The 56,620-nt window shown below is 64.1% G+C and carries 54 protein-coding genes and 1 pseudogene (1 of these 55 cut by a window edge); 23 read left to right on the top strand and 32 right to left on the bottom strand.

Annotation, left to right across the window (positions count from 1 at the left end):
- The 19 genes from mmsB to K289_RS0129595 all read right to left on the bottom strand — a co-directional run.
- A protein-coding gene (gene mmsB, locus K289_RS0129690) for a multiple monosaccharide ABC transporter permease (protein ID WP_027554825.1) crosses the window boundary here: on the bottom strand, positions 1-674 show its 5' portion. The gene continues 517 nt to the left of window position 1, outside the view; the window shows 674 of its 1,191 coding nt (coding positions 1-674); its start codon is at positions 672-674; its stop codon lies off the left edge, out of view.
- Positions 671-2,248, bottom strand: coding sequence for a multiple monosaccharide ABC transporter ATP-binding protein (gene mmsA, locus K289_RS0129685; protein ID WP_027554824.1), 1,578 nt, complete (start codon positions 2,246-2,248; stop codon positions 671-673). The genes mmsB and mmsA overlap by 4 nt, the downstream gene beginning before the upstream one ends.
- Before the next feature lie 171 nt (positions 2,249-2,419).
- Positions 2,420-3,493 carry a multiple monosaccharide ABC transporter substrate-binding protein gene (gene chvE, locus K289_RS0129680; RefSeq protein ID WP_027554823.1) on the bottom strand — a complete coding sequence of 358 codons (1,074 nt, stop codon included), beginning with the start codon at positions 3,491-3,493 and terminating at the stop codon, positions 2,420-2,422.
- Positions 3,494-3,563: 70 nt separating this feature from the next.
- Entirely contained in the window at positions 3,564-4,442 is an 879-nt protein-coding gene (locus tag K289_RS0129675; protein ID WP_027554822.1) for an SMP-30/gluconolactonase/LRE family protein, read from the bottom strand.
- Positions 4,442-5,518 (bottom strand): aldose epimerase family protein, encoded by a 1,077-nt coding sequence (locus K289_RS0129670; RefSeq protein ID WP_027554821.1) that lies wholly within the window; start codon positions 5,516-5,518, stop codon positions 4,442-4,444. The genes K289_RS0129675 and K289_RS0129670 overlap by 1 nt, the downstream gene beginning before the upstream one ends.
- Before the next feature lie 2 nt (positions 5,519-5,520).
- Positions 5,521-6,447: a Gfo/Idh/MocA family protein gene (locus tag K289_RS0129665; protein ID WP_027554820.1), complete on the bottom strand. Its 927-nt coding sequence runs from the start codon at positions 6,445-6,447 to the stop codon at positions 5,521-5,523.
- On the bottom strand, positions 6,444-7,220 hold the full coding sequence (locus K289_RS0129660) for a FadR/GntR family transcriptional regulator (protein WP_027554819.1): 777 nt from the start codon (positions 7,218-7,220) through the stop codon (positions 6,444-6,446). Before K289_RS0129660 ends, K289_RS0129665 begins: the two co-directional genes overlap by 4 nt.
- Positions 7,217-8,197 carry a galactofuranose ABC transporter, permease protein YjfF gene (gene yjfF, locus K289_RS0129655; RefSeq protein WP_027554818.1) on the bottom strand — a complete coding sequence of 327 codons (981 nt, stop codon included), beginning with the start codon at positions 8,195-8,197 and terminating at the stop codon, positions 7,217-7,219. The genes K289_RS0129660 and yjfF overlap by 4 nt, the downstream gene beginning before the upstream one ends.
- Positions 8,194-9,186: an ABC transporter permease gene (locus K289_RS0129650; RefSeq protein WP_027554817.1), complete on the bottom strand. Its 993-nt coding sequence runs from the start codon at positions 9,184-9,186 to the stop codon at positions 8,194-8,196. Before K289_RS0129650 ends, yjfF begins: the two co-directional genes overlap by 4 nt.
- Positions 9,183-10,727 carry a sugar ABC transporter ATP-binding protein gene (locus K289_RS0129645; RefSeq protein WP_027554816.1) on the bottom strand — a complete coding sequence of 515 codons (1,545 nt, stop codon included), beginning with the start codon at positions 10,725-10,727 and terminating at the stop codon, positions 9,183-9,185. The genes K289_RS0129650 and K289_RS0129645 overlap by 4 nt, the downstream gene beginning before the upstream one ends.
- 115 nt (positions 10,728-10,842) lie before the next feature.
- Entirely contained in the window at positions 10,843-11,808 is a 966-nt protein-coding gene (gene ytfQ, locus K289_RS0129640) for a galactofuranose ABC transporter, galactofuranose-binding protein YtfQ (protein WP_027554815.1), read from the bottom strand.
- 406 nt (positions 11,809-12,214) lie between these two features.
- The gene (locus tag K289_RS0129630; protein ID WP_027554813.1) at positions 12,215-13,387 is read right to left on the bottom strand and encodes a fumarylacetoacetate hydrolase family protein; all 1,173 of its coding nucleotides are present in this window, start codon (positions 13,385-13,387) and stop codon (positions 12,215-12,217) included.
- A gap of 123 nt (positions 13,388-13,510) precedes the next feature.
- A complete protein-coding gene (locus K289_RS0129625) occupies positions 13,511-14,569 on the bottom strand; it encodes a YeiH family protein (RefSeq protein ID WP_027554812.1) in 1,059 nt (352 codons plus the stop codon).
- Positions 14,570-14,696: 127 nt separating this feature from the next.
- On the bottom strand, positions 14,697-14,915 hold the full coding sequence (locus K289_RS0129620; RefSeq protein ID WP_027554811.1) for a hypothetical protein: 219 nt from the start codon (positions 14,913-14,915) through the stop codon (positions 14,697-14,699).
- Between the two features lie 164 nt (positions 14,916-15,079).
- Positions 15,080-15,793: an ABC transporter ATP-binding protein gene (locus K289_RS0129615; protein WP_027554810.1), complete on the bottom strand. Its 714-nt coding sequence runs from the start codon at positions 15,791-15,793 to the stop codon at positions 15,080-15,082.
- On the bottom strand, positions 15,790-16,545 hold the full coding sequence (locus K289_RS0129610) for an ABC transporter ATP-binding protein (protein ID WP_027554809.1): 756 nt from the start codon (positions 16,543-16,545) through the stop codon (positions 15,790-15,792). The genes K289_RS0129615 and K289_RS0129610 overlap by 4 nt, the downstream gene beginning before the upstream one ends.
- A gap of 2 nt (positions 16,546-16,547) precedes the next feature.
- Positions 16,548-17,570, bottom strand: a complete 1,023-nt coding sequence (locus tag K289_RS0129605) for a branched-chain amino acid ABC transporter permease (RefSeq protein ID WP_027554808.1) — start codon at positions 17,568-17,570, stop codon at positions 16,548-16,550.
- Positions 17,567-18,469, bottom strand: a complete 903-nt coding sequence (locus K289_RS0129600) for a branched-chain amino acid ABC transporter permease (RefSeq protein WP_027554807.1) — start codon at positions 18,467-18,469, stop codon at positions 17,567-17,569. Before K289_RS0129600 ends, K289_RS0129605 begins: the two co-directional genes overlap by 4 nt.
- 90 nt (positions 18,470-18,559) lie before the next feature.
- Positions 18,560-19,819: an ABC transporter substrate-binding protein gene (locus tag K289_RS0129595; protein ID WP_027554806.1), complete on the bottom strand. Its 1,260-nt coding sequence runs from the start codon at positions 19,817-19,819 to the stop codon at positions 18,560-18,562.
- Positions 19,820-19,993: 174 nt separating this feature from the next.
- Between K289_RS0129595 and K289_RS0129590 the strand changes: the two genes are divergently transcribed.
- The 4 genes from K289_RS0129590 to K289_RS45550 all read left to right on the top strand — a co-directional run bounded on the left by K289_RS0129590 (position 19,994) and on the right by K289_RS45550 (position 24,866).
- Positions 19,994-21,487, top strand: a complete 1,494-nt coding sequence (locus tag K289_RS0129590) for an AMP-binding protein (protein ID WP_027554805.1) — start codon at positions 19,994-19,996, stop codon at positions 21,485-21,487.
- On the top strand, positions 21,484-22,131 hold the full coding sequence (locus tag K289_RS0129585; protein ID WP_027554804.1) for a TetR/AcrR family transcriptional regulator: 648 nt from the start codon (positions 21,484-21,486) through the stop codon (positions 22,129-22,131). Before K289_RS0129590 ends, K289_RS0129585 begins: the two co-directional genes overlap by 4 nt.
- Complete coding sequence (locus tag K289_RS0129580; RefSeq protein ID WP_027554803.1) at positions 22,128-24,038, top strand: NAD(P)/FAD-dependent oxidoreductase; 1,911 nt, start codon at positions 22,128-22,130, stop codon at positions 24,036-24,038. The genes K289_RS0129585 and K289_RS0129580 overlap by 4 nt, the downstream gene beginning before the upstream one ends.
- A gap of 246 nt (positions 24,039-24,284) precedes the next feature.
- The gene (locus K289_RS45550; RefSeq protein WP_245284035.1) at positions 24,285-24,866 is read left to right on the top strand and encodes a 2-hydroxychromene-2-carboxylate isomerase; all 582 of its coding nucleotides are present in this window, start codon (positions 24,285-24,287) and stop codon (positions 24,864-24,866) included.
- 9 nt (positions 24,867-24,875) lie between these two features.
- Here K289_RS45550 and ald read toward each other — a convergent pair whose 3' ends face one another.
- Positions 24,876-25,991 carry an alanine dehydrogenase gene (gene ald / locus K289_RS0129565; RefSeq protein WP_027554802.1) on the bottom strand — a complete coding sequence of 372 codons (1,116 nt, stop codon included), beginning with the start codon at positions 25,989-25,991 and terminating at the stop codon, positions 24,876-24,878.
- 143 nt (positions 25,992-26,134) lie between these two features.
- Here ald and K289_RS0129560 point away from each other — a divergent pair, with 143 nt between their 5' ends.
- From K289_RS0129560 to K289_RS0129550, 3 genes are all read left to right on the top strand, one after another.
- Complete coding sequence (locus tag K289_RS0129560; protein ID WP_027554801.1) at positions 26,135-26,614, top strand: Lrp/AsnC family transcriptional regulator; 480 nt, start codon at positions 26,135-26,137, stop codon at positions 26,612-26,614.
- 112 nt (positions 26,615-26,726) lie between these two features.
- The gene (locus K289_RS0129555; RefSeq protein ID WP_027554800.1) at positions 26,727-29,084 is read left to right on the top strand and encodes an Orn/Lys/Arg decarboxylase N-terminal domain-containing protein; all 2,358 of its coding nucleotides are present in this window, start codon (positions 26,727-26,729) and stop codon (positions 29,082-29,084) included.
- Positions 29,085-29,090: 6 nt separating this feature from the next.
- Positions 29,091-29,669 carry a GNAT family N-acetyltransferase gene (locus K289_RS0129550; RefSeq protein WP_027554799.1) on the top strand — a complete coding sequence of 193 codons (579 nt, stop codon included), beginning with the start codon at positions 29,091-29,093 and terminating at the stop codon, positions 29,667-29,669.
- A 14-nt stretch (positions 29,670-29,683) separates the two neighbouring features.
- On the opposite strand, the gene K289_RS0129545 is transcribed toward K289_RS0129550, so the two are convergent.
- Both K289_RS0129545 and K289_RS0129540 read right to left on the bottom strand, forming a co-directional pair.
- Complete coding sequence (locus K289_RS0129545) at positions 29,684-29,896, bottom strand: hypothetical protein (RefSeq protein WP_027554798.1); 213 nt, start codon at positions 29,894-29,896, stop codon at positions 29,684-29,686.
- 164 nt (positions 29,897-30,060) lie between these two features.
- Positions 30,061-31,110, bottom strand: a complete 1,050-nt coding sequence (locus K289_RS0129540; RefSeq protein ID WP_027554797.1) for a hydroxyacid dehydrogenase — start codon at positions 31,108-31,110, stop codon at positions 30,061-30,063.
- Between the two features lie 252 nt (positions 31,111-31,362).
- On the opposite strand from K289_RS0129540, the gene K289_RS0129535 reads away from it, so the two are divergent.
- The 3 genes from K289_RS0129535 (at position 31,363) to K289_RS0129525 (ending at position 32,995) form a co-directional block, all read left to right on the top strand.
- Positions 31,363-31,938 carry a thiamine pyrophosphate-binding protein gene (locus tag K289_RS0129535; protein ID WP_027554796.1) on the top strand — a complete coding sequence of 192 codons (576 nt, stop codon included), beginning with the start codon at positions 31,363-31,365 and terminating at the stop codon, positions 31,936-31,938.
- Between the two features lie 8 nt (positions 31,939-31,946).
- A complete protein-coding gene (locus K289_RS0129530; protein WP_027554795.1) occupies positions 31,947-32,543 on the top strand; it encodes a thiamine pyrophosphate-dependent enzyme in 597 nt (198 codons plus the stop codon).
- A 77-nt stretch (positions 32,544-32,620) separates the two neighbouring features.
- Positions 32,621-32,995 (top strand): VanZ family protein, encoded by a 375-nt coding sequence (locus tag K289_RS0129525; RefSeq protein ID WP_027554794.1) that lies wholly within the window; start codon positions 32,621-32,623, stop codon positions 32,993-32,995.
- 42 nt (positions 32,996-33,037) lie between these two features.
- Here K289_RS0129525 and K289_RS0129520 read toward each other — a convergent pair whose 3' ends face one another.
- The 4 genes from K289_RS0129520 to gcl form a co-directional block, all read right to left on the bottom strand.
- The gene (locus tag K289_RS0129520; RefSeq protein WP_027554793.1) at positions 33,038-33,424 is read right to left on the bottom strand and encodes a DUF1236 domain-containing protein; all 387 of its coding nucleotides are present in this window, start codon (positions 33,422-33,424) and stop codon (positions 33,038-33,040) included.
- Between the two features lie 113 nt (positions 33,425-33,537).
- Positions 33,538-34,425, bottom strand: coding sequence for a 2-hydroxy-3-oxopropionate reductase (locus tag K289_RS0129515; RefSeq protein ID WP_027554792.1), 888 nt, complete (start codon positions 34,423-34,425; stop codon positions 33,538-33,540).
- Between the two features lie 222 nt (positions 34,426-34,647).
- Positions 34,648-35,433: a hydroxypyruvate isomerase gene (gene hyi / locus K289_RS0129510; RefSeq protein WP_027554791.1), complete on the bottom strand. Its 786-nt coding sequence runs from the start codon at positions 35,431-35,433 to the stop codon at positions 34,648-34,650.
- A gap of 13 nt (positions 35,434-35,446) precedes the next feature.
- The gene (gene gcl, locus K289_RS0129505; protein ID WP_027554790.1) at positions 35,447-37,237 is read right to left on the bottom strand and encodes a glyoxylate carboligase; all 1,791 of its coding nucleotides are present in this window, start codon (positions 37,235-37,237) and stop codon (positions 35,447-35,449) included.
- 307 nt (positions 37,238-37,544) lie between these two features.
- On the opposite strand from gcl, the gene K289_RS0129500 reads away from it, so the two are divergent.
- The gene (locus tag K289_RS0129500) at positions 37,545-38,759 is read left to right on the top strand and encodes a metalloprotease (protein ID WP_027554789.1); all 1,215 of its coding nucleotides are present in this window, start codon (positions 37,545-37,547) and stop codon (positions 38,757-38,759) included.
- Positions 38,760-38,775: 16 nt separating this feature from the next.
- On the opposite strand, the gene K289_RS0129495 is transcribed toward K289_RS0129500, so the two are convergent.
- Together K289_RS0129495 and K289_RS0129490 are read right to left on the bottom strand one after the other, a co-directional pair.
- Complete coding sequence (locus tag K289_RS0129495) at positions 38,776-39,621, bottom strand: IclR family transcriptional regulator (protein ID WP_027554788.1); 846 nt, start codon at positions 39,619-39,621, stop codon at positions 38,776-38,778.
- A 223-nt stretch (positions 39,622-39,844) separates the two neighbouring features.
- The gene (locus tag K289_RS0129490; protein WP_027554787.1) at positions 39,845-41,974 is read right to left on the bottom strand and encodes an acetate--CoA ligase family protein; all 2,130 of its coding nucleotides are present in this window, start codon (positions 41,972-41,974) and stop codon (positions 39,845-39,847) included.
- A 12-nt stretch (positions 41,975-41,986) separates the two neighbouring features.
- Between K289_RS0129490 and K289_RS51775 the strand changes: the two genes are divergently transcribed.
- The 5 genes from K289_RS51775 (at position 41,987) to K289_RS0129470 (ending at position 47,207) form a co-directional block, all read left to right on the top strand.
- Positions 41,987-42,259 (top strand): hypothetical protein, encoded by a 273-nt coding sequence (locus K289_RS51775; RefSeq protein ID WP_198024793.1) that lies wholly within the window; start codon positions 41,987-41,989, stop codon positions 42,257-42,259.
- 65 nt (positions 42,260-42,324) lie between these two features.
- Complete coding sequence (locus K289_RS0129485; RefSeq protein ID WP_198024795.1) at positions 42,325-43,020, top strand: GntR family transcriptional regulator; 696 nt, start codon at positions 42,325-42,327, stop codon at positions 43,018-43,020.
- 75 nt (positions 43,021-43,095) lie between these two features.
- Positions 43,096-44,829 carry an oxalyl-CoA decarboxylase gene (gene oxc, locus K289_RS0129480; RefSeq protein WP_027554785.1) on the top strand — a complete coding sequence of 578 codons (1,734 nt, stop codon included), beginning with the start codon at positions 43,096-43,098 and terminating at the stop codon, positions 44,827-44,829.
- Positions 44,830-44,893: 64 nt separating this feature from the next.
- The gene (gene frc / locus K289_RS0129475; RefSeq protein ID WP_027554784.1) at positions 44,894-46,171 is read left to right on the top strand and encodes a formyl-CoA transferase; all 1,278 of its coding nucleotides are present in this window, start codon (positions 44,894-44,896) and stop codon (positions 46,169-46,171) included.
- Positions 46,172-46,442: 271 nt separating this feature from the next.
- Entirely contained in the window at positions 46,443-47,207 is a 765-nt protein-coding gene (locus K289_RS0129470) for a transposase (protein WP_371260866.1), read from the top strand.
- A 20-nt stretch (positions 47,208-47,227) separates the two neighbouring features.
- On the opposite strand, the pseudogene K289_RS45545 reads toward K289_RS0129470, so the two are convergent.
- Together K289_RS45545 and K289_RS45535 are read right to left on the bottom strand one after the other, a co-directional pair.
- Positions 47,228-47,566 (bottom strand): annotated as a pseudogene (locus tag K289_RS45545) (transposase); the annotation flags it as partial.
- A 624-nt stretch (positions 47,567-48,190) separates the two neighbouring features.
- Positions 48,191-48,418, bottom strand: coding sequence for a DUF2280 domain-containing protein (locus K289_RS45535; RefSeq protein WP_051310929.1), 228 nt, complete (start codon positions 48,416-48,418; stop codon positions 48,191-48,193).
- Between the two features lie 166 nt (positions 48,419-48,584).
- On the opposite strand from K289_RS45535, the gene K289_RS0129455 reads away from it, so the two are divergent.
- The 6 genes from K289_RS0129455 to K289_RS0129430 all read left to right on the top strand — a co-directional run bounded on the left by K289_RS0129455 (position 48,585) and on the right by K289_RS0129430 (position 54,393).
- On the top strand, positions 48,585-48,989 hold the full coding sequence (locus K289_RS0129455) for a four-helix bundle copper-binding protein (protein WP_027554782.1): 405 nt from the start codon (positions 48,585-48,587) through the stop codon (positions 48,987-48,989).
- Positions 48,990-49,096: 107 nt separating this feature from the next.
- A complete protein-coding gene (locus tag K289_RS0129450) occupies positions 49,097-49,984 on the top strand; it encodes a haloalkane dehalogenase (protein ID WP_027554781.1) in 888 nt (295 codons plus the stop codon).
- A 164-nt stretch (positions 49,985-50,148) separates the two neighbouring features.
- Positions 50,149-51,051, top strand: coding sequence for a DUF427 domain-containing protein (locus tag K289_RS0129445; protein ID WP_027554780.1), 903 nt, complete (start codon positions 50,149-50,151; stop codon positions 51,049-51,051).
- A gap of 36 nt (positions 51,052-51,087) precedes the next feature.
- Positions 51,088-52,851 (top strand): MOSC and FAD-binding oxidoreductase domain-containing protein, encoded by a 1,764-nt coding sequence (locus K289_RS0129440; RefSeq protein WP_027554779.1) that lies wholly within the window; start codon positions 51,088-51,090, stop codon positions 52,849-52,851.
- 146 nt (positions 52,852-52,997) lie between these two features.
- Positions 52,998-53,417, top strand: a complete 420-nt coding sequence (locus K289_RS0129435) for a VOC family protein (RefSeq protein ID WP_198024792.1) — start codon at positions 52,998-53,000, stop codon at positions 53,415-53,417.
- 121 nt (positions 53,418-53,538) lie between these two features.
- The gene (locus K289_RS0129430; protein WP_027554777.1) at positions 53,539-54,393 is read left to right on the top strand and encodes an alpha/beta fold hydrolase; all 855 of its coding nucleotides are present in this window, start codon (positions 53,539-53,541) and stop codon (positions 54,391-54,393) included.
- A 155-nt stretch (positions 54,394-54,548) separates the two neighbouring features.
- Here K289_RS0129430 and K289_RS0129425 read toward each other — a convergent pair whose 3' ends face one another.
- Entirely contained in the window at positions 54,549-55,154 is a 606-nt protein-coding gene (locus tag K289_RS0129425; protein ID WP_084788765.1) for a TMEM175 family protein, read from the bottom strand.
- Positions 55,155-55,291: 137 nt separating this feature from the next.
- Complete coding sequence (locus tag K289_RS0129420; protein WP_027554775.1) at positions 55,292-55,780, bottom strand: DUF417 family protein; 489 nt, start codon at positions 55,778-55,780, stop codon at positions 55,292-55,294.
- 534 nt (positions 55,781-56,314) lie between these two features.
- Between K289_RS0129420 and K289_RS0129415 the strand changes: the two genes are divergently transcribed.
- Positions 56,315-56,620, top strand: a 306-nt coding sequence (locus K289_RS0129415; protein ID WP_027554858.1) for a transposase, incomplete at its 3' end; no start/stop codon positions are given.

Here is a 56,620-nt window from a genome sequence, read left to right as displayed (position 1 = left end):
CTCTTGCCGAGGAAGAACGCGTAAGGCTCGACCTCGATGCCATGCGACTGCTCGCGCGAGCGGCTCTTGGCGCTGGCATAGACCAGCGCCAGGGCCAGCACCGCACCGATCAGCATCGAAGTCGGATGCAGCGTGCCGGTCTCGGGCAGAAGTTCCGGGATGAAGCCCGACGACAGCTTCTGGAAGGTCGGCGGGAACGGCCCGAGCGACTGGCCCTGCAACACCGCCAGCGCAAGGCCCTTGAACACGAGCATGCCGGCCAGCGTCACGATGAAGGACGGTATCTTGAAGTAAGCCACCCAATAGCCCTGAGCGGCGCCGATGGCAGCGCCGACCAGAAGGCAGGCGATGAAGGCGAGCGTGTAGTCCACCTTGTACGTCACCATGAGCACGGCGGCCACGGCGCCGATGAAGCCTGCGACCGAGCCGACCGAGAGGTCGATATGGCCGGTCACGATCACCAGCAGCATGCCCAGCGCCATGATGACGATGTAGCTGTTCTGCAGCACGAGGTTGGTCAGGTTGAGCGGCTGGAGCAGCGTTCCGCCGGTGACGACCTGGAAGAACAGCATGATCGCAACCAGCGATATCAGCATGCCGTAGTTGCGTAAGTTGTTCTTGATGAAACTGCCGTGCCGGCGCTCCTCGGGCAGCGAAACCGTCTTGTCGGTCATGGCTGCGATCCTCCCATCTCCGCGGCCTCAGGCTCGCCGCTCTCATAGTTTCTGTCGTTGCGCATGATGGCGCGCATGATCTTCTCCTGCGTCGCCTCGGTTGCCGGAAACTCGCCGACGAAAGCACCGTCGTTCATGACGCAGATGCGATCGCAGATGCCGAGCAACTCGGGCATTTCCGAGGAGATCACCACGACGCCACGCCCGGCTTCCGCGAGCTCGTTGATGATACAGTAAATCTCGTACTTCGCACCGACGTCGATGCCCCTGGTCGGCTCGTCCAGGATCAGTACCTTGGGGTCGGTCATCAGCCATTTCGACAGCACGACCTTCTGCTGGTTGCCGCCGGAGAGCTGGCCGGTCTCCTGGTAGACGTCGGAGCAGCGGATCCGCATCCGGTTCCGATAGTCGCTGGCGACCTTCAGCTCGGCGATATCGTCGATCACCCGGCCGGGCGCGACCTGATCGAGGCTTGCCAGCGTGATGTTCTTGCGCACGTCGTCGGCAAGGATCAGCCCGAGCTGCTTACGGTCCTCGGTGACATAGGCAAGGCCGGCGTCGATCGCGGCCGCCACGCTCGGCAACACCATCTCCCCGCCCTCGAGCCGGAGACTACCACTGACATTGGTGCCCCAGGAACGGCCGAACAGGCTCATGGCGAACTCTGTGCGGCCCGCGCCCATCAGCCCGGCGATGCCCACGACCTCGCCACGCTTGACGCTGAAACCGACGTTCTTGATCACCTGCCGTTCGGGATGGATCGGATGGTAGACCGACCAGTTCGAGACCTCGAGCACGGGCTCGCCGATCGTCGCGCTGCGCTCGGGAAATCGATGGGCGAGATCGCGGTTGACCATGCTGCGAATGATGCGGTCTTCCTCGACCGGTTCGGCGCGGCAATCGATACTGTCGACGGTGCGGCCGTCACGCAGGACGGTGATGTGGTCGGCGACGCGGGCGACCTCGTTCAGCTTGTGCGAGATCAGGATCGAACCGATGCCCTGCTCCCGGAATTGCATCAGGCGCTCCAGCAGCGCCGCACTATCGGCTTCGTTGAGGCTCGCGGTCGGCTCGTCCAGGATCAGCATCCGCACCCGCTTGGACAGCGCCTTTGCGATTTCGACGAGCTGTTGCTTGCCGACGCCAAGATCGGTGATCAGCGTATCGGGCGATTCTCTCAAGCCGACTTGTGCGAGAAGCTCCCGCGTGCGCCGGTATACCTCGTCGCGATCGATGACGCCGAGCTTCGAGGGCGGATGCGACAGGAAGATGTTCTCCGCGATCGACATCAGCGGGATCAGCGCCAGCTCCTGGTGGATGATGATGATGCCGAGCGCTTCGGAATCGTTGATGTCGCGGAAGCGGCGTTCCTCACCGTCGAAGACGATGGTGCCCTCGTAGCTGCCGTGCGGATAGACCCCGCTCAGCACCTTCATCAGCGTGGACTTGCCGGCGCCGTTCTCGCCGACGAGGGCATGGATCTGCCCGGCCTCGACCGAGAAATTGACGTCGCGCAGCGCCTGCACACCGGCAAAACTCTTGCTGACGTTGCGCATTTCCAGCATTGCAGTCATTGCGTCGTGTCCCTTACTTCGCGTCTCCCCGCGCGCGGAGAGGCCGAAATGCGCGCGCCGCGCGGATTTCTGGTGAGGGGGAGTCTCCGCGAGTCCCTTTGCCACCTCCCTTGCGGAGGCTCCCCCTCACCCCGACCCTCTCCCCGCAAGCGGGGAGAAGGAGAGTGACTCCTACTGGAATTGCGACTTCTTGTAGTAGCCGCTGTCAACCAGGATCTTCTCCCAATTGTCCTTGTAGACCACGACCGGCTTCAGCAGGTAGGACGGCACCGTCTTGGCGCCGTTCTCATAGGTCTTGGTGTCGTTGACGGTGACCTGCTTGCCGGCGAGCGCCGCGTCGACCATGTCGGCGGTCACCTTGGCGAGGTCGCGGGTGTCCTTGAAGATGGTCGAGTACTGATCGCCGCGCAGCATCGCCTTGATCGAGGGCACTTCGGCGTCCTGGCCGCTGATGATCGGCATCGGCTGATCGGCGCTGCCGTAGCCGACGCCCTTGAGCGACGAGATGATGCCGATCGAGAGGCCGTCATAGGGCGACAGCACTGCATTGACCTTCTTGTTGCCGTAGTAGGCGCTGAGCAGATTGTCCATGCGGGCCTGCGCGGTGGCGCCATCCCAACGCAGAGTCGCGACCTTGTCCATGCCCATCTGGCCGGAGACGACGACAAGCTTGCCGCTGTCGATATACGGCTTCAGCACACTCATCGCGCCGTTGTAGAAGAAGTAGGCGTTGTTGTCGTCCGGCGAGCCGCCGAACAGCTCGATGTTGAAGGGACCCTTGCCCTCCTTGAGGCCAAGTCCCTGCACGATCGACTCCGCCTGGAGCACCCCGACCTGGAAATTGTCGAAGGTCGCGTAGTAGTCGACATTCGGCGTGCCGCGGATCAGGCGGTCATAGGCGATCACGGTGATGCCCTTGGCCTTGGCCTGCTTGAGCACGTCGGAGAGCGTGGTGCCGTCGATCGCGGCGATCACCAGCGCCTTGGCGCCCTTCGTCACCATGTTCTCGACCTGCGAGAGCTGGTTCGGAATGTCGTCCTCGGCATATTGCAGGTCGGTGTTGTAGCCGCGCTCCTTCAGCACCTTGACCATGTTGTTGCCGTCGTCGATCCATCGCGCGGAGGATTTGGTCGGCATGGCGATGCCCACGGTCGCCTTGTCCTGGGCGGACGCGGGGGTGCCCGTGGCCATCGCGGCGGCACTCGCAAACGCAAGCGCAAGGAACGTCGTCTTCAGTTTCTGCATGTTTCACTCCCTTGGGTGTCAGACTGTTGTCGTGTGGTCGAGAACGCGGTGTGTCCTGGTTCGAAATCTCCTATGCGAGCTTGACGTCGGGCTCCGCGCGACCGCGCGCGGATGCCTCGAGCAGAAAGGTGCGGCCAGCTTGCGGATCGGCGGCACGCGCGGCCGCGTCCATGTCCTGCCAGGCGGAGGTGACGAGCAGGCGCGACAGATCGGGCCCGACGAAGGCGGGACAGCTCGCCTGCCTTGCCGGCACGTGCAGCGAGCGCAGGCGCTCGCCCTGCGGACTGTAGATGTCGATGCGGCCAGCGCCCCAGCAGGCGTTCCAGATCTGACCCTCGGCGTCGCACACCGAGCCATCGAGCCCGCCGATGCCGGTGTGGCGCAGCAGCACCTCGGGCTCGGCGCGCGGCAATCCCGTGGCCGGATTGAGCGGAACGGTATAGAGCACGGCGCGCGCGGTGTCGGCGAAGTAGCCGATGGCGCCATCCGGCGAGAAGCAGATCGAATTGGGGATGCTGATGCGAGGGAACAGCATCGAGATCTTGCCGCGATGGAAAGCATAGATTGCGCCGGCCCCGGGTTCGGCCTTGCGGCCCATGGTGCCGATCCAGAACGTGCCGGACTGGTGCACACGAGCATCGTTGGAGCGCGTGGCAGGATTGTCGGCTTCGAGCGGACAAAGCAGTGTCATTGCGCCGTCGGCGATCTGGCGGATGTAGAGCCCGTCTTCCGCGACGACCAACTGGCGTTCGGCATCGATGCGCCCGAGTGCGCTCGCCATCCGGCCGAGCGCGTGGACGCGGATCTCGCCGCTCCCGAGCTGCGCCTCGAACAGCCGCCCTTCGCGGATGTCGAACCACCAGGCGGTGTCAGTGGTCACATCATAGGTCGGCCCTTCGCCGAGATGGCAAGGCTCGGGGGAGAGAACGGACGTCGGCACCTGTTCCATCATGGCGACCTCACAGCAAACCGATAGAACGTGTGATGCCGATAGACTTCGTCCGGCGCAAGGCGCGGGCTCGGAAAATCCGGCCGGTTCGGCGCGTCCGGCCAGATGTGCGGCTCGAGACACATGGCGTCCGACTGCCGGTAGAGCTTGCCGTCCTTCCCCGCAATCGTGCCGTCGAGATAGTTGCCGGAATAGACCTGAAGACCGGGCTGATCGGTGAAGAGCTCCATGACACGCCCCGAGCGAGGGGCCTCCAGCCGTGCCGCAAAACGAAGCTTGCCGTCGCGCGTAAGGCAGTAGGTGTGATCGTAGCCCTTGCCGTTGCGCAATTGCTGATCGTTCTCGCGGATGCGCTCGCCCACCGGTCTTGCCGTGCGAAAGTCGAAGGGCGTGCCGGCGACCGCCCGCGGCGGCTCGGGCAGCGGAATTGCGGTCGGATCGATCGCGAGAAAATGCTCGGCCGCGACCGTCAGCAGGTGGTCGAGGATCGGCGTGCCCGACGTCGCGCCTTCGAGATTGAAGAAGCTGTGATTGGTCAGGTTGACGATGGTCGGCCGGTCCGTCCGCGCCTCCATGCTCAGCGACAGCTCGGTCGGTCCGGTGACGCGATAGGTCAGGCGCACATCGAGCCGTCCGGGATAATTCTCCTCGCCATGCGCGCTGACATAGGTGAGCGTGACCGCGGGCTCCGCGCCCTCGTCGATCTCGGCAATCTCCCAGAGCTTCCGATCAAATCCGTCCAAGCCGCCATGCAGCGCATTCGGACCGTTGTTGACGGGAAGCTGCACCGTCTCGCCGTCAAGCGAAAAACGTCCCTTGGCGATACGGTTGGCATAGCGGCCGACGGTCGCGCCAAAAAACTTCCGTTCGACGAGATAACCGGCGAACGCGTCATGGCCGAGCACGACGTCGTCGTGACCGCCCGTCGCGTCCGGCGCGATCAGCGCCTGCAGCACCGCGCCGTGGGTGATGATGCGCGCCTCGAACCCGCCAGCCCCGCGCAGCACGATGCGTTCGACGTTGCGGCCATCCGGCAGCGCTCCGAAAACGTCTTTTGCGATTTTTGAGGCCGCCATGTTCAATCCACAAACGGTTCGACGATGGTGCGCTTGCCGAGCAGGAAGGCGTCGGCGACGAGACGAAGCGGCGCCAGGTCGACGTCGCTTGCGCCGGTCGCTGTGAGATCGACGAAGCGCCGGTAGAGTCCGCGATATTCCTCATCGGGCGCCTCGGCAATGACCTTGCCGTCGACGACCATACGCGCGCCACCGCCGGACAATGTCATCCGGCCCTGGTCTGTTTCCACGACGATATCCCAGCTCTGCGGTCCGGTCTGGCGAAAGTCGAACTCGGCGGTAACCGGCAGGCCGCGGATGTCGGTCAGCATCAGGTTCGCGGCGATCGGCGCCTGGCAGTTGGCCGGGAAGGCAAGCTCGGCCGCCGTGACGAACACAGGCTTGGGCAGGATGCGGGTCAGGATCGACAGCGCGTTGATGCCGGGATCGAACACGCCGAGCCCCCCCGGTTCCCAGATCCAGTCCTGCCCGGGATGCCAAACGCGCACGTCTTCTTTCCAACTGATGTGGACGGAGGTGATGCGGCGCGCGGCGAGCCATTGCCGCGCCGGTTCGACCGCCGGGGCATAGCGCGAGTGCCAGGTCGCAAACAGCGTTCGCTTTGCCTCCGCAGCCATCCCGATCAGGGGATCGAGCTCGGCAACGCCGGTGCCGGGTGGCTTTTCCAGCATCACGTGCTTGCCGGCGGCGAGCGCCGCGGCGGCCTGGGCGCGCCGGACCTGCGGCGGGGTGCAGAGCGACACCGCGTCGATCGGCGGTCCCTTCTCCAGCAATTCCTCGATGGTGGCAAAATGCGGCAGACCAGGCAGCGAGGCGTTGCGGCTCGCGATGGCGGCAAGCGTCGCGCCCGGGGTGGCCGAGATCGCGCCGACATGCTGGTCACGCGCGATCTTGCCGAAGCCGACGATGGCGATACGAAGTTCGGTCACGATCTCTCTCCGGATTCCTCGGATGGCAGCGCCTCGGCCGGTGCGGTCTCGATCACCGTGCCCTCGTGGCGATGCATGCCGTTGTGAATGACGAAGATCATCGCCTCCGAGGCGGCGTCGGCATCGCCCGCCGCGATCGCATCGACGATCTTCTGGTGCCAGAGCAGCACGGTGTCGCGGTCTTCCGGCTCGACCGGCGCGCTCAGGAGGAACGAGGCGCGCAGAGCGGCCTCGATGACGTGACCGATCGAGCGCATGAACAGATTGCCGGATGCGCGCGCCACCGCGACGTGCAGCGCGAGGTCGGCGTCGGCAAAGCCGACGGAATCGGAGGCTTCAATCCGCATGCGCTCCATGCTGCGCCTGAGATCGGCGATGTCCTGCTCCGACCGCTGCGCGGCCGCGAGCATGGCCGCCCGCGGCTCGACCGCGAGACGAATTTCGGCGAGGTCGTTCAGGAAACGCTTGTCGATGCCGGCGTCGAGATGCCAGGCCAGCACGTCGGCGTCGAACATGTTCCAGGCGCCGCGCTCGCGCACGACGGTTCCGACCCGCGCCTTGGTGGTGAGCAGACCCTTGGCGACCAACGTCTTCACGCTCTCCCGCAGCACCGGCCGCGATACGCCGAACATTGCGATCATCTCAGCATCGCCCGGCAGCCGCGTCCCCTCCGCATAGCGGCCGGCGATGATGTCGACACCGATCGAGCGGGCCACTTCCGCATGGTTGGAATGCGCCCGCCGCGTCGGGATCACCACGATGCGCGAAGTCATGAGGCAGCTCCTGCACTCCTGGCGACCGGCCGGCGCGCCAGCGCGACCAATCCCTGCTGCAAGGCGATGAACGCGAACAGCAGCACGCCGGTCGCGATCTTGGTCCACCAGCTCGACAGCGTCCCGTCGAAATTGATGTAGGTCTGGATCAGGCCCTGGATCAGCACGCCGAGAAAGGTGCCGATCACCGAGCCCTGCCCGCCCGTGAGCAGCGTGCCGCCGATCACCACCGCCGCGATGGTGTCGAGCTCGACACCGACGGCGGAGAGCGAATACCCGGCGCTGGTGTAGAAGGAGAAGACGATACCGGCAATCCCTGCAAGGAGGCTCGACAGCATGTAGATCTTCACCGTCATCTTGCCCACGGCAACGCCCATCAGGCTCGCGGTCGACCGGCTGCCGCCGAGTGCGTAGACATTGGCGCCGAACCGGGTGAGATGCAGCAGCAGCGCGCCGCCGAGCACGATCACCAGCATGATGATCGCGATCGCCGTCAACCGCCCGCCGCCGGGCAATCGCAGCGCGAAGTCCGACACGGTCGAGTAGATCGGCGCGGTGATCGGCACCGATTCCGTCGAGAGCAGAAAGCTTGCACCGCGGGCCAGGAACATCCCAGCCAGCGTCACGATGAAAGGCGGCAGATCAAAGACATGAATGACGGCGCCCATCGCCGCACCGAACGCGGCGGAGAGCGCGAGGACAGCGACGAAGGCGACCAGCGGCGTCACGCCCCAACGCTCGATCGCGAGCGCAACGAACACGGTGGTGAAGCCGATCACCGAACCGACCGAGAGATCGATGCCGCCGGAGACGATGACGAAGGTCATGCCGATCGCAACGATGCCGAGGAAGGCATTGTCAGTGAGGAGATTGCCGACCACGCGGGTCGAGGCAATGTTGGGAAACTGAACGGCGCAGAGCGCAAAGCCTGCGACGAGCACGATCGCCGTGATGAGGACGGGCGGGAGGCCTCTCATGCTTTCGTCCTCCGCAGCCGCGCGACGATGCTGCCAAAGCCCGACAGTTTCGGCGATTGCAGCAGCAGTACCGCGAGCACCACCACCGCCTTGACCAGCAAATTGAACTCCGGCGGGTAACCGGACAGCAGGATGCCCGTGTTCATAGTCTGGATGATCAGTGCGCCGAGCACGGCGAGCACCAGACTGAAGCGACCCCCGAACAGCGAGGTGCCGCCGATCACCACCGCGAGGATGGCGTCGAGCTCGAGCCAGAGGCCGGCATTGTTGGCATCCGCCCCCATGATGTCGGCAGCCGCGATCACGCCGGCGAGCGCGGCGCAGATACTGCACCAGACATAGACGGCCATGATCATCGCGCGCGTGCCGACGCCGGCAAGCTCGCTCGCCCGCGCATTGCCACCGGTCGCCTCGATCAGGAGCCCGAGCGCCGAGCCGCGTACCACCGCGCCGGTGAGGATCAGCATGCCTAAGGCGATTGCGACTGGCACCGGCAGGCCGAGCACCGCGCCATTGCCGAGCCAGACCAGGTCTTGCGAGCCGAACGTCACGATACGGCCTTCGGTGATGAGCTGGGCGATGCCGCGCCCCGCCACCATCAGGATCAGCGTCGCCACGATCGGCTGCATGCCGAGCACGCTGACGAGAAAGCCGTTCCAGAGGCCGCAGAGAAGACCCGCGCCGAGCGCAGCCGCGAGCACGATCGGCAGGCCGTGACTGTCGGCGAGGCTCGCCGCGATCGCGCCCGAGATCGCCATGACCGCACCGACCGACAGATCGATGCCGCGGGTCGCGATCACCAGCACCATGCCGAGCGACAGCAGCGCCACCGGCGTGCCGCGATTGAGCACGTCGATCAGGCTGCCGAACAGCCGCCCGTCCTGAAGGCGCAGGTCGAAGAATTGCGGCGAGACGACGCGATCAACCGCCAGGATGACGATCAGCGCAAGGATCTGGGCAAGGCCGCGGCGCGGCAGGAGCGCTGTCATGCCCTGCCCTCATGCGCAACAGTGGCACCGTCGGCCGCAATCGCCGCGAGAATGTTGCTGACGTCGATCGCCTCGCCCGTGAGCTCGTCGACATGGGCGCGGTCGCGCAGGACCACCACGCGGTCGGAATAGGTCACGATCTCATCGAGCTCGGAGGAGATCACGAGCAGCGCGAGACCATCGTCGCAGAGCTCGCGGATCAGGCGGATGATCTCGGCATGTGCGCCGACGTCGATGCCGCGCGTCGGCTCGTCCAGCACCAGGAGCCGCGGCGAGGTCGCGAGCCAGCGCGCGAGCAGCACCTTCTGCTGATTGCCGCCGGACAACAGGCCGACGGGGCGCTCGGGATCGGCCGGGCGGATGTCGAGCATCCTGACGTAGCGGCGCGCGATCTCGTCCTGCTCACGGCGCGACAGCGGCAGATAGAGGCCGCGCTTGGCCTGGAGTGCCAGCACGATGTTCTCGCGCACGGTGAGATCGGCGACGATGCCGTCGGTCTTGCGCTCCTCAGGGCAATAGCCAAAGCCGAGGCGCACGCCATCGCGCGGTGTCTGAAGCCGCACTGAGGCGCCCTCCACCTTCGCCTGCCCGCGATCGGCGCGTTCGGCGCCGAACACCAGCCGCGCCGTCTCGGTCCGGCCCGATCCGAGCAGGCCGGCGAGACCAACGACCTCGCCATGACGCAGCTCGAGATTGAACGGCGCGACATAGCCGGCCTTGCCGTAATTCTCGAAGCTCGCGCAGACCTCGCGCGCTTTATGCTCACCTGCCGACGCTCGCTCACTGGTCGTCTCCGCAAGCTCGCGGCCGAGCATCATCCGGATCAGCTCGAGGCGCGGCAGCGATGCGGTCTCGCGCTCGCCGACGAGGCGCCCGTTGCGCAGCACCGTGATGCGGTCGGAAATCTCGTAGACCTGGTCGAGGAAATGGCTGACGAAAACGATGCCGATGCCGCGACCGGCAAGCTGGCGCATGATGCCAAAGAGGATATCGACCTCGTGGCGGTCGAGGCTCGCGGTCGGCTCGTCAAGGATCAGCACGCGCGCGGAGAGATCGACGGCGCGCGCGATGGCCGTGACATGCTGCACGGCGACGGAATAGCTGCCGAGCGGCGCGGCGACGTCGATATCGAGGCCGAATCCCGCAAGCAGTGCTTTCGCGCGCCGCCGCATTTCGGCCTCGCGCACGATGCCGAAGCGCATCGGCTGGCGGTCGAGGAACAGGTTCTGTGCCACCGAAAGGTTCGGTAGCAGATTGACCTCTTGGTAGACGGTGGCGATGCCGGCCTGAAGCGCCGCCTTGGCCGAGCGCGGCGCAACCTCTTCGCCACCGAGCCGGACGATGCCGCCATCGCGCGGGAACACGCCAGTGATGACCTTGATCAGCGTGGATTTGCCGGCGCCATTCTCGCCGAGCAACGCATGGATCTCACCGGCACGCAGCGTGAAGTCGACCTCCTGCAACGCGCGCACCGCACCAAAACTCTTGCTGATCCCGCGCACCTCCAGGAGCGGCGGAGCAGGATCGAGGCTGTTCTCCATAGCGACGTCACTCCCACCGGGGCCCGCTTATGACGCGGACGCCCAGCCTATTCGTTCGCACAGCGGATTCGAAGGGGGCGCCGCCGGATGTTTTATCCCGACGGCGCGTCCCGCCTCAGTAACCGAGGCCCTTCTTGCTGTCGTAGATCTTCTGCGGATCGTCGGCGGCGGTATAGAGCTTCGACTCGGTTTGGATCCACTTCTGCGGAACGGTGCCCTTGTCCTTGAAGGCCGCGACGGCATCGAGCGCGGGGCCCGCCATGTTCGGCGTCAGCTCCACGGTGGCGTTGGCTTCGCCGGCGACCATCGCCTTGAAGATGTCGGGAACCGCGTCGATCGAGACGGTGAGGATGTCCTTGCCGGGCTTCAGGCCGGCTTCCTTCATCGCCTGGATCGCGCCGACCATCATGTCGTCGTTGTGCGCATAGACCGCGCAGATCGACTTGCCGCCGCCTTCAGCCTTGATGAAGCTTTCCATCACCTCCTTGCCTTTGGCGCGGGTGAAGTCGCCGGTCTGGCTGCGCACCACTTTCAGGTTCGGAAGCTTGGCGATCGCGGTGTCAAAGCCCTTCTTGCGATTGGTGGCGACGCTGGCGCCGACCGTCCCCTGCAGTTCGACAATGTTGCAGGCCTTCTCGCCGACGGTTTTGGCCAGCCAGTCGCCGGCGACCTCGCCTTCGTGCACGCTGTCCGAGGTCACGGCGGTGAGATAGAGGTCCTTGCCGGAGGGATCGATATCGCGGTCGAGCAGCACGACCGGGATCTTCGCCTCCTTGGCTTCCTTCAGCACCGCGTCCCAGCCGGTCGAGACCACGGGCGCAAGGAAGATCGCATCGACGTTCTGCGCGATGAAGGAGCGGATCGCCTTGATCTGGTTCTCCTGCTTCTGCTGGGCGTCGGCGATCTTGAGATTGACCTTTCGCTTGGCGGCTTCCTGCTTGGAGACCGAGGTCTCGGCCGCGCGCCAGCCGGATTCCGATCCGATCTGCGAGAAGCCGATGGTGAGCTGGGCGGCGCTGGCTGGCAGCGCGAGCAGCAACGCACCGGTGGCAGTTGCCGCAAAGAGGGCTTTAAGGGTCATCAGGCGTGTCTCCCAAAAGTTTATCCTGGGCGCCTATTTGGTAACATGGCACCCGCAGGGCGCCCCTTGAGGGCGACGGAAGGCACTATTTCATGGAAGTTCGGTTCCGTATAGTCATATTATTTGACTATTTACTCGGATGCGCGCGAGAGCGCGATGGGCGGTCATATGACACGCTCAGCGCGATTTTGTTCCGTGGATACAACGGGGAGATGAAGAAAATACGCGTGCGGGCCGGCGGCACATCGTCATGGCCGGGCATAGCCGTCCGAAGGACGGCGTCGCTTCCGCTCACCTATGTCCCGGCCATCCACGCCTTGCCACGCGGCACAAAAAATGTGGATGCCCGGGACAAGCCCGGGCATGACGGCCTTCTGCAAATTCGCTTTAGCGCAGAGATGCAGCGCTAGATCAGCTTCCGCTGCGCGAGGTTCTTCATGAGCGCGCCGATGCCGAAGGTCCAGGGCTCGCACTCGTCGCTGCCGCGCATGCGGTTGACGAGCTTGCCGAGTTGAGGCGCTGCGATCGTGACGATGTCGTCGGGCTTGTGGGTGAAGCCCTGCCCCGGCGCATCGCGATCCTCGACGGGCGCGAACATCGTGCCGAGGAACAGCACGAAGCCATCGGGATATTGATGGACCTTGCCGATCGTCTGCGCGACGAGATCGGTCGGATCACGGCTGATCTTGCTGATCGAGGAATGGCCGTTGAGGACAAAGCCGTCCTGGCCCTTCACGTTGAGGCTGATGTCGAGCTTGCGCGCGTCGTCGAGCGAGAAACTGTCGTCGAACAGGCGCAGCAACGGCCCGATCGAACAGGACGCGTTGTTGTCCTTGGCTTTCGACAAGAGCAGCGCCGAGCGTCCCTCGAAGTCGCGCAGATTGACGTCGTTGCCGAGCGATCCGCCGACAATCTTGCCGCGGCTGGAGACGAACAGCACCAGCTCCGGCTCGGGATTGTTCCAGGTCGACTTCGGATGCAGCCCGGCATCCATGCCGGTGCCAACCGAAGACAACGTCGGCGCTTTGGTGAAGACCTCTGCATCGGGGCCGATACCGACTTCGAGATACTGGCTCCAGGCGTTCTGCTCGATCAGCACCTGCTTCAAGTGCATCGCCTGGTCCGAGCCCGGCTTGAGCTTGGACAGATCGTCTCCGATCAGCCGTGTCACTTCTTTCCGGATCGCTTCGGCCGAGGCCGGATTGCCCTTCGCCCGCTCCTCGATGACGCGCTCCAGCATCGAGATGGCGAAGGTGACACCGGCGGCCTTCAGCGTCTGGAGATCGACCGGCGCGAGCAGCCACGGCTTCTGCCGATCGCGCTGATCCGGCGGCGTGTTGGCCACGATCGCGTCGAGATCGCCGATGCGCTCGCCCTTGGTCGCGCTGAGCGCCTTGGCGGGATCGTCCTCCTCGCAGAGCGCGCTGATGGTCGGAAATCTGGCGGTGACATCGAAGACGCCGTCGCCGCGCACAGCGACCACGGCCGGACCATTCGCCTGCGGCAGCCAGACGCGACCTGCCAGCGTCCCCCGCGTTCCATCCTCAGGCAGAAGGTCCCGGGAAGTCAGTGTCGTCATGGCCGCGTCCTCGCTGTTTCTTCGATCGGCCGCGCTCACTCGGCGTCGCGGGCCAGTCTGGTTGGCGAACACAAATAAACGTCTGGCAGTGGAAGTCCAGCCGCTCGCGGCCGCAGCTCAATCTTACTTGAACCAGTGCACCAATCCGATGCTGATCCCGAGCAGCAGCATCAGCGACAGCGTCACAGCCGCCGTCACCCGTCCCCCGACATTGGCGAGCACGCGCACGTCGACGCCGAGGCCGAGGGCAGCCATCGACACCACGGTGAGAAAGCTCGTGATCTTCGTCACCGGTCCCACCACCGTCACCGGCACGATCTCGAGCGAGCGCAAGGTCGCGAGCGCGAGGAAGCCGAGGATGAACCAGGGCACGAGGCGGAAGAAGCCGACATTGGCCTTCTTGGCGCCGCTCTGCCAGCGCGAGGCGACGAGCGACAGGCTGACGACGACGGGCCCGAGCATCAGGACGCGCATCAGCTTCACCAGCGTGCCGATCTGCGTAGAGACGAGACCGGCCGGCACCGTCGCCGCCAATACCTGCGGCACGGCATAGACGGTCAGCCCGGCAAGGATGCCGTACTGCGTGGCCGATAGTTGCAACAGCGGGATCAGCAGCGGCAGGCCGAGCACCATCATCACGCCGAGGATCGCGGTAAAGGAGATCGAGGACGCGATCTCGTCATTGTTGGCGCCGATGATCGGCGCGACGGCCGCGATCGCCGAATTGCCGCAGATCGAGTTGCCGCAGGCGATCAGGATCGACAGCCGCGTCGATAGACCAAGCAGACGGCTGAGGCCAAAGGAGGCGCAGAGCGCGACAATTACCACCGCTGCGATCGAGGCCAGCAGCGCGATGCCCGAGGCCGCAATCGCCGCAAAGCTGATGGAGGCCCCGAGCAGCATCACCGCGACTTCGAGGAGCTGCTTGGCGCTGAAGGCGATGCCGGCCTGCCAGCGCGGCGCAGGCTTCCAGAAGCTGCGCAGGGCCATGCCGAGCAGGATCGCCATCACCAGCGCTTCGACATAGGGATGCTCGAACAAGCCAAGTTCCGCCCGCTCCAGCAGAGCCGAAGCGCCGGCCACGGCGATACAGAGGAGAATGCCGGGAATCAGCGCAACGGTACGGCCTACGGCCGTCGTCGGCTTGGCGTCGACCGGGCTGGATGCTTGATTCTGCGACACAAATCTCTCCCCGAGGAGAAGGATTTATACGCAGGGGCAGGAAATAGGGAAATAAGTTTTCGACATATCAGGGCCGAGGGAAGTTCTGTCCTCAGGCCGTGACGGAGCCTCAGAAGATCAGGCTCTCTTAGAAGATCAGGCTCTTGGCGAGCGAGGCGACGCGGCTGAAGCCGTCATAGACGCCGGGCTCGAAGAAGGCCGCGCGCGCGAACACGATGGCGGCAACCAGCGTCCAGAACAGGCCGGTGCCGGCCCGCAGCAGATATTTGGACGCGCGCGACTGCGGCTGGGCGTCCGTCGCGGACACCAGGCGCTCGCCGAAGGGTTCAAATCCAGTGCGTTCCATGGCTGGGCCAATCCATCAAATTCTGACGGAAATGTCGTCGTTTCGGCCCAAAACGGCAATGGAAGCGATTGGCTTTTTTGCCCCTCGGAGGGAAAACTCCTTTCGCCCGGAGAAGGCGCGGCGATAGTTTTCTTCTTCTCGCCGGCTTGGGCCCCGCGCCCCGGCTAAAGCGCCAGGTAGCGGCGCCGGATCGTATCGTTCGCCTTGAGATCGTCGATGCCGGCCGCATAGACAATCTGGCCCTTGTCGATCACCGTGGCGTGGCTCGCAAGGCCCAAACAGAAATGCATGTTCTGCTCGGCGATCAGTACGGTCGATCCGATGCCGCGAAGCTGCCGCAACAGCTCGCCGATGCGCTGCACGATGATTGGGGCAAGCCCCTCGCTCGGTTCGTCCAGCAGCAGCAGCGCCGGATTGCCCATCAGCGTGCGCGCGATCGCGAGCATCTGCTGCTCGCCGCCCGACAGGCGTCCGGCGATTCGATGACGCAGCGGCTCGAGGAGCGGAAAGACCTCGTAGATCCGCTTGATCGGCCATTCGTCCTGGCCGTCGGGCCCGCGCTTCTTGCCGATGACGAGATTGTCCTCGACCGTGTGCTCCGGAAAGATCTGGCGATCCTCCGGCACGAAGCCGAGGCCTGCGCGCGCAATCGCGTGCGGCTTGAGGCCGGAGATCACCACGCCGCGGAGGCTGACCTTGCCGCGCCGCGGCGGCGCCAGTCCCATGATCGCCTTCATGGTCGTCGACTTGCCGGCGCCGTTGCGCCCAAGCAGCGCCATGGTCTCGCCCTGTCGCACCGACAGGCCGACGCCGAACAGGATCTGGCTCGTGCCGTAGTAGACGTCGAGATCAGCGACTTCGATGACGGCGGCGCTCATGCGGCGGCTCCCGCATGTTCGGTGCCGAGATAAGCATCGATCACGGCACTATTGTTGCGGATCTCGTCCGGTGTGCCGGTCGCGAGGATGCGGCCGTAGCAGAGCACGACGATCTTCGGTGCGATCTTGAACACGATGTCCATGTCGTGCTCGATGAACACGACGGTGATCTTCTGTGTCTCCCAGAGCTCGCGCACCTTGTCGATCATGCGCCAGCGCTCCTCCGGGCCCATGCCGGCGGTCGGCTCGTCCAGCAGCAGCACTTTTGGTTCGAGCACCAATGCCAGGGCAATGTCGAGGAGCTTCTGGTCGCCATGCGAGAGCGTCGCCGCGGTGCGCTTGCGCTTGCCGGCGAGGCCCAAGAGCTCCATCACGTGTTCGGCGCGGTCGCGCGTCTCGGGCAGCGGAAAGCGCTTGTGCAGCACCGCGGAGGTGCGCTGGTCGGCGCTGACGGCGGCGAGCATGGTCTCCTCGACCGTCAGCGAGCGAAAGATGCTGGCGACCTGGAAGGCGCGGCCGATGCCGTGACGGACGATCTCCGGCGGCGAGCGTCCGGCCAGGTCGACGCCGCCGAGCAGCACCTGCCCCGCATCGGGCTTCAGCGCGCCGGTGATCAGGTTGAAGAAGGTGCTCTTGCCGGCGCCGTTCGGGCCGATCACGGCGGTCAGCGAGCCATCGGGGAAGTCGAACGTGACGTCGTTGGTGGCTTTCACGCCGCCGAAGGATTTTGCGAGGTTGCGTATCTCGAGCATGGCTAGCGCCCCTCGCCTGCCTCGCGCCGGTGCGCGAACCACTCGGCGACGAAATCCAGAAGGCCTTTGCGCAGACCCAGCGCGAAGAACAGGATGACGATTCCGAGCACGATGCCATGATACTCGGTAAACCGCGTGACGGTGTCGTTGAGGAGCAGCAGCAGCACCGTGCCGACCATCGGGCCGAGGAAGGTCGAGACGCCGCCGAGCATGTTGATGAAGATGCCCTCGCCGGAGATCGTCCAATAGGCGAATTCCGGATAGGCGCCGGAGACGAACAGCGCCATCACCATGCCGCCCATCGAGGCGAACAGCGCCGCCAGCACGAAGACGGTGAGCTTCGCGCGCCAGACGTCGATGCCGAGGAAGCTCGCGCGCGCGGCATTGTCGCGGATCATGCGCAGCGTGTAGCCGAACGGCGACTGCGCGATCTGGCGCATCGCGAGCAGGCCGAGGATCAGGAGCGCACAGCTCGCGACATAGAGATGGACGTGATTGGAGAGATCGACGCCGAGGAAGACGGGGCGTGGAATGCCGCCGCGCAGGCCCTGGTCGCCGCCGGTGAAGGAGGCCCATGACAGAATGGTCGAATGAATCAGCATCTGGAAGGCGAGCGTGACGAAAGCGAAATAGATCTCCTTCAGCCGCACGCAGATCGCGCCGATGATCGCGGCCACTACCCCGGTGATCGCCAGCGTCGCGACGAAAGCGATCGGGATCGGCACGCCAAGCTTCTGCATGATCAGGCCAAAACTGTAGGCGCCCAAGCCAAAGAACATGCCGTGGCCGAACGAGGTCAGGCCGGTATAGCCGACGAGAAGATTGAGCGAGGTCGCGAACAGGCCATAGGCCGAGCAACGGATGACGAAATCGAGCAGCGCCTTGCTGCCGGTGAACAGCGGCAAGCTTGCCAGCACGGCGAAGGCGATCAGCGCGATGAGCACATCGCGATAGCGGGCCCAGACGGTCGTGGCGCCGCGCGCCGGCACCAGCGTCTCCGTACGTCCGGCCTCGAGCTCGGTCATGCCGCCTCCTTGCCGAACAGGCCGGTGGGCTTTGCGACCAGCACGATCACCATGAAGAGGTACATCAGCCCTTCGGTGAACAGCGGAAAGCCGAGCGAGCCGAACGAGCGGATCAGGCCGAGCAGCAGCGCCCCGATCAACGCACCCAAAATCGAGCCCATGCCGCCGATCACCGTGACGATGAAGGATTCGATCAGCACCGAAAATCCCATGCCGGGGGTCAGCGAGCGCACCGGCGCGGCGAGCGCGCCGGCCAGCCCCGCCAGCATGCCACCGAGCGCGAACACGCCGCCATAGATCAGGCCGGTGTTGATGCCGAGCGCGGACACCATGCCGGGATTATGCGCGGCAGCGCGGATCACCTTGCCGATGCGGCTGCGCGACAGGCCGATGCCGAGCACGATCGCGGCGGCGAGCGCGACACCGATCAGCAGCAGGTAATAAGGCGGCACCACGCCGCCGGCGATGAACAGCGGCATCACCTGGAATGCGGCCGGCATCCCCATCGATTTGAATTCCGGCCCCCAGATGATCCGCACGACATCATCGAAGATCAGCACGAAGGCGTAGCAGACGAGAAGCTGCATCAAGACGTCCGCGCCATAGACGCGGCTCATGAACACGCGCTCGAAGATCAGGCCGAGGACCGCGGTGCCGGCCGCGCCCGCGAGCACCGCGAGCGCAAAGCTTCCCGTGAGCTGATAGGCGGTCATCGCGAAATAGGCGCCGAACATATAGAAGGCGCCGTGGCTGAAATTGACGACCTTGAGCACGCCGAAGATCAGGGTCAGCCCGACCGCGACCAGGAACAGCAGCATGCCGATGATGAGGCCGCTGGTGGTTTGCGTCACCAGGCAAGCGGAACTGGAGAGGCAGCCGACGAGCGCGTCGAGGTCCACGGGAGCACTTTCATTGCGGCGCGCCTGATACGGCGCGGAAAACCAGACGAAGCCGGCGGAGACGGACGGCCGTCTCCGCCGTGCGCGCGATCAGATGTAGCCCTTGCTCTTCTTCCACTCGGCTTCGAGCTCGAAGATGGTCTTCCAGTCGCCGGCCTTGACCTCCGGCACGTAGGGCTCCTGCGGGATCGTGGTGCCCCAGCCGATGGCGTAGCCGACCAACGTGTGGTCCTCGGCGCGCATCGTCACCGTGCCGTCGGCGCCGAACGGGCACTTGATCGTAAGACCCGCCAGTGCTTCCGCAAGCTTCTTGCCGTCAGCGGAGTTCGCCTTCTTCGCGGCTTCTGCCATCAGCATGACCGCGGTCGCGTTCTCCCACGACCAGTTGGTCGGATATTCGTTGTACTTCGCCTTGTAGGCATCGCCCCAGGCGGCGTTCTCCGGCGTCGCCGGGAAGGTCTTGATGTAGCGGTTGCCGGAGTGGATGCCCTTGGGCAGGTTCTTCACCACGGTGAGCGCGGTGTAATCGGCCATGTTGACCGCGAACACCTCCATCTGGCCGAATATCGCGTAGATGTTGGCCTGGTCGATGTAGGAGGTGAGATCGCCGCCCCACAGGCAGGAGTACAGTGCCTGCGGCTTCGCCTGCAGGATCTTCGTCACCACCTCGGTGTAGTCGGGCTGGAACAGCTTTGGCCAGGACTCGCTGATGATCTCGACGTCAGGCGCAAAGCGCTTCAGGTACAGCGTGAACTCTGCGGTGGTGTCGCGACCATAGGCATAGTCGGGTGAGCAGGTCGCCCATTTCTTCAGGCCCTTGGCCTTGGCGATCGCCGCGGCATAGCTGCCGCCGACGATCGAGTCGTGCACGCCCTGCCGCGCGGTGCGGAAGGCATTGGGAATATGCTGCTTGGGGTCCGCGGTCAGCGCCGAGGTCTCCGAATTGGTGTGGATGCAGAACACGCCGAGATCGCGCGCGACCTCGTGCACCGCGAAGGCGCCGGACGAGGCTTCGGCATCGATCAGCAGCTCGCAGCCGTCGGTGTTGACGAGCTCGCGCGCGACGCGCGCGGCTTCCTGCGGCTGTCCCTTGGAGTCGCGGATCACCATCTCGATCTGGCGGCCTGCAAGGCCGCCGGCGGCGTTGACCTTCTCGACCTCGAGCATCACCGCGTTGCGCGACGACGTGCCGAGCTGCGCCACGCGGCCCGACAGAATCGTCGGCATGCCGATCTTGATGGTCTTGGCCTGGGCGCGCGCCACCCAGGGTGCGGCAACAGTCATCGCACCGGCGCCCATCAGCGCCAGCGTTGAACGGCGGCTGATGCCCGGCCTGCGGGTTCTCGTCATCTTTTCCCCTCCCTCTGTCGGGTCGGCGTTTCCAGTCCCTTGCCGGAGATCGTCTCGTCTCCGTGTTCCCAACAATTTCAGAGCAAGGGGGGTGACGTCAAGCCAAAGATGAATTACGAGTCAGAATTCATCGAAGGAGGAAGCGAGGCCGGAAAGCGGCCCGAAACCGGGAAAATGATCAACCTTTCGAGCTTCATCGCCTTTCATGCCCGGCGGACGCCGGCGCGGCCCGCACTGAAATATCGCGGCGAGGAGATCTCCTACGCAACGTTCGATGCGCGCATCCAGCAAGTGGCCGGCTGGCTCGCCGCGCAGGGCATCGGCGCCGGCGATGTCGTGGCCGTGCTGATGAAGAACAGCGCGGCCTTCCTCGAGCTTGTCTTCGCCACCAGCCATCTCGGCGCGGTGTTCCTGCCGATCAACTTCCGCCTCTCCCGCGACGAGGTCGGCTACATCGCCGGCAATGCCGGCGCACGCATCCTGATCGTCGATGAGGAATTGGTTGCGAATGCCACAGGCGCGGCGATCGTCGTGCTCAATGAGGTAGCTCAGCAGAGCGTCACGCGCCTTGCGGGTGAGGCGCCGGCCGCGCCGATGCATATCCGCGCGCCGTCCGACCTGATGCGGCTGATGTACACCTCGGGCACCACCGACCGTCCCAAGGGGGTGATGCTCACCTACGAAAATTTCTACTGGAAATCGGCCGACCAGACGATCGCACTCGGCCTCAGCGCCAACACGCGGCTTCTCGTTGTCGGCCCGCTCTATCATGTCGGCGCGCTCGACCTGCCCGGCATCGCCGTGCTCTGGCATGGCGGCTTCATCTCGATCCAGCGCAACTTCGAGCCGGAGACGGCGCTCGCGGCCATCGCCGAGGACAGGCTCAACGCGGCCTGGTTGGCGCCGGTCATGACCACCGCGATCCTCACCTGCCCCACTCGCGAACGCTACGACGTCTCAACTGTGAAATGGGCGATCGGCGGCGGCGAGAAGACGCCGGAGGTTCGCATCCGCGCCTTCTCCGATTACTTCCGCAATGCGCGCTACATCGATGCCTATGGCCTCACCGAGACGGTGGGTGGCGATACCTTCATGGACGCCGGCCGCGAGATCGAGAAGATCGGATCCACGGGCCGCGCCATTGCTCACGTCGAGATCGAGATCCGCGACGAGGCCGGCAATAAGCTGCCGCCGAACGTCGACGGCGAAATCTGCCTGCGCGGACCGAAGATCACGCGCGGCTACTGGAAGGATCCGGAGAAGACCGCCGCAGCCTTCTTCGGCGACTGGTTCCGCAGCGGCGATGTCGGCTATCTCGACGACGAGGGCTTTCTGTATCTGACCGACCGCAAGAAGGACATGATCATCTCCGGCGGCGAGAACATCGCCTCCTCAGAGGTCGAGCGCGTCATCTACGAACTGTCAGAGGTGCGCGAGGTCGCGGTGATCGGCCTGCGCGATTCGCGCTGGGGCGAGAAGCCGGTCGCAATTGTCGTGCTGGCCGAAGGCGCGAGCCTCGAACTCCCTGCCCTCACCGAACACTGCCGCGCGCGGCTCGCGAGCTTCAAGGTGCCGAAACAACTCGTCATCCGCGACAGCCTGCCGCGCAATCCCAGCGGCAAGATCCTCAAGCGCGTGCTGCGCGCCGAGCTGGAGACCTCCGAATGACGCAGGTAGACACGACCGCAAAGGTGACGAAGCTCAACCGGGTCGAGCGCAACGCCTGGACCAAGCAGAAGATCTTTGATGCCGCGACCAAGGTCGTCGGCAAATATGGCTATGCCGAAGCCTCCGTCGCCCGCATCACCGAGCAGGCCGGCGTCGCCCAAGGCACCTTCTACAATCATTTCGAGAACCGCCAGGAGCTGCTCGACCAGCTGCTACCCAAGATCGGCCTCGACATGGTCGAGTTCATCCGCGCCCGCACCGGAACGGCGGATGCGGCGCGGCAGGAGATCGAGCGCTTCGCCGCCTTCTTCGACTTCATCCGCGAGGTGCCCGAATTCCTGCGCATCCTCAACGAGGCCGAGTTCTTCGCGCCCACGGGCTACCTGAAACATCTCGACAACATTTCGACCGCCTATGTGCGCATCCTGCGCCGCGCGCGGCTTGCCGGCGCGATCGAGGACTATAGCGACGAGGAGTTCGAAGCCATCGTCCATATGCTGATGGGCTCGCGCGGCTATCTCAGCCGGCGCTATTCCTATTCGGCCGAGGGCGTCACCGCCGTGCCCGAGCACGTCATCTCCGCCTATCGCAAGCTGATGACGCGCGGCCTCTTCAATTCATCCGGAGATCAGGACAAGCCATGAATATCGAATCTCCGCACAGGCCGCTCGACCTCGCCTCGACCATCGCCGAGGGCGATATCCGCTGCCTGCTGATGGTGCTCGTGCACATGACGGGCGATGAGCGCTGGCTCGAGCCGCCCTATCTGCCCAAGCGCGACATCCGCCTCATTCCCGATCCCGACGCCGGCGTGCCCGGGGAGGTCCAGGATGAAATCCGCGCCGCGGTCGTCAAACTCTTCGCCGATGGCACGCCGAAGCCTGTCATCACCGACCCCGGCGAGGAGCTGCTGTTGAAGATGATGCGCGCCTGCCTTGGCGAGAACGTCGCGCCGGAATATGCGCCCTTGATGCGCGAGGAGATGGGTTTTGTGCCGCGCGAGGCGCGCTGGACCGAACGTCCCTCCGGCGACAAGCTTGCGCAGCAGCACGTCCTGATCGTCGGCGCCGGCGTCTGCGCCATCGCACTCGGCGTGGCACTCGGCCATCTCGGCATCCCCTACACCATCGTCGAGAAGAACGACGAGCTCGGCGGCACCTGGTGGATCAACCGATATCCCGGCTGCGGCGTCGATACGCCGAACCACTCCTATTCCTACTCCTTCGGTTCGCGCAACGCATGGACGCGCTATTTCTGTCAGCGAGAGGAGCTGCTCGGATATCTGCTGAAAGTCGCGGACGAATACGGCATTCGCGAGCATCTCCGCGTCAACACCGAGCTCACCTCATCGCGCTGGGACGAAGACAAGCGGCGCTGGATCTCGACGCTCAAGACGAAGAATGGCGAGGAGACTTTCGAATCCACCGCGCTGGTCTCAGCCATCGGCCAGCTCAACGATCCCTCCCGCGCCCGCTTCAAGGGCGAGGACGACTTCAAGGGAACGATCCTGCATTCGGCGCTGTGGTCGGGTGACATCAAGCTCGACGGCAAGCATGTCGCCGTGGTCGGCACCGGCGCGACCTCGATGCAGCTCGTGCCGTCGATCGCGGGCCACGTTGCTTCCGTCACGGTCTATCAGCGCACGGCGCAATGGGCGCGGCCGGTCAACGGCTATTCCGACCCGATCACCGAGGAAGCGCGCTGGCTGCTCGCCCATCTGCCGTTCTATGTGCAGTGGTACCGCTTCAATATGTTCTGGCGTTACGGCGACGGACTGTTGCCCTTCCTGCGCAAGGACCCGGCCTGGCCCCATCCGGAGCGCGCCGTCAACAAGGGCAACGACCGGCACCGCCAGGAGCTGACCGACTTCATCCTATCCGAGTTGCAGGACCGCCCCGACCTGATCGCGAAATGCGTGCCGACCTATCCGCCCTATGGCAAGCGCATCCTGCTCGACAACAACTGGTTCAAGACGCTGACACGCGACAATGTCGAGCTCGTCACCGACGCGATCGATCATTTCGACCACGACGGCATCGTCACCGCCGACGGCGAGCACCGCCCTGCCGACATCATCGTGATCGCGACCGGTTTCAAGGTCACGGAGATGGCCGCGCGTCTCAATATCACCGGTCGCGACGGCAGGGATTTGCGGGCCGCCTGGAGCAACGACAATCCAACCGCGTTCCTCGGCCTCACCGTGCCCGGCTTTCCAAACTTCTTCTGCATGCTCGGTCCGAACTCCGGCCCCGCCCATGGCGGCAGCGTCATCTTCCAGTCGGAATGCCAGAGCCGCTACATCTCGGCCTGTCTGGTCGACATGATCGAGCACGACGTCGCCGCCATCGACGTCCACCAGGACGTGCTCGACGATTACGTCCGCAAGGTCGACGCCGAGCACGAGGCGATGATCTGGACCCATCCGGGGATGACCACCTACTACCGCAACAGCAGCGGTCGCGTGTTCTCGGCCATGCCATGGCGCTTCGTCGACTACTGGCGCATGACGCATGACCCGGATCTGAGGCAGTACAAGCTGACGAAGGAGTGAAGCACCTATCCCACGCAGAATTACCGAAGTAGCAGCGTTCGCTCTCACCCATCGTCATTGCGAGCGCAGCGAAGCAATCCAGTACCTTCCCGCGGCGGCACTCTGGATTGCTTCGCTGCGCTCGCAATGATGGAGCTTGCGGCACTCACCTTCGCCTTGCTGATAGCGCCGTGCGTTCGAAAGGAAGCCGCCCATGCCCAAGCCGCGCGTCCGCATCTACACCGACTACAAGAGCCCTACGCGTTCGTGGCCAACAAGCGCCTGTTCGAGCTCGAGGAGCGGCACGGCGTCGAGTTGGAATGGCTGCCCTACACGCTGCGGGTTGCCGAATTCATGGGGACGGTCGAGGAGCGCACGCCGCATTTCTGGCGCAAGGTGCGTTACGCCTATATGGACGCGCGGCGCTTTGCCAATGCGCAAGGCCTGATCATGAAAGGTCCGCGGAGGATCTACGATGCCTTCTATTCCAGCGTCGGCATGCTGTTCGCGCAAGCCCACGGCTTCTTCCGCCCCTACCACGAAACGGTATTCCGCCGCTTCTGGAGCCATGAGCTCGAGATCGACGACCTCTCGGAAATTACGGGCATCATTACCGCGTGCGGCGGCTCGGCGAGCGAATTCGAAAGTTACGTCCGCGGCCCCGCACGCGCCGAGCACGACCGCATCATCGACGAGGCCGAGGCGCTCGGCGTGTTCGGCGTTCCCACCATGGTATTCAACGGCGAGCTATTCTGGGGCGGCGACCGCATCGACATGCTGATCGAGCGCATCAGGCGGCCGGAGACGATCGAAGCCGCGCTCGGCAGCCGCTACCGCAAGCCGGCGTAAGCGGCGTCTCTACGCCGCCAGCCCGCTCTCCACCGGTGCGAAGTCCAGCCCGAGACTCTCCGCGACCGCCTTGTTGGTGATGCGGCCGCGATGCACGTTGAGACCGTTGCGAAGGTGCGGATTCTCCAACACCGCGGCAAAGCCCTTGTTGGCGAGCATCAGGCCGAACGGCAGCGTCGCATTGTTCAGCGCCTGGCTCGAGGTCACCGGCACCGCGCCCGGCATGTTGGCGACGCAATAATGCACGATGCCGTCGACCTCGTAGGTCGGATCAGCGTGCGTGGTCGGATGCGAGGTCTCGAAGCAGCCGCCCTGGTCGATCGCAACGTCGACCAGCACGGCGCCCGGCTTCATCGATTTCAGCATCGCGCGCGTCACGAGTTTTGGCGCACTGGCACCGGGCACCAGCACCGCGCCGATCACGACGTCGGCGGCGAACACCTCCTCCTCGACCGCCTCGATGGTCGAAAAGCGAGTGCGCACCCGCCCGAGAAAAACATCATCCAGTTGGCGCAGACGAGGAACTGAGCGATCGATCACCGTGACTTCGGCACCAAGCCCCGCCGCCATGCGGGCGGCCTGCGTTCCTACCACGCCGCCGCCGAGCACGACGAGCCGCGCCGGCTGCACACCGGGCACGCCGCCCAGGAGCAAGCCGCGGCCGCCGGCCGAACGCTTGAGCGCAGCGCCGGCGGCCTCGATGGCGAGGCGGCCGGCGACTTCGCTCATCGGCGCGAGCAGGGGGAGGCGCCCATTCGCGTCCGTGACCGTTTCATAGGCGATCGCGGTGCAACCGGAAGCGAGCAAGCCCTTGGCCTGTTCGGGATCCGGCGCGAGATGGAGATAAGTAAAAAGGATCTGGCTTTCACGGAGCTGGGCCCATTCGCTTCGTTGCGGCTCCTTCACCTTCACGATCATGTCGGACTTGGCGAAGATCTCGCGGGCGCTCGCGGCGATCGTGGCCCCTGCCCGCTGGTAGACCTCGTCGGAGGCGCCGATGCCGCCACCGGCGCCGGTTTCGACCGTGACCTGGTGCCCCGCCGCGACATATTCGCGAACGGCGCCCGGGGTGAGCCCGACGCGATATTCCTGCACCTTGATCTCCCTGGGGACACCGACGCGCATCGCGAGCTCCTTTGCCAACATGTTGATTCTTTTGTTGATCGTAGCGGCAGGCGCGGTTTGGTTTCATGCGAATATCCGCTAGTTTCGTGGTCCCGGCGCCGGTTTCCGGCGCTGAAGCGCCCTTTCACGCTGGAAACGAAACCTTGGCCCTCGACCGGAAAGACCTCGCGATCCTTGCGGAACTCACCACCAATGCGCGGGCCAGCCACACCGAGCTGGCCAACAAAGTCGGCCTGTCGAGCACGGCGCTGGCGCGGCGACAGAAGGCGTTGGAGGACGATGGCTATATCCAGGCCTATCAGGCCGCGCTCGATCTGACCCAATTCGGCCTTACCATTACGGTGCTGGTCCGCATCGCGCTGGAGAGCCAGAGCGATGACGCGCTGAAGGCCTTCGAGGCGGAGGTGGTGAAGTGCCCCTCCGTCGTGCGCTGCTTCCTGATGTCCGGCACCGACGACTACATCCTCATCGTGCTTGCCCGCGACATCCAGGATTTCGAGCGCATCCACCGCACCGAGCTGTCACGGCTGCCGCGCGTGGCGCGGGTGCAATCGAGCTTCGCGCTGCGCGAGATCGTCAATCGCGCTGTGCCGACGGTGGTGTTCGGCGAGGCGAAGCGCTAGCGGACGCCTCTCTCCGCGTCGTGACTGGCAAAAACGCCGGCCGGCCGCCGTTGTCATAGAACTGTCATCGAATGTGCCGAGACCTGTCGCTCTGGCACATTCGGGACCTGACATGGACTATTTCAAGCGCTTCAACTTCCTCTTCGCCGCACCGGTGTTCGACGCCGACGACCTCGAAGGCATCCGCTTCAACCAGATCATCGAGGAGATCCAGCGCTCCGGCTTCGAAGTGGTCCGGGCCCGCAAGCTGGAGGACGCCGAGATCGCGGTGCAGACAGATGCCGCGATCGGCTGCATGGTGGTCGACTGGGGCAAGAAGGGCCTTGAGGGCAAGACGTCGGCGCTGATCAACCTGATGCGTCGCCGCGGTCTCGACTTCCCGATCATCCTCCTGATTCGGCGCAAGCGGTTCGAGGACCTTCCGGTCGAGGTGCTCGACTTCATCGACGGCTACGTCTTCCTCTCCGAGGAGACCCCGCCCTTCATCGCCAAGAACCTGATCAGCCGGCTCAAGCAATATGCGGAGACATTGAAGACGCCGTTCTTCGGCGCGCTGGTCGACTATGCCGAGGAAGGCAACCAGCTCTGGACCTGCCCGGGCCACAATGGCGGCATGTTCTACAGCCGCAGCCCGATCGGCCGCGTCTTCGTCGAGCATCTCGGCGAGTCCGTGTTCCGCGACGACCTCGACAATTCGGTGCTCGACCTCGGCGACCTCCTCACCCATGAAGGCCCGGCGCTGAAGGCGCAGAAGGAGGCCGCCCAGATCTTCGGCGCGGAGAAGACCTATTTCGTGCTCAACGGCACTTCGACCTCCAACAAGGTCGCGCTCGGCGCGCTCGTCACCGACGGCGATCTCGTGCTGTTCGACCGCAACAACCACAAGGCCGCCCATCACGGCGCGCTGATGATCAACGGCGGCATCCCAGTCTATGTCCCGACCATCCGCAACGCCTGGGGCCTGATCGGCCCGATGCGCTGGGACGCGCTGGACGAGAAGGCCCTGCGGGAGGCGATTCGCAACCATCCGCTGGTCGAGGACCGCGACGCCTGGCGCAAGGAACGGCCGTTCCGCGTCGCCGTGGTCGAGCAGTGCACCTATGACGGCTCGATCCACAGCGCCGAGATGATCCTGAAGCGCATCGGCCATCTCTGCGAGTACATCCTGTTCGACGAGGCTTGGGCCGGCTTCATGAAGTTCCACCCGCTCTATGCCGGCCGCTTCGCGATGGGGCTGTCGAACCTTTCGCCCGATGCCCCCGGCATCATCGCGACGCAGTCGACCCACAAGCAGCTTGCCAGTTTCTCGCAGGCCTCGCAGATCCACATCCGCGACCGTCATATCCGCGGCCAGAAGCGGCGCGTCGAGCACCGCCGCTTCAACGAGAGCTTCATGCAGCACGCCTCGACCTCGCCGTTCTATCCGCTGTTCGCCTCCCTCGACGTCGGCGCGCAGATGATGAAGGGCCGCTCCGGCGAAGTGTTGTGGGACGACACGATCCGGCTCGGCATCGAGCTGCGCAAGAAGATCCGCGCCATGGGCCGCGAGTTCGAGGAGAAGGAGCAGAACCCGGAACGGCGCTGGTTCTTCGAACCCTTCGTCCCCGATCGCATTGCCATTCCCGATGTCAGCCGCCCCGGCGCCGTGCACAAGGTCGCCTGGGAGACGCTCTCGACCGATGAGCTCGCCACCAATCCCGCTCTGTGGCAGCTCTCGCCCGACAACACCTGGCACGGCTTTCCGGGCATGACCGAAGGCTTTGCCATGACCGATCCGAACAAGCTGACGCTGCTCACCCCCGGCTTCGACCGCACCACCGGCGCCTATGCGGAACATGGCATACCCGCCCCGGTCGTCGCGCAATTCCTGCGCGAGAACCGCATCGTCCCCGAGAAGAATGACCTCAACTCCCTGCTCTTCCTGCTCACGCCGGGCGTCGAGGCGAGCAAGGCCGGCACGCTGATCTCAGGCCTCGTCGCCTTCAAGAAGCTGCACGACGACAATGCGCTGCTGGCCGACGCCATTCCGGAATTCTATCAGCGGCGGCAGGCGCGCTATGCCGGCGTGCGGCTGCGCGATCTCTGCGCCGAGATGCACCGCTTCTTCCGCAAGGCCGACGTCAGCGCGCTGCAGGCACGGCAGTTCCTGCCCGAGCATCTGCCGGAGATCGCAATGTCGCCGCGCGACGCGGCGCGACGCCTGATCCGCAACGACGTCGACTATCTGCCGATCGAGGCGATCGCGGGGCGCATCGCGACCACGCCCTTCGTGGTCTATCCGCCCGGCATCGCCACCATCGTGCCCGGCGAGCGGCTGACGGAACGGGCCAAGCCCATGATCGATTATCTCAAGATGTTCGAGACCTGCTTCAACACGTTTCCGGGCTTCGAGGTCGAGATCCAGGGCGTCTACAAGGAGATCGATGCCGCCGGCCGCATCGGACTCTATACCTACGTCGTCGCCGAGTAGCCGCCGATGAACGGAACGAGCGTGATGCGTGCGGATGACGAGCCGGTCCTGGTCCGGCCCTCACGCGAGGGCGATGTCGAGGCGATGCTGGCGATCTACCGCCATCACGTCCGCCACGGCGTGCCGCGCGATGTCGAGGGAACCGGCGCGCCCGAGCCCGACGATCTGCGCGACCGGCGCAAGAACCTGAAGCAGACCCGCCTGCCGCACCTCGTCGCGACCTTTCGCGGCGAGGTCGTCGGCTACGCCTATGCGGTGCTGTTCCGCAAGCGCCCGGCCTATCGCTACACGGCGAAACACTCGATCTACGTCCACCACGAGCATCTCGGACGCGGCGTCGGGCGGCTGTTGCTCCAGGAGTTGATCGACGCCTGCGCAGCGGCCGGATTCCGCCAGATGATCGGCTATATCGATGCCGACAACGCGCCCTCGCTGACGCTGCACGAAAGGTTTGGCTTTGGCCGCGTTGGCCTCCTGTGCGGCGTCGCGTATCGCAACGGCCGCTGGTCAGACACTGTCATGGTGCAGCGCTCGCTCGGCGCCGGCGCGACCGCGCCGCCGCCGGCAACGTCCCCTGGACGCTAGACGGGCTCGCGCCCTTACGATGGAAAGTCCGCCGCTTTCACCTGGATCCGGTCGGCATGCAGGGACCAGTGATGCAAGGCCTGATCCTTGCAGAATTTTGCCTTCGCCCGCTCTCTGGCTTCGTCCTCATCGGAGGCGTCGATCTCGAGCGTGCCCTGGCAAACCTCGATCTGCCGGCCGTATTGGCCGAGCACGTCCTTCATGAACTTGACGACATAAGTTGACATGAGACCTCCTGCCGCCCCGGCGGCACTCTAATCCCATTTAGCCCGCACAGGGAAAGGAGATTTTGACGCTGATCAAGTTGAGTCGCGGTTCCCTGATTGCTCCGTCATTCCGGGGCGGCTCGAAGAGCCGAACCCGGCATGACAAGTGGACAGTGTGCCTGTCGCTACCCCGGCAGCACCCCAAACGCCTGCCGGAATCGCTCCACATAGCGCGGCCAGACCTCGGGATTGATGATGCGCGGCGGCCGCTTGCCGTCGAGCGTATCCAGGACCTGCTCGGCCGCGATCCGGCCCATGTTCTGGCGCGCCTCCTTGGTGACGCCGGCAGTATGCGGGCTCGCCAGCACATTGTCGAACTGGAGCAGCGGATGCTCCGGCGGCGGCGGCTCCTTGGACCAGACGTCGAGGCCGGCACCCGCGATGCGCTGGTCGCGCAGCGCCTGGAGCAGCGCATCCTCGTCGTGGATGAAGCCGCGCGCGGTGGTGATGAAATATGCGTGCGGCTGCATCAATCCGAATTCGCGCACGCTGATCATGCCGCGGCTGCCTTTGTTCAGCGGACAGGAGATCGAGACAAAGTCGGCACGGCGCAGAAGTTCGTCGAGCTCGACCTTCTCCCCGCCTCGCTCGGCCATCACCTCGGCCGACAGATACGGATCGTAGGCCAGCACATTCATGCCGAGCAGCCCCTTGCACAGCGCGGCGATGCGGCGGCCGACATTGCCGAGGCCGACGATGCCGACGGTCTTGCCCTCGACCTCGTTGCCGACGAGATCGTTGCGGTTGACGTCGCGCTCGCGACGCAGACGGCGGTCGGACTGGATGATGCGCTTGGACAGCGTCAGCATCATCGCCAGCGCATGCTCGGCGACGGAATGCGCGTTGCCGCCGGACTGGTTGACGACCAGCACACCCGCCGCGGTGCAGGCCTCGACGTCGACGGGGTCAAAGCCCGCGCCGTTGCTGGAGACGAGCAACAGGTTCGGCGTCCGCTTCAGGAGGGCGGCATCGACGTGGAAGTGCGGCGCGAGCTCGTCGCGGGCCGCACCGATCTGGTAGACATGCGCCGCGCTGAGGATCGGGGCATAGACGTCTTCGCGGCTTTCGTTCTCGATGCGGTCGAGCCGGACGTCAGGGCGCGCCTTCAGGATGTCGATGTAGATCGGATGGGCGAGGTATTTGACGTAGAAGACGCGCTTGTTGTTGACGGACATCAGGACCCTTCCGGCTCTACAAGGGAGGTCGTCAAGGCCGGCGCGGCACGCGCTCTTCCATGCTGTCCTCCCGGTTTTCTCGTTGTCGTTCCTTATGACATGGCGGTGCCAGCCGCGGCAGGCCGTCTGGCGCAGATCACGGTGCCGGCCGGGACATGTTGACAATCCCGCCCGCGGCGTCAAGTTCGGCACCAAGGCGGCCGCGACAGCCAGAGACCAAGAAACATGGAGCGCGGCCCAAGGGAGAACGCAATGGCGATTGCGGAGCAGCATAACTCGCCGGCCCAGGCGTCGAGCGACAAGGCATCCGCCGAGACGACCTGGCACGGCATCATCCTGCAAACCCTGAAGCGGAACGAGATCAGCCTCGTGCCTTACGTGCCGGACCGCGTACTGACGCCGCTGATCAAGAGCCTGCACGCCGATCCCTTCTTCACGACCTTTGCCACCGCCCGCGAGGAGGAAGCCGTCGGAATCGTCTCCGGCGCCTGGATGGGTGGCCGGCGTGGGGCGGTGCTGATGCAGACGTCGGGCTTTGCCACACTCGCCAACGTGCTCGCCTCACTTGCCGTGCCCTACCAGATCCCGCTGATCATGTTCGTCTCCGAGCGCGGCACGCTCGGCGAGTTCAACTACGGCCAGTCGCTGGTCTGCCGCACCATGCGCCCGGTGCTGGACTCGCTGGCGCTCGAGCACCACACCATCACCCGGCTCGACGAGCTCGAATTCATCGTCGACCGCTCGATCAAGCAGGCCGTGACCACCCAGGCGCCAGTGGCGCTGATCCTCAACCCGCTGCTGACCGGCGGCAAGGTATTCGACAAGTGAGGCCGGCCATGGACACGCGCAACACCAAGGTGATGAACCGTTTCGATGTCACCTCGCGCCTGATCGCGAAGCTCAAGAACGAAGAGGCCGTGATCGGCGGCATCGGCAACACCAATTTCGACCTCTGGGCCGCCGGCCATCGCCCACAGAATTTCTACATGCTGGGCAGCATGGGCCTCGCCTTTCCGATCGCGCTCGGCGTGGCGCTTGCGCAGCCCGACCGCCGCGTGTTCGCGCTCGAAGGCGACGGATCGCTTTTGATGCAGCTCGGCACGCTCTCGACCATCGCAACCTTGAAGCCGAAGAACCTCACCATGATCGTGATGGACAACGGCATCTACCAGATCACCGGCGCGCAGCCGACGCCGGCCGCTGGCATCGCCGACCTCGTCGCCATCGCCGCCGGCTCGGGGCTCACCAACAGCAGCTGGGCCGCGGACGAGGACGATTTCGAGCGCCTGATCGACGAGGCACTCGAAGCCTCCGGACCGAGCCTGATCGCGGCCCGGATCGACGACAAGCCGGGCGTCGGCACCACGCGCCGCGATCCCGTGCAAATCAGGGAGCGTTTCATGCACGGCCTAGGCGTGCGCGAGCCACTTTAACGTTTCGTCATTAACTACACGGCGATCTGATCCCGGCATCGCAACAGCCCGTTGCAAATCCGTGCTAAGCGGCGCGGATGTCCCTTTTATTTCGTTCTTTTGCCTGGCTGCTTGCAGCCGCCGTCACCTTCGCCACCCTTGGACCGCCCGGCCTGCGGCCGCATTCCGCTCTCGGCCAGGATGGTGAACACGCCCTCGCCTTCATTCTGATCGGGCTGGCCTTCGGCCTCGCCTATCGGCGGCGGCGCCTCGCGGTCGCAGCGCTCTCAGTGGCCCTGATCGGCCTGCTCGAGCTGATGCAGTTCTGGGCGCCGGGACGGCATGCGCGGCTGGAGGACTTCTTGGTCGATGCGCTCACAGCCTGCCTCGGCTTTGCACTTGCCGCTGCGGCCGATCGGACCTTGGCGCGCTTTGGCGCAACGGCTGTGGCAAGCGAAAGCCCCGCGGAGTGATGCTCCGCAGGGCCTGATTGTCTTCGCCTACTCTCGCGGCGATCAGTCGAGAATCCTGATGACGCGGCGCGTCCGCGGCTCGACGATCACGCGGCGGTCATTCACGACCGCATAGCGATATTCGGTGTAGTTCGGCACGGGACGCAGCACCACAGTCGGCGGCAGCGGCTCGCCGACCACGACGCGCTCATGCACCACGACCGACGGCTCGCCGCGCGGGATTCCGCCCAGCACCGCGTTCGGAATTTCGAGGCCGGCGCCGACGGCCGCACCCACGGTGCCGCCGACCATTGCGCCGACCGGGCCGCCGATCTCGCCGCCCGCGCGTGCGCCGTTCGCAGCGCCCTCGGCGGTCGTCGACTGTGCAAAGGCTGCGCTCGATGCCAGCAGCGACGCGGCAGCCAACGAAATCGCAAGACGGGTTTTCATGTCCTTCTCCAGTGTTGGTTGTGCGCCGTCAACCGCGCGGCCCCGGTCATAGTTCCGGTTCCACACTGATCAAAGACACGCCAAAATACTGGGAACCGTTACTGCGTAACTGTTCAGGCCGCGCCGATCTCGTGACTCGCCATCAGTTCCAGCGCTCGCACCATCGCCGAATGGTCCCAGGCCTTGCCGCCATGCGCGGTGCAGGCCGAGAACAATTGCTGCGCCACCGCCGTGCTCGGCAGCGAAAGCCCCAGCGAACGTGCGCCTTCGAGCGCGAGGTTGAGATCCTTCTGGTGCAGCTCGATGCGGAAGCCCGGATCGAAATTGCGCTTCACCATGCGCTCGCCATGCACTTCGAGAATCCGCGACGAGGCAAAGCCGCCCATCAACGCCTGCCGCACCAGCGCAGGATCGGCGCCCGCTTTCGACGCGAACAGCAGCGCCTCGCCCACCGCTTCGATCGTGAGTGCCACGATGATCTGGTTGGCGACCTTCGTGGTCTGGCCATCGCCGTTCGCGCCGACTCGGGTGACGTTCTTGCCCATCTTGTCGAAGACGGGCTTCATGGTGTTGAAGGCACGCTCGGGACCGCCGACCATGATGGTGAGGCTCGCCGCCTTGGCACCAACTTCGCCGCCGGAGACCGGCGCGTCGAGATAGTCCGCGCCGAGCGCCTCGATCTTCTTTGCGAACTCTTTTGTGGCCAGCGGCGAGATCGAGCTCATGTCGACGACGATCTTGCCCTTCGAGATGCCGCTCGCGACGCCGTCCTTGCCGAACAACACCGCCTCAACATGCGGCGTATCCGGCACCATGACGATGACGGCATCCGCCTCCTCCGCCACCTGCTTTGCCGATTTGCAGGCAACGCCGCCAGCCGAGATCAGCTCCGGCGCGACCGGCGCGACGTCATGCAGGAACAGGCGATGGCCGGCGGCCTGGAGATGGCCGGCCATCGGCCGTCCCATGGTGCCAAGTCCAATGAAGCCGATATCGATCATGGTTTGACTTTCTCTCAGTTGTATTAGCGAAATTGATCACGTGCTCGGTGCACCTCTCCCGCGTGCGGGGGTCGACGCGCGAAGCGCGGCGGGTGGTGGCTCTACCCGCCGGGGATTTTCAACGCATCTCGGCGAACCCCATTGAGGAGACACCCTCACCCCACCCCTCTCCCGCAGGCGGGAGAGGGAGCGCACCGTCACCGTGGCCGTATCGGCGCGCTCTCAGGTCTCGAACGTCTGCGCCGCATGCCACGAGAGCCCTTCCAGCGTCGTGGTGCGCGGCTTGTATTCGCATCCGATCCAACCGCGATAACCGATGGCGTCGAGGTGGCGGAACAGGAAGGGATAGTTGATCTCGCCCGTGCCGGGCTCGTGGCGGCCGGGATTGTCGGCAAGCTGGATGTGGGCGATGCGGTCGAGATATTCCTGCATGGTGCGGGCGAGATCGCCCTCCATGATCTGCATGTGGTAGATGTCGTATTGGACGAAAAGATTGCTCGACCGTACCTCGGAGATGAGTTGTACTGCCTGCTCAGTGCCGCTCAGGAAGAAGCCGGGAATGTCGAGCGTGTTGATCGGTTCGACCAGCAGCTTGATGTTCTCCCGCGCCAGCGTCGAAGCCGCAAAGCGCAAATTTCCGACCAGCGTCTCATTGAGCTCGCGCGGATCGGCATCGACAGGCGCGATGCCGACGAGGCAGTTGAGCTGCTCGCAGTCGAGCGCCTTGGCATAGTCGATCGCGCGGAACACCCCGTCGCGGAATTCGCTGACGCGATCGGGCAGGATCGCGATGCCGCGCTCGCCCGCCGCCCAGTTGCCGGCCGGCAGATTGTGCAGCACCTGCGTCAGCCCGTGAGCCTCGAGCTGCTCGCGCAGCAGCGCCTTGTCGAAATCATAGGGAAAGAGATATTCGACCCCAGTGAAGCCCGCCGCTTTCGCCGCCGCAAAGCGGTCGACGAACGGCATCTCGTTGAAGAGCATGGTGAGGTTGGCGGCAAATTTCGGCACGATGCTGTCCTCCCTATTCCGCCGGCTCGAGTGCGCCGGGCCGCGTGCTCTCGACCTCGTCGAGCGGCAGATCCAGCACCTCCTCGAACTCGACGACGTTGTCGATCTCCGTGCCCATCGCGATGTTGGTAACGCGTTCGAGGATGAACTCGACCACGACGGGAACGCGGTGCTTCGCCATCAGCTCGCGCGCGGTCGCGAACGCGGCCTGTGCGTCCTTCGGGTCGGTGACACGGATCGCCTTGCAGCCGAGGCCTTCGGCGACCGCGACATGGTCGACGCCGTAGACGCCGATCTCGGGCGCGTTGATGTTCTCGAAGGAGAGCTGGACGTGATAGTCCATGTCGAAGCCGCGCTGGGCCTGGCGGATCAGGCCGAGATAGGAGTTGTTCACGACGACGTGGATGTAGGGCAGATTGAACTGCGCGCCGACCGCGAGTTCCTCGATCAGGAACTGGAAGTCATAGTCGCCCGACAGCGCGACGATGTCGCGATCGGGGCACGCCGCACGCACGCCGAGGGCGGCGGGCAGCGTCCAACCAAGCGGACCCGCCTGGCCGGCATTGATCCAGTTGCGCGGCTTGTAGACGCCCAAAAACTGCGCGCCGGCGATCTGCGACAGGCCGATCACGGTGACGTAGCAGGTGTCGCGGCCGAAGGCCTTGGTCATCTCCTCATAGACGCGCTGCGGCTTGATCGGCACGTTGTCGAAATGGCTCCTGCGCAGCATCGAACGCTTGCGATCGCGGCAGGCCGCGGGCCACGCCTGGCGCTCGCGCAACCTGCCTGACCGCCGCCACTCCCTGGCGACGGTGACGAACAGCTCGAGCGCGGCCTTCGCGTCCGAGACGATGCCGAGATCGGGATTGAACACCCGCCCGATCTGCGTCGGTTCAATGTCGACATGCACGAAGGTGCGGCCCTTGGTGTACGTCTCGATCGAGCCGGTGTGGCGGTTGGCCCAGCGGTTGCCGATGCCGAGCACGAAATCGGATTCGAGCATGGTGGCGTTGCCGTAGCGGTGGCTGGTCTGCAAGCCCACCATGCCGGCCATCAGCACGTGATCGTCGGGGATCGCACCCCACCCCATCAGCGTCGGCACCACGGGCACGTTCAGGATCTCGGCGAATTCGACCAGGAGGTCCGAGGCGTCCGCGTTGATGATGCCGCCGCCCGCCACGATCAGCGGCCGCTCGGCCGCATTCAGCATCTCCAGCGCCTTCTCGACCTGCTTGCGCGTCGCGGTCGGCTTGTAGACCGGCAAGGGCTCATAGGTCTCGTCGTCGAACTCGATCTCGGCGAGCTGCACGTCGAGCGGCATGTCGATCAGCACCGGCCCGGGTCGGCCCGAGCGCATGATGTGGAAGGCCTGGCTGAACACGCGCGGCACCAGCGCGGGCTCGCGCACGGTGACCGCCCATTTGGTCACGGGCTTTGCGATCGACTCGATGTCGACGGCCTGAAAATCCTCCTTGTAGAGCCGCGCACGCGGCGCCTGCCCGGTGATGCAGAGGATCGGGATGGAATCGGCGATGGCCGAATAGAGCCCGGTGATCATGTCGGTGCCTGCCGGCCCCGACGTGCCGATGCAGACGCCGATATTGCCGGCCTTGGCGCGCGTATAGCCTTCCGCCATGTGCGAGGCGCCCTCGACATGACGCGCCAGGATGTGGCGGATCGACCCGCGCTTCTTCAGCGCCGAGTAAAGCGGATTGATCGCCGCTCCGGGAACGCCGAAGGCGGTCGAGACGCCTTCCTTCTCCAGAATTCGCACGGCTGCATCGACAGCTCGCATCTTCGCCATATCGGACCTCGCTCGGTTGCGTTAGCGCGAGCGGGATCATCAGGCGCGCGAGCCGTGATCTCAACGAGATCGGTTTTGTTTCCCGCGGAGTGGAAGGGGCGCAAGAAAATCACAACAAATCAGGCGGTTGACGAAATCACCTCATGGAAACGGGCGGCGCCTCGTTGGTGGGTAGTGTTCCTTCCCCAACCGCCGCCCCGCGGCTTTTCCGGCACAGCCTCTGCGCCGCCAAAGCCAGGGTCTCTTCCGCGCTGCTCCAAATGCGTTTTCCCATGAACTTCCGCCGTCCCATTGCGACCAACAGACCATGCTCAGATTGCTCGCCATACCAATCGAATTGTTGCGCATCGCTTTCTATGCCTTGCAGGGGCTCGTGGACGCGCTGAGAGCGCGGGACCGGCTGAGTCTGGAATTCAGCGTCCTCGTCAACGCGCCGCGCGACGCCGTGTGGCGCTTCAGCACCGCTGAGCGCATGGTGCTGGACGGCCCACCCGTGCTCGAGATCTCGCGCGAACCCATACCTGATGCCGATGACCTGTGGCTGACGCGCGTTTCGGTCAGCGGCCAGCCCAGGGCGCAAGCCGTCACGCGCGAGCTCGTACGCGACGAAGCCCAAGGCGTCTTGGTCGCGCAGGCGGTGCCACACGCGCTGTCCGTGCCGCCGGAGGGTGGCCGCAATGTCAAATCGGAGATGAGGGTGACGGCGACGGCACAGGGAACGTCCCTCACCGTGTTCAACGAAATGACTGTGCGCTCGTTTCGCGACCGCATCATCTATCCGCTCAGCCTGCGCCGGATGGCGCACCTGATCAAGCAGCAGTGTGAGGCAGAGGCTGGCACGCAGAGCCGCGCCGCCGTTCTCGCCAATCACGGGCTGGTGCTGTCGGCTGTGGCATTCCTCAGCTTCTGCTACCTGTTCGGCTGGAAGGAAGGACTGCTGCTGTCGATCGTCGTCGTCCTGCACGAGCTCGGACACGCCGCGGCGATGCTGATGTGCGGCGTCGGCGTCCGCGGAATCTATCTCATCCCCTTCTTCGGCGGCGCCGCCGTTCCAAAGACCGCCTACGGAAGCGAAGACCGGCTCGGCTTCGTCGCCCTGATGGGACCGGGCTTCAGCCTGATTCCGACGCTCGGCCTGTTCGCAATGTCCCCGTCGAGCGGCGGAACCGATCTCTCCCATGCCGCGCAGATGTTTGCGATCATCAACGCCGCCAACCTGCTGCCGATCTACCCGCTCGACGGCGGACAGATCCTCAACGCGCTGATCGGCTCGGTGAACCAAAGGGTAGCACAGGTCGCGAGCTGGTTGGGCTTGCTGGCAGGCCTCGGTCTTGCCGTCGAATTCGAATCATTGCTGATCGGAGTTCCGTTCCTGCTGTTTGCGCTCCAGCGCTATCTGTCGGGCAACAGGACTGCCCAGCTCGAACCTCTGTCCTTCGCTGGCGGCCTTGCGCTTGCAGTCGCCTCGGTCGCGACCTTCGCGTTGTATGTCTACGTCGTCATCAAGACCGGGGGCACCTGACCCCGCCCGGTTCTGCTCAGGACGCCTTCTGCGGCATCACGCCACCCAGCGCCGCCGTCAGCTCCATTGCCGTCTCGCGCACGATGCGGCCGATCTCCGGCAAGCGATCGTCGGTGATGCGGCTGGTCATGCCGGAGACGGAGATCGCGGCGAGCGGTTCGGCGCGATCGTCGTAAACCACCGCCGCAACGCAGCGCAGGCCCATCTGCGCTTCCTCGTCGTCGATGGCATAGCCTTGCTCGCGGATCCTTCCGAGCTCACGAAACAGGTCGCTCGGCCGCACGATCGACTTCTCGGTCAGCCTCGGCATGCCGTGATGGCGAATGATGGCGCCGACATCTTCGTCGGAATAGGTCGCGAGAACCGCCTTGCCGACGCCGGAGGTGACCATCGCGACGCGGCCGCCGACCTTGGTCAGCGAGCGCATGATCTCGCGGCTCTCCATGCGCGTCAGCACGATGATGAACTCGTCGTCGACCACGGCTAGGTTGGCGGTCTCGCGGGTCAGATCGCGCAGCTTGCGTAAATAGGGAACCGCCTGAGCCGAAAAATTGCGCCGCCGCGCGAAGCTCGCGCCCACGGTGAAGCTGCGCACGCCGACATGCCATTTCGACTGGGCGCGGTCGAACTGCACGAAGCGGCGGCTTTCCAGCGTCGCGAGCAGGCGGTGCACGGTCGAGGTCGACAACCCGGTGCGGACGGCGAGATCGCTGAGGCGATAGCCCTCGTCGTCCTCGGCCAGCGTCTCCAGAATCGACAGCGCGCGGTCAACCGACTGCACGCCACCGTCACGCGCCTCGTGATCAGTCTCCGCCGGCGATCTTGGCTCGGGTAATTTGCGCCGGATCACGTTCTTGCTCATCGCGACCTGACTCTTCTCCCTCGCCCCGCTTGCGGGGAGAGGGTCGGTGTGAGGGGGAGCCTCCGCAAGGACGGTGAAAGATGGACTCGTGGAGAGTCCCCCTCACCCGGATTGCACCGGACGATGCTCCGCATCGCTGGGCGCAATCCGACCTCTCCCCGCAAGCGGGGGAGAGGTGAACAATCAGCCGCTTCGGATCGCTCCGAAGCGGCACATCTTCGTCTCAGAGCAGCCCTGCGCCGCGCGCCCACTTGTACTTGGCGCCGAGCACCTCGACCGGCAGCTCGGTCGAATAGGCATAGGCCGGGATGCCGTTCTGGTAGAGATATTCGGCGGCTTCCTCGACCTCGACGTCGCCGGCGAGCGAGGCGACCATCGGCTTCACAAAGCCCTTGGCCTCCATCTCCTTCTTCACCTCGACCATGTTGCGGGCGAACACCATCGGCGGCGTGACGATGGTGTGCCAATAGCCGAGGATCAGCGCGTGGATGCGATCGTCGGAGAGGCCGAGCTTCACCGTGTTGACGTAGGTGATCGGCGGCTCGCCGCCGGTGATATCCACAGGATTTCCAGCCGCGCCAAACGGCGGGATGAACTTGCGGAAGGCGGCGTCGAGATCCGGCGGCATCGACATCAGCGACAGGCCATTGTCGACGCAGGAGTCCGACAGCAGCACGCCCGAGCCACCCGCACCGGTGATGATCAGCACGTTCTCGCCCTTCGGCGTCGGCAGAACCGGCACGCCGCGGGCGAATTCGAGCAGCTGGCGCAGCGAGCGCGCACGGATCACGCCGGACTGCTTGAACACATCCTCGTAGATCCTGTCGTTGCCGGCGAGCGCGCCGGTGTGCGAGGACGCCGCCTTCGCACCGGCCGAGGTGCGGCCGGCCTTGAGCACGACGACCGGCTTCTTCTTGGAGACGCGCTTGGCGGCTTCCGCGAAGGCGCGGCCGTCCTTGAGGTCTTCGCAGTGCTGCGCGATCAGGTTGGTGTTGGGATCCTGCTCGAAGAAGGCGAGCAGATCGTCCTCGTCGATATCGGACTTGTTGCCGAGGCCGACGATGGCGGAGACGCCCATCTTGGCCGAGCGCGAGAAGCCGATGATGGCCATGCCGATGCCGCCCGACTGCGACGACAGCGCCGCGTGACCCTTGACGTCATAGGCCGTGCAGAAGGTCGCGCAGAGATTGGCCGGCGTATAGTAGAAGCCGTAGATGTTCGGCCCCATCAGGCGGATGTCGTACTTCTTGCCGACCTCGACGATCTCGGCCTGGAGCTCGGGCGCGCCGGCTTCGGCGAAGCCCGACGGAATCAGCACCGCGCCAGGGATTTTCTTCTCGCCGCACTCGGTCAGCGCGCCGGCGACGAATTTTGCGGGGATCGCGAACACCGCGACGTCGATCACGCCCGGCACGTCCTTGACGCTCTTATACGCCTTGTAGCCGAGGATCTCGGCGGCCTTGGGGTGGATCGGAATGATCTCGCCCTTGTAGCCGCCGTTGATGAGGTTCTTCATCACGGAGTTGCCGATCTTGCCGTCTTCGGCCGAGGCGCCGATCACGGCGACCGCCTTCGGCTGCATGATGCGGTTCATGGCCGCGACGATCTCTTCGGTCGGGCGCGGCTTCGGCTTGGGCTTGTAGGCGAAGTCGACGACGATGCGGACGTCGGCGGCGGTCGCATCCTTCGGGGTCGCGAACACCGGGTTGAGATCGAGCTCGACGATCTCGGGGAAGTCCGAGACGAGCTGCGAGACCTTGACGATGACGTCGGCGAGCGCCGTGCGGTTCACCGGCTCGCCGCCGCGCACGCCCTTCAGAATCTCATGCGCCTGAATGCCGTCGAGCATCGACAGCGCATCTTCCTTGGTCGCGGGCGCGAGGCGGAAGGTGATGTCCTTCAGCACCTCGACCAGCACGCCGCCGAGACCGAAGGCGACCAGCTTGCCGAACGAGCCGTCGGTGATTGAGCCGACGATGACCTCGGTGCCGCCGGACAGCATCTGCTGCACCTGGATGCCCTCGATCTTGGCGTCGGCCTTGTACTTCCTGGCATTGGAGAGAATGGTCTCGTAGGCCTTCTCCGCATCCTGCGCGGTCTTGACGCCGACGATGACGCCGCCGGCCTCGGTCTTGTGGAGAATGTCGGGCGAGACGATCTTCATCACGACCGGGAAGCCCATCGAGGAGGCCATCTTGCCAGCCTCGCCGGCCGACTTCGCGACCCCCTCCTTCGGAACCGGGATGCCGTAGGCGTCGCAGACCAGCTTGCCCTCTGGGGCCGTCAGGCTGGTGCGGTTGTCCGCCTTGACCTGGTCAAGCACCTTGCGGACGGCATCTTTGGAATTGGACATGTGGTTTCTCCCTTGACCTCAGTTCTTGCTTTGCAAAGCGCGCGCGTGTTGCGGCTGCCCGTGATGCTTGCCATCCGCCGCGCTCTGTTCCATGCCGCGGAACGGAGTTGGCGCAAATGCCGAGACTACTCCGCCGGCTTGGATCAAAAATGGCTGGCGATGGCATTTGGTATGCCAGAAGCCAACTTGTCAAGCCGCCGCATCGCCCGGAACGCTGCAAAAAATAGGCAGCTTGACATTCTGGCATGTGGTATGCCAAAAACTTTCCAGTCAATATTCCTGTAAAAGACGACTCCCACTGGAGGAGAATCGTCGTGTCACTGCGGAAACCAACCAAGGCATTGCCGAACATGGCCGAGGCAGACATCGCAATCGTTCGTATTGCCCCGGAGAGCAGCTTCAAGAACAAGGCGTATGACGCCTTGAAGGAAGCCATCCTCAGGATGGACATCTATTCGACGCCCGAGCCGGTGATGCTGGACGAGCGCGCGCTGTCCGAACGCCTGGGTGTCAGCCGTACGCCGATCCGCGAAGCGATCGCAATGCTCGAGCAGGACGGCTTCGTGAAGACCGTGCCGCGCCGGGGCATCATGGTGGTGCGCCGGACCAAGAGCGAGATCGTCGACATGATCCGCGCCTGGGCGGCGCTGGAGAGCATGGCGGCCCGCCTGATCACCACGACCGCGCGCAAGAAGGACATTTCGGCGCTGCGCGACTTCTTCAAGGACTTCGGCAAGGACCACCTGCCCGAGGATCACGTCGAGGAATATTCCAAGGCGAACATCGCCTTCCACCAGGCGCTGATCTCGCTGTCGGAATCGCCGGTGCTGGTCGATCTCACCAACGACCTGCTGCTGCACGTGCGCGGCTACCGGCAATTGACGATCGGACGGAAGGATCGCACCGCGACCTCGCTGCCCGAGCATCTCGGCATCATCGAGGCGCTGGAAGCGCGCGACACCGAGCTCGCCGAGAAGCGCGCCCGCGATCACACCCTTGGCCTTGCGGCTTACGTCGAAGCGCACGGCCAGGAACTCTTCACCTAGCAACTTCACCAGAAGGGCGAACCATTCGCCCCCAAAAGCCTAAAACGGCACCTTGAGACCAGGGAGACAAGGCCCATGCTGAATACCGCGACCAAGTCCGAAGCACCGGGCACCGAGCAGGAACTGACGGATGGCTTCCATCTCGTCATCGACGCGCTCAAGCTGAACGGCATCAACACCATCTATAATGTGCCGGGCATCCCGATCACGGACTTGGGCCGCATGGCGCAGGCCGCCGGTATTCGCGTGATCTCCTTCCGCCACGAGCAGAACGCCGGTTACGCGGCGGGCATCGCCGGCTTCCTCACCAAGAAGCCCGGCGTCTGCCTCACCGTGTCCGCACCCGGCTTCCTCAACGGTCTCACCGCGCTCGCCCACGCCACCACCAACTGCTACCCGATGATCCTGATCTCCGGCTCGTCCGAGCGCGAGATCGTCGACCTCCAGCAGGGCGACTACGAGGAGATGGACCAGCTCGCGATTGCAAAGCCGTTGTGCAAGGCGGCCTATCGCGTGCTGCATGCCCAGGACATCGGCATCGGTCTTGCCCGCGCCATCCGCGCCGCGGTCTCGGGCCGTCCGGGCGGCGTCTATCTCGACCTGCCGGCAAAGCTGTTCGGCCAGGTGATGAACGCCGACGCCGGCGAGAGGTCGCTGGTCAAGGTGATCGACGCGGCGCCCGCGCAGATCCCCTCGCCCGCTTCGGTCAAGCGCGCGCTCGATGTCTTGAAGAGCGCAAAACGCCCCCTCATCATCCTCGGCAAGGGCGCGGCCTACGCGCAGGCCGATGAAGAGATCAAGAGCTTCGTCGAGAAGAGCGGCGTGCCGTTCCTGCCGATGAGCATGGCCAAGGGCCTCCTCCCCGACACCCATCCGCAGTGCGCCGGCGCGGCCCGCTCGACGGTGCTGAAAGAGTCCGACGTCGTGCTGCTGATCGGCGCCCGGCTGAACTGGCTGCTCTCACACGGCAAGGGCAAGAGCTGGGGCGAAGCGCCCAAGAAGTTCATCCAGGTCGACATCGAGCCGAAGGAGATGGACTCCAACGTCGAGATCGTCGCGCCCGTCGTCGGCGACATCGGCTCGGTCGTCTCGGCGTTCAACCAGGCGATGGGTGCTGGCTGGACCGCCCCGCCGGCCGAATGGACCAAGGCCATTTCGACCAAGCGCGAAGAGAACGTCGCCAAGATGGCGCCGAAGCTCATGAACAACAAGTCGCCGATGGACTATCACGGCGCGCTCGGCGTGCTGAAGAACGTCATCAAGGAGTACCCCGAGGCGATCCTCGTAAACGAGGGCGCCAACACGCTCGACCTCGCCCGCGGCGTCATCGACATGTACAGGCCGCGCAAGCGTCTCGACGTCGGCACCTGGGGCGTGATGGGCATCGGCATGGGCCAGGCGATCGCGGCCGCGCTCGAGACCGGCAACCCCGTGCTGGCGGTGGAAGGCGACAGCGCCTTCGGCTTCTCCGGCATGGAGGTCGAGACCATCTGCCGTTACAATTTGCCGATCTGCGTCGTCATCTTCAACAATGACGGCATCTACCGCGGCACCGACGTCAACGGCGCCAACGCCGATCCCGCGACGACGGTGTTCGTCAAGGGCGCGCGCTACGACAAGATGATGGAAGCCTTCGGCGGCGTCGGCGTGAATGCCACCTCGCCCGACGAGCTCAAGCGCGCCGTCAACGAGGCGATGAAGTCGGGCAAGCCGACGCTGATCAACGCGGTGATCGATCCCGCCGCGGGCTCGGAGAGCGGCCGCATCGGCAACCTCAATCCGCAGAGCGTCTTGCAGAAGAAAAAGTAAGTCCTCCCCTTCAACCCAACATTCCCTGCGGGTGCAGGGGCAGACAGAGTACGGAGCAAACACGATGACAAAGGCGCTCACGGGCGTTCGCATTCTCGACTTCACCCACGTCCAATCGGGGCCGACCTGCACGCAGTTGCTCGCATGGTTCGGCGCCGACGTGATCAAGGTGGAACGCCCGGGCGTGGGTGACATCACCCGCGGCCAGCTGCAGGACATCCCGAACGTGGACAGCCTGTATTTCACCATGCTCAACCACAACAAGCGCTCGATCACGCTCGACACCAAGAACCCCAAGGGCAAGGAAGTCCTGACCGAGCTGATCAAGAAGTGCGACGTGCTGGTCGAGAACTTCGGCCCCGGCGTGCTCGACCGCATGGGCTTCCCCTGGGAGAAGATCCAGCAGATCAACCCGAAGATGATCGTCGCCTCGATCAAGGGCTTTGGCCCCGGGCCGTACGAAGACTGCAAGGTCTATGAGAACGTCGCGCAGTGCACCGGCGGCGCCGCCTCCACCACCGGCTTCCGCGACGGCCTGCCGCTCGTCACCGGCGCGCAGATCGGCGATTCCGGCACCGGCCTGCACCTCGCGCTCGGCATCGTCACCGCGCTCTACCACCGCACCCATTCGGGCAAGGGCCAGCGCGTCACGGCCGCGATGCAGGACGGCGTGCTCAACCTCGCCCGCGTCAAGCTGCGCGACCAGCAGCGCCTCGCCCATGGTCCGCTCAAGGAATACAGCCAGTTCGGCGAAGGCATTCCGTTCGGCGACGCCGTGCCGCGCGCCGGCAATGACTCGGGCGGCGGTCAGCCCGGCCGCATCCTCAAGTGCAAGGGCTGGGAGACCGATCCCAACGCGTACATCTATTTCATCACCCAGGCGCCGGTCTGGGAGAAGATCTGCGACGTGATCGGCGAGCCGACCTGGAAAACCGATCCGAACTACGCCAAGCCGCCGGCCCGCCTGCCGCGCCTCAACGAGATCTTCGCCCGCATCGAGCAGTGGACGATGACGAAGACCAAGTTCGAGGCGATGGAAATCCTCAACAAGGACGACATCCCCTGCGGCCCGATCCTGTCGATGAAGGAGATCGCCGAGGACGAGTCGCTGCGCAAGACCGGCACCGTGGTCGAGGTCGACCACCCCACCCGCGGCAAGTACATCTCGGTCGGCAACCCGATCAAGCTGTCGGACTCCCCGAGCGACGTGCAGCGCTCGCCGCTGCTCGGCGAGCACACCGACGAGATCCTGCGCCAGGTGCTGGGCTTCAGCGATCACCAGGTCGCCGACATCCACAAGTCCGGCGCGCTCGACCCGCCGCAGAAGCAGGCCGCCGAGTAAGCGGAAGCACTTTGACGCGAGACGAAAGGGCCGCCTGATGAGGCGGCCCTTTTTGCATGAGGAACGCATCCGGCCGGCAGGTCGGATGGCGCGCCCGATGAGGGCCAACAAGCCGCGAAAGCGCTCCCTCTCCCTCCCCCGCTCGCAAGCCCCAACTAAAAATCTGAAAAACAACCCCATGCAAAGTAGCCGAGGGCCGTTCGCACGCGCACACGACTTACGGATTTTACGAAGCCATTTGACACGTCGGGCAAAACAGTGGCAGCAATCTATGCTGGCACAACTCGCAGGACGTCCACGCTCTTCGGTTATCCGCACTCAATTGACGCCGCTCCCTCCTGCCCGCATGCTGGACCGTGGCCGCTTAGCCCGTGTCGTCATCCCCGGTCACCCCCATCACGTCACCCAGCGCGGTAACGGTCGCGCGCACACGTTCTTCGAAGATGGCGACTATGCGCTCTATCGCGACCTGCTCGCGGAAAATTGCCGGGCCGCCGGGGTCGAGGTGTGGGCCTGGCGCCTGATGCCCAACCATGTGCATCTCATTCTGGTGTCCTCCGATGCCGACGGCCTGCGCCGCGCGCTGGCGCGCGTGCATCGGTCCTATGCCGGCACGATCCAGGCGAGGCGCAAACGCACGGGGCATTTCTGGCAGGGCCGGTTCGGCGCGGTGGCCATGGACGAGGAACATCTGGCGGCCGCATTGCGCTACGTCTCACTCAACCCGGTACGCGCCCACCTGGTGCAGCGCGCGCAAGACTGGCGATGGTCAAGCACGCGCGCGCATCTGCGCGGCAAACACGACGGGGTGACGGCGCTGGCGCCGATCAAGGACCGCTTCCCGCGCTTCGCCGATCTGCTCGACGGCGCGTCCGAGGACGAGTCGTTCGCCCGCCTGCGCGCGGCGGAGAGCATCGGTCGGCCGCTCGGCGGCGATCGCTTCATCGCTCGGCTCGAGCGGCTAACCGGACGCCCCCTCAAACCGGCCAAACGCGGGCCAAAGCCCGAGCGTCAGCATGATGGCGACAGCAATTGAGTGCACTGTCACCGTAATTCTGAACGACCCATATCTTGCTGATTGTTGTCCGCGATGCAGGCTCCGTGTTGGTGCACGCGCACGACGGAGGTATCGATCATCTGCACCGCCGCATCATGACCGGCGGCCGGCGCATCCATGATCTGGTCCCAGACGCCAGCCCGCCGCCAGCGCACGAACCGATTGTAACAGGTGGTACGGGGACCATAGGTCTCGGGCGGATCGCGCCATGGGGCACCTGAACGCAGGACCCAAAAGATGCCATTGAGCACGCGACGGTCATTTACACGACGACACCACGCGGTTTGTTCGGCAGCATAGGTTTGATGGTGGTCAAAGTCGCTGAGTTCGTAGCGCATGATTCGAGGCTCCGGTTCGGAGCTTGAATCACGTCTTGGGCAGCGCCATCAATGGCCCGTCGCTATGTCGCTAATGCTCTGAATTTACTTCTGCTTTCGGCGGCACAGCGGAGGTGACCGGACCCGCTGCTGGCTCGCCCCAGTCGCGAATGACCCAAGCCGGACCTGCGGGGATGTCCGCGCCAACGTCCGCTTTCGTGGCGACTGCTGGGTCGTTCGCCGCACCAAACTTCGATCTTCGAAGATTATAGCGATCCTGAGCCGCCTCAATACATGAAAGCGAGAGAGAGTGAAGCCTATCTTGATTTCAACGGCCACCGATCAGGCAGACTGTTGCAGCGGTGCTTGCTCGAAGCGGTCGAGGCTCGTCGCGCACGACAGCGTGCCGATCTTGGCTAAGACCTTCGCCCGCTCGGACGCGCGATACAGCTCGGCGTTGGCCTCCGTTCTGCAATTGCGAGCGGACCAGCTGTGCCCGATGTGACTTGCTAAAAATCGGTAATGCCAGCAGACCTAATTTCTGCTCGGCGGGCTGCAGTCGCTTTGCGACAACTGCCACAAAACGACGAGGCAGCGCGGGCGTCGCGGATGACACTTGGCGGCTCGATGCGAAGCTCCGGCCCACTACTCGATTGCCTTCTTCCGTCTTTCGAAGAACAACTCCTTCAGTTCCGGATGGAGCGCCCGCCTGTTTTTGCTGGTCGGTTCAGAAAAATGCACCCGCTGCCGGCTCACCTCGAGGCCGAACTCCTTCTTGACGGCCTTTACCGCCTGGGAAGGCTGGTCAAAGCGGGCAAGCCGTTGGACGATAAACGCCTTTACCGAACCAAGGAGTTCGTTGAACGTCGCCATTCGCGTAAAAGAGTGTCAAAAGGAATCGTAAAAAGCCGAACAGCACTGCCCCGCTATGTTCGCCGAACGCGTCCTCGTTGGGACTTCTGTATATTTCTCTATCGGCATAAGAACCTTTTCGGGCGGCCGAGATTTCTAATCATCCATACTAGCACGGAGTTCCCACATGCACGCCCAGGAGATAATCAGTACACACCCGCAAGTGCATGGACAGACCAACGACGCACTGATCCGCTGCATCGAGGAGTGCTATTCCTGCGCTCAGACCTGCACGTCTTGCGCCGACGCCTGCTTGGCCGAGGACAAGGTAAAATCGCTGACGCAATGCATCCGTTTGAACTTGGACTGTGCTGATGTCTGCAACATTACGGGGCGTATCGCGACTCGACGCACCGGCTCTGATGAAGAGATGATTCGAAGGATGCTCGACGCTTGCGCAACCGCCTGCCGGCTGTGCGCCGAAGAATGCGAAAAGCACGCAAGGATGCACGAACACTGCCGAGTCTGCGCCGACGCTTGTCGTCGGTGCATGAGCGCCTGCGAGAAAGCTGGGACCGGCATGAAGCACTGATCAGCTCGCAAACGAGCCCGGCCGCTAAAGGCCAAGAACTGACTGCACCCTTCTTAGTCGGCTAACACAGTTTGTGGGTTTTCACACAGCTGACAGGACAAGCGAACATGATCTCTGCGGCATTTCCTTACCAAAAGCAGCGGCGGGAGGTTCTCGGCAGCGAGATGGCATACGTGGAGGTGGGAAAGGGCGACCCCATCGTGCTGCTGCACGGCAACCCCACCTCTTCATATCTCTGGCGCAACGTGTTGCCGCATCTGCAGTCACTAGGCCGCTGCATCGCCCCCGACCTGATTGGCATGGGTGACTCCGACAAGCTGCCTAACAGCGGCCCGGACTCGTATCGCTTCGTCGAGCACTACCGCCACCTCGACGCCCTGCTCGAGGCCCTGAATGTGCGCGAGCGGGTCACCCTCGTTATCCATGACTGGGGTTCGGCCCTCGGCTTCAACTGGGCCAACCACCACCGCGAGGCCGTGAAGGGAATCGCGTACATGGAAGCGATCGTGGGGCCTCAGCGCTGGGACCACTGGGATAAGTTCGGAATGCGTTCGGCCTTACAGGCGCTGCGTTCCGAGGCCGGCGAGGCGATGGTCCTGCAGGACAACTTCTTCATCGAGCAGATCCTGCCCAAGGCGATCCTGCGCACCCTCTCCGTCGAGGAGATGGCGGAGTACCGACGGCCGTTCGTCGAACCCGGCGAGGGACGGCGGCCGACGCTCACATGGCCCCGGCAGATCCCCATCGAGGGCGAGCCCGCCGACGTGGCTGCGGTCGCGGCCGCCTACGCGGACTGGCTGGCTACGAGCAATGTGCCCAAGCTGTTCTTGAAGGCCGAGCCCGGTGGGATCCTTGCCAAGGATGCGTTGGTTGACTTCGTGCGCGGGTGGCCAGAGCAGACCGAGGTGACGGTCGCGGGGATCCATTTCGTCCAGGAAGATTCGCCGGACGAGATCGGGAGGGCCATCGCCGGCTGGATGGGGAAGTTGAGCTGACGGGGTTGTCGTGGCGGTCATTCGGCACACGGCGCACCCGATCACCTCGTCAGCGCGAGCTAGCGTCAAAGCCGGGCCGAAGGTCGCCGTCCACTCGTGTTCCGCGGGTAAGGAATGCTTGGTGAACCTATCGGCCTCGATCATCAAACCTGTGGGAGAGAGCAATGGGACTATCCTGGCAACAAGGTCCGCTCTCGACCGGAGCGATCGGCCGATTTCTCGTGCCCGAACCGCTTCCCAAGAGACTATTATATATCGAGCGGTTGCGGCGGCGCTTGCGCGTACGCTTCGGGGCAAGTTGGATCGCCGATAGCGAGAACGCCCTCCTGTTCTTCGAACCGGGCCGCTATCCGGTAGCCTACTTCCCGGAGACCGACGTTTCTCCACACATCCTGGAACAGACCGAGCATACCACCCAACACCCCGATCTCGGGCTCACATCCTGGTACAGCGTTCGGGCGGACGAGCAGCACATCGCGCCTCGAGGGGCGTGGCAGCACATCAGCCTGCCCACTTACGCGAGCGAACTGCAGGCACGCGTCGCGTTCGCTTGGCGGGCCATGGATGCATTCTACGAAGAAGATGAACGAGTCGTGGGCCATGCCGCCGACCCCTACCACCGCATCGACATTCGCCAGGCTTCCCGTAACCTCGTGGTCCGCCATCGCGAGCGGATCATCGCCGATACTAAACGGCCGGTGGTCCTCTACGAGTCCGGCTTCGCGCCGCGCTGGTACGTTCCACGCGCCGATATCGATGAGTCTGCCCTCACTCCCGTGAAACTCCAGACTTTCTGCCCGTACAAGGGGCTCTGCAGCTATTACTCAATCGATGATGCACGTCTGGCGGCATGGTACTATCCCGACGCCTATCCAGAAGTCGGCCGCATCTCCAACCTGGTGTCGTTCGAACCGGACATTGTCTCGGTGCATCTCGATGACACCCAACTCCATCTTGAGCCGGGCCAGACGGTGGTTCCGCACGGCCCCGATCGAAACCTCGACGTTGACGAGATAGTCCACGAGCGAGCACCCGGCGGCAAGCCCGCAACGGCTGCGAGCGGCTAGAAAGGACTTCCAGTTCCCGTTAAAGCGGAGCAGGACATGGCTCGACTATTATCGGTGAACGTCGGACTCCCGCGCGATATCGAGTGGAAGGGTCGCACTGTACACACCGGGATCTGGAAATATCCGGTGCGTGGCCGCCGTCGAGTCGGCCGGTTGAATCTGGACGGAGACGGTCAAGGCGACCTGAGCGGCCACGGGGGTGAGCAGCGAGCCGCCTTCGTCTACCAGATCGAATCGTATCGCTACTGGCAGGAGCAGCTGAAGCGGACCGACTTCGTCCATGGACAGTTCGGCGAGAACTTCACGGTCGAAGGATTGCCCGACGAAGCCGTTTGCATCGGCGACCGTTATCAGATCGGCGGCGCACTGTTCGAGGTCACTCAACCCCGCGTGACCTGCTATCGCGTTGGCATTCGGATGAACGAGCCGCGGATGCCGGCATTGCTGACATCCAGCGGACGTCCGGGGTTCTACTTCCGCGTCCTTCAGGAGGGCGAGGTGAGCGCCGGTGACGAAATCGAGAAGGTGGGGGAGGCGAACGAGCGAATGACCGTCGCAGAGATCAACGCGCTTCTCTATTCGCCCAATCATGCGCGCGATCGATTGGAGCGCGCCTTGCGGATCGAGGCGCTTTCGCCCGGATGGCGCGCGTCGTTTGAGGCGTTACTGCAGAGCCAAACGACTGCCGCGGGGGGCGGCAACGCGGGGCTCGCGCCGGCAGCAGCTGCGCATCCGGTTGCACCAGGATTTCAGCCGCTCAAGGTGGCGGCGATCGATCAAGAATCCGAGGACGTCCTCTCCGTGTCGATGCGGCATCCGAACGATCAGCCGCTGCCACCGGCTCTGCCCGGTCAGTACGTGGTCTTGCGTCTTGGACCAACCGGCGGCGGTCCGCCGCTGTTTCGCAGCTACTCGCTCTCGGGTCCCCTCTCGACAGAGCGCTATCGGATTAGCGTGAAGATCGAGCCGAATGGAGCGGCTGGAACCTACCTGCGGGAGCATGTCCGGGTGGGCGACGTTCTCGACGTCAGCTCGCCGCGCGGAAGCTTCATCCTGCAATCCGGGCAGGGGCCCGTGGTATTGCTCAGCGCGGGAATCGGAGCGACGCCCGTTTTGGCGATGCTGTACGCGCTGGCGGCGGGCCGCTCGACACGTACGGTCTTGTGGCTGCACGCGGCTCGCGACCGGCAGCATCATCCATTTGCCGCCGAAGTCCGCCGCCTCATGCCCGCGCTCACCCACGGCCGCAGCTATGTGTGTTACAGCAGACCAGGCTCGCGCGATAAGGTGGGCGAGGATTTCGACGCTACCGGTCACCTGTCGCGATCGGTCTTCGACGAAGTCGGCATCCCGCGCGCGGCCGATGTCTACCTCTGCGGGCCGACGCGCTTCATGGCAGACATGAAAGAGGTACTCGCAGCCCTGGCCGTGGCGCCGGAGCGGATTCATGTCGAAATCTTCAACGGCAGCGAGTCGATGACGCCCGGCGTCATCGGCGCGGCAACGCGCGCTCCACACGTGCCGGCGGATGACGCCAACACCGGTCCGTTGGTGTCGTTCGCGCGAAGTGGCATCGCCGTACACTGGAACGCGTCAGCCTACCAGAGCATTTTAGAGCTGGCCGAAGCCTGCGATGTCCCAGTCCGTTGGTCATGTCGCACCGGCGTTTGTCACAACTGTGAGAGCGGTTTGGTTTCCGGCGCGGTCACCTATGAACCGCAGCCGCTTGACCAGCCCGCCGACGGCAACCTTCTCGTTTGCTGCTCCCAACCGATTCGTGACGTCGTCATCGATTTGTGAATCCTGACAGAGATTCAACTGAAGTGTCGTCACGGCTCAGTTCCAGGAGCGTCGGGCCGCAAGTTAAGGATCAGGGCTGCGCATATCAGACCGTAAGACGAGGTTCGGCGATGAACACAACCAGCAAAGCGACCGTGGAGCTCTCAGTGGAGGTGATCACGTTGCCGGTGAGCGACGTCGGGCGAGCGCTGCGGTTCTACGTCGACCAGGTCGGCTTCACGCTCGACGTCGACTATTCGCCGAACGACATGTTCCGCGTCGTGCAGCTCACGCCGCCGGGCTCTAGCTGTTCGATACAGATCGGTAGCGGACTCACCGATGCGCCCGTGGGATCGCTTCGCAACGTCTATCTCGTCGTCACCGACCTTGAGGATGCGCGGAGCCGCCTGCTCAAACGTGGAGTCAAAGTCGGGGAGATCCGACACAAGGTGCCCATTGATGCCTGGGACGGAGGTTTTGCACCCGGGCTCGATCCCGGGCGCAGGGACTACGCCAGTTTCGCCGGCTTCTCGGACCCGGATGGCAACAGCTGGATGCTACAGGAACGAGGTTATCGCAACGTGTGACGTATCGCAGAAGCTTCGCGACGTCGACCATGCTCGGCTTAGTAGAGGCCTCTAAGGAGAGGGCCGGGACGTTTCTCGTCCTGAGCCCTCTCGGTGATCTCCAGAGCGAAAGGGGAGACCCATGTGCGCAGTCACTTACCGGAAAGTGGATGTCGATGGCGTAGGAGTATTCTATCGCGAAGCCGGGCCGAAGGAGGCGCCAACGCTCCTCCTGTTGCACGGCTTCCCCACCGCGGGCCACATGTTTCGCGATCTCATCCCGCAACTTGCGGACCGATTTCGCCTCGTCGCTCCCGACCTGCCGGGGTTTGGCCAATCCGACATGCCGGCGCGGAGCGCCTTTAACTACACATTTGAGAATATCGCGAACGTCATCGATCGCTTCGTCGAGGTGACCGGTCTCCATCGCTTCGCGATCTACGTCTTCGACTATGGAGCACCTGTCGGCTTCCGCCTCGCCGTTCGGCATCCAGATCGCCTCACCGCAATCATCTCCCAGAACGGTAACGCTTATGAGGAAGGGCTGAGTGAGGGGTGGAATCCCGTTCGGACCTATTGGCAAGAGCCGTCTCCTACTAACCGAGAAGTGCTCCGCAGCTTCCTCGCGCCAGAGACGACGCGCTGGCAGTACACCCATGGCGTGCCTGACGTGACTGCGATTTCTCCGGACGGCTATTCACTCGACAACTTCTATTTGGCCCGCGCTGGTGCCGACGAGATTCAGTTGGACCTGTTGGGCGACTACAAGAGCAACGTCGCGCTTTACCCGACCTTCCAAAATTACTTCCGGACTCACAAGCCTCGTTTTTTAGCGGTCTGGGGAAAAAACGATCCCTTTTTCCTGCCGCGCGGTGCCGAGGCGTTCAAGCGCGATATTCCCGGTGCCATGATCGATTTCTTCGAAACAGGCCACTTTGCGCTCGAGACCCATGCGAAGGAGATCGCGGCAAAGATCCGGGACTTCTTCGCACTTTGAATGTGCAACGATATTGTCCCTCTGGCTTCGTAGGAAATGCTGGATCAGCGAAGGCGTTGCAGCGTCGTTTGCCGGATGATGCCCTCAAAATCGTTATGCGAGGCCCAACAAGGACGACACGATAGCCGCATCGCCACACAACGACCTGGAAAGACCTAATTTTGCGCGGTTTCCTCGTCCCGCATCTGAGCCCAAGGCGGTTCTGGTCTCAGATAACCGATAAGGCAGCAGATGCAAATTCCGAGGCCGACGAGGGGGTATTTCAGCGCCACGACTGCGGCCACACCGAAGAAGCACAACGTCGTCAGCGACCGCACGCGCATGATCCTGCGCACCTTTGGTGAGGTTTTCGCGTCTGGCCTCCGATGGACGAGCTCCCAGGCCAACGCGATATAGGTCGCGTTCACCAGGAAGAAGATGGCCGCGTAAAAGGCCACCGGCTGCGGTGCGAGCTCGCTCACTGCCATCCATGCAGTGGAGAGCGGGAGCAGCGAGATCGAAAACAAATGCGCGAAATTGAACCACAACAGGCTCGACGTAGCGTCACTGGCGTAGCGCATCAGGTAGTGGTGATTGGTCCAGACGATGGCGATGAAGAGGAAACTCACCGCGTAGCTCAGCCACGTCGGCCAGAGAGCCAGCAATGCCTCGAAAGTGGGCCGCTCGGGTGGTCTCAATTCCAACGCCAGGACTGTAATGAGCACGGCGAACACGCCGTCGGAGAACGTGCTCAGTCGCTCCGGTGTCGCTCTACGTAGCACGGTCCCGCCCTCCTATCGCGAAGGTAGGCAAGTTTGCAAGGCAAGTTACATGCGTCAACCGGCCACCGCCGAAGACGGGCGTTCCCGCCGAGAGACGGCGCAAATTCGACAAAGGCCCGTGTAACGTTGTGGAGTTTCTAGACAGTCCGTGATTTTACAAGAGACTGCGGCAAAGAGGCCAGAAACAAGACGGCGCAGACGCAAAGCAAGACGATATCCTTGAATAGAAACTCGCCAGTTAAATTCCAGGCAATTGGGTCAGTGGATATGCTCCATTTGACGACCCCCGGTGTCGTGAAGAAGAATGACCACGTGATCGCAAAGGTGACCACGCCCATCAGCGAACCAACGGCGGATAAGATCGGGCTGAAAGCACCTGCCGCGAGCAGCGCCGCAATGGCAAATTCGACAACACCAAGGAAATACGCTTCTCCCCTGAGGCCGAATAGCGATAGCCACCAAATAAATGGACTATTGCTGATGAACTGAGCGATGCCCTGCGCCGACTGCAACGTGAATTTTTGCATGCCAAATGACACAAAGACGACAACCATGACCCAACGAAGGATAACCAGCATACGATAAGACCCGCCTCCGTTTTCAGCGACATTGAAAGATGCTTTCATGTGGGTCACCTCTTACCGTCCTGATCCATATTGATTTCGGCTGGTACGCAGACGCACGTCCCTTCCAGCCTTTACGCACGGGCAGCTCCGTCGTTACGTTCGTCTACAGTTCCCCGGCTCACAATGATGTGCATGTGGAACGAAAAACTTTGATGGATCGGGCGGCAGACTCTTATCCAGCCATCAAACTTCGAGGCGGTGCGCGTAGATGGTGCAGAAGGGCGGTTTGCGGTGCTTCTCGGCAAAAGGCGACGTAGATGCCGTTCTGTTCGCCAGGTCGTATTGCGAGTTGAGCTCACACTAGATGACCAATTGGGCGCCTGACGAACTGATGAGGAAATAGTCGAGCGACTTGGACTGTGGCCGAATAAGAACGCTGCAACCGGTGATGTCAGCTATTGAGAGCGTGAAGCAGACGAACATCGCGCCTGGCTCGGTTGACCGCTTATGATGCTGTGGACGGCTCCTCCACGGGCACGAGAGTGCCAAGGAGTGGGCGCCGTTTGAGGCTCCCACGATTCGGAGGAGCAGCCTATGCAGTCAATTTCGACGATTGGTCTGGATATTGCGAAGTCGGTCTTTCAAGTGCATGGCGTCGATGGAACCGGTCAGGTGGTGATCCGCCGCCAGCTCAAGCGCCGTTTCGTGCTGTCCTTCTTTGAGAAGTTGTCGCCGTGCCTGGTAGGGATCGAGGCTTGCGCATCATCCCATTATTGGTCCCGCGAACTGCAGGCGTTGGGGCATACGGTGCGGTTGATGCCTCCCGCCTATGTGAAGCCCTACGTCAAGCGGCAGAAGAACGACACCACCGATGCGGAGGCGATTTGCGAGGCGGTCACG

Origin of the sequence: Bradyrhizobium sp. Cp5.3, from assembly GCF_000426265.1 — a bacterium.
Lineage (GTDB): Bacteria > Pseudomonadota > Alphaproteobacteria > Rhizobiales > Xanthobacteraceae > Bradyrhizobium > Bradyrhizobium neotropicale.
The sequence above is the reverse complement of the archived record's forward strand: the minus strand, read 5'-3'. Positions and strand labels throughout refer to the sequence as shown.

Bases quoted from the DNA above. Each gene is read 5' to 3' on its own strand.
- mmsA (WP_027554824.1), bottom strand. From the start codon at position 2,248: ATGACTGCAATGCTGGAAATGCGCAACGTCAGCAAGAGTTTTGCCGGT.
- chvE (WP_027554823.1), bottom strand. From the start codon at position 3,493: ATGCAGAAACTGAAGACGACGTTCCTTGCGCTTGCGTTTGCGAGTGCC.
- K289_RS0129675 (WP_027554822.1), bottom strand. From the start codon at position 4,442: ATGGAACAGGTGCCGACGTCCGTTCTCTCCCCCGAGCCTTGCCATCTC.
- K289_RS0129670 (WP_027554821.1), bottom strand. From the start codon at position 5,518: ATGGCGGCCTCAAAAATCGCAAAAGACGTTTTCGGAGCGCTGCCGGAT.
- K289_RS0129660 (WP_027554819.1), bottom strand. From the start codon at position 7,220: ATGACTTCGCGCATCGTGGTGATCCCGACGCGGCGGGCGCATTCCAAC.
- yjfF (WP_027554818.1), bottom strand. From the start codon at position 8,197: ATGAGAGGCCTCCCGCCCGTCCTCATCACGGCGATCGTGCTCGTCGCA.
- K289_RS0129650 (WP_027554817.1), bottom strand. From the start codon at position 9,186: ATGACAGCGCTCCTGCCGCGCCGCGGCCTTGCCCAGATCCTTGCGCTG.
- K289_RS0129645 (WP_027554816.1), bottom strand. From the start codon at position 10,727: ATGGAGAACAGCCTCGATCCTGCTCCGCCGCTCCTGGAGGTGCGCGGG.
- ytfQ (WP_027554815.1), bottom strand. From the start codon at position 11,808: ATGACCCTTAAAGCCCTCTTTGCGGCAACTGCCACCGGTGCGTTGCTG.
- K289_RS0129630 (WP_027554813.1), bottom strand. From the start codon at position 13,387: ATGACGACACTGACTTCCCGGGACCTTCTGCCTGAGGATGGAACGCGG.
- K289_RS0129620 (WP_027554811.1), bottom strand. From the start codon at position 14,915: ATGGAACGCACTGGATTTGAACCCTTCGGCGAGCGCCTGGTGTCCGCG.
- K289_RS0129615 (WP_027554810.1), bottom strand. From the start codon at position 15,793: ATGAGCGCCGCCGTCATCGAAGTCGCTGATCTCGACGTCTACTACGGC.
- K289_RS0129610 (WP_027554809.1), bottom strand. From the start codon at position 16,545: ATGCTCGAGATACGCAACCTCGCAAAATCCTTCGGCGGCGTGAAAGCC.
- K289_RS0129605 (WP_027554808.1), bottom strand. From the start codon at position 17,570: ATGACCGAGCTCGAGGCCGGACGTACGGAGACGCTGGTGCCGGCGCGC.
- K289_RS0129595 (WP_027554806.1), bottom strand. From the start codon at position 19,819: ATGACGAGAACCCGCAGGCCGGGCATCAGCCGCCGTTCAACGCTGGCG.
- K289_RS0129590 (WP_027554805.1), top strand. From the start codon at position 19,994: ATGATCAACCTTTCGAGCTTCATCGCCTTTCATGCCCGGCGGACGCCG.
- K289_RS0129585 (WP_027554804.1), top strand. From the start codon at position 21,484: ATGACGCAGGTAGACACGACCGCAAAGGTGACGAAGCTCAACCGGGTC.
- K289_RS0129580 (WP_027554803.1), top strand. From the start codon at position 22,128: ATGAATATCGAATCTCCGCACAGGCCGCTCGACCTCGCCTCGACCATC.
- ald (WP_027554802.1), bottom strand. From the start codon at position 25,991: ATGCGCGTCGGTGTCCCCAGGGAGATCAAGGTGCAGGAATATCGCGTC.
- K289_RS0129555 (WP_027554800.1), top strand. From the start codon at position 26,727: ATGGACTATTTCAAGCGCTTCAACTTCCTCTTCGCCGCACCGGTGTTC.
- K289_RS0129550 (WP_027554799.1), top strand. From the start codon at position 29,091: ATGAACGGAACGAGCGTGATGCGTGCGGATGACGAGCCGGTCCTGGTC.
- K289_RS0129545 (WP_027554798.1), bottom strand. From the start codon at position 29,896: ATGTCAACTTATGTCGTCAAGTTCATGAAGGACGTGCTCGGCCAATAC.
- K289_RS0129540 (WP_027554797.1), bottom strand. From the start codon at position 31,110: ATGTCCGTCAACAACAAGCGCGTCTTCTACGTCAAATACCTCGCCCAT.
- K289_RS0129535 (WP_027554796.1), top strand. From the start codon at position 31,363: ATGGCGATTGCGGAGCAGCATAACTCGCCGGCCCAGGCGTCGAGCGAC.
- K289_RS0129530 (WP_027554795.1), top strand. From the start codon at position 31,947: ATGGACACGCGCAACACCAAGGTGATGAACCGTTTCGATGTCACCTCG.
- K289_RS0129525 (WP_027554794.1), top strand. From the start codon at position 32,621: ATGTCCCTTTTATTTCGTTCTTTTGCCTGGCTGCTTGCAGCCGCCGTC.
- K289_RS0129520 (WP_027554793.1), bottom strand. From the start codon at position 33,424: ATGAAAACCCGTCTTGCGATTTCGTTGGCTGCCGCGTCGCTGCTGGCA.
- K289_RS0129515 (WP_027554792.1), bottom strand. From the start codon at position 34,425: ATGATCGATATCGGCTTCATTGGACTTGGCACCATGGGACGGCCGATG.
- gcl (WP_027554790.1), bottom strand. From the start codon at position 37,237: ATGGCGAAGATGCGAGCTGTCGATGCAGCCGTGCGAATTCTGGAGAAG.
- K289_RS0129500 (WP_027554789.1), top strand. From the start codon at position 37,545: ATGCTCAGATTGCTCGCCATACCAATCGAATTGTTGCGCATCGCTTTC.
- K289_RS0129495 (WP_027554788.1), bottom strand. From the start codon at position 39,621: ATGAGCAAGAACGTGATCCGGCGCAAATTACCCGAGCCAAGATCGCCG.
- K289_RS0129490 (WP_027554787.1), bottom strand. From the start codon at position 41,974: ATGTCCAATTCCAAAGATGCCGTCCGCAAGGTGCTTGACCAGGTCAAG.
- K289_RS0129485 (WP_198024795.1), top strand. From the start codon at position 42,325: ATGGCCGAGGCAGACATCGCAATCGTTCGTATTGCCCCGGAGAGCAGC.
- oxc (WP_027554785.1), top strand. From the start codon at position 43,096: ATGCTGAATACCGCGACCAAGTCCGAAGCACCGGGCACCGAGCAGGAA.
- frc (WP_027554784.1), top strand. From the start codon at position 44,894: ATGACAAAGGCGCTCACGGGCGTTCGCATTCTCGACTTCACCCACGTC.
- K289_RS0129470 (WP_371260866.1), top strand. From the start codon at position 46,443: ATGCTGGCACAACTCGCAGGACGTCCACGCTCTTCGGTTATCCGCACT.
- K289_RS45535 (WP_051310929.1), bottom strand. From the start codon at position 48,418: ATGGCGACGTTCAACGAACTCCTTGGTTCGGTAAAGGCGTTTATCGTC.
- K289_RS0129455 (WP_027554782.1), top strand. From the start codon at position 48,585: ATGCACGCCCAGGAGATAATCAGTACACACCCGCAAGTGCATGGACAG.
- K289_RS0129450 (WP_027554781.1), top strand. From the start codon at position 49,097: ATGATCTCTGCGGCATTTCCTTACCAAAAGCAGCGGCGGGAGGTTCTC.
- K289_RS0129445 (WP_027554780.1), top strand. From the start codon at position 50,149: ATGGGACTATCCTGGCAACAAGGTCCGCTCTCGACCGGAGCGATCGGC.
- K289_RS0129440 (WP_027554779.1), top strand. From the start codon at position 51,088: ATGGCTCGACTATTATCGGTGAACGTCGGACTCCCGCGCGATATCGAG.
- K289_RS0129430 (WP_027554777.1), top strand. From the start codon at position 53,539: ATGTGCGCAGTCACTTACCGGAAAGTGGATGTCGATGGCGTAGGAGTA.
- K289_RS0129420 (WP_027554775.1), bottom strand. From the start codon at position 55,780: ATGAAAGCATCTTTCAATGTCGCTGAAAACGGAGGCGGGTCTTATCGT.